The organism is Corynebacterium ciconiae DSM 44920, assembly GCF_030440575.1.
GTDB lineage: Bacteria > Actinomycetota > Actinomycetes > Mycobacteriales > Mycobacteriaceae > Corynebacterium > Corynebacterium ciconiae.
In genome coordinates, this window is sequence record NZ_CP047189.1 from 1,667,970 (window position 1) to 1,725,640 (window position 57,671).

37 protein-coding genes (2 of these 37 cut by a window edge) are annotated in these 57,671 nt (G+C 61.0%); 17 read left to right on the forward strand and 20 right to left on the reverse strand.

Annotation, left to right across the window (positions count from 1 at the left end; translation table 11 throughout):
* The 5 genes from rnc to CCICO_RS07360 all read right to left on the reverse strand — a co-directional run.
* Nucleotides 1–40, reverse strand: the 5' portion of a protein-coding gene (gene rnc, locus CCICO_RS07340) for a ribonuclease III (protein ID WP_018019135.1). 743 nt of this gene lie to the left of the window's left edge; the window shows 40 of its 783 coding nt (coding positions 1–40); its start codon is at nucleotides 38–40; its stop codon lies off the left edge, out of view.
* A complete protein-coding gene (locus CCICO_RS07345; protein ID WP_018019136.1) occupies nucleotides 37–588 on the reverse strand; it encodes a YceD family protein in 552 nt (183 codons plus the stop codon). The genes rnc and CCICO_RS07345 overlap by 4 nt, the downstream gene beginning before the upstream one ends.
* Before the next feature lie 66 nt (nucleotides 589–654).
* Nucleotides 655–1,395: a DivIVA domain-containing protein gene (locus CCICO_RS07350; RefSeq protein ID WP_018019137.1), complete on the reverse strand. Its 741-nt coding sequence runs from the start codon at nucleotides 1,393–1,395 to the stop codon at nucleotides 655–657.
* A 190-nt stretch (nucleotides 1,396–1,585) separates the two neighbouring features.
* Nucleotides 1,586–2,962 (reverse strand): NADP-specific glutamate dehydrogenase, encoded by a 1,377-nt coding sequence (gene gdhA, locus CCICO_RS07355; protein ID WP_018019138.1) that lies wholly within the window; start codon nucleotides 2,960–2,962, stop codon nucleotides 1,586–1,588.
* 95 nt (nucleotides 2,963–3,057) lie between these two features.
* Nucleotides 3,058–4,167 carry an esterase/lipase family protein gene (locus tag CCICO_RS07360; protein WP_167540139.1) on the reverse strand — a complete coding sequence of 370 codons (1,110 nt, stop codon included), beginning with the start codon at nucleotides 4,165–4,167 and terminating at the stop codon, nucleotides 3,058–3,060.
* A gap of 332 nt (nucleotides 4,168–4,499) precedes the next feature.
* On the opposite strand from CCICO_RS07360, the gene CCICO_RS07365 reads away from it, so the two are divergent.
* Nucleotides 4,500–5,609 carry a glycerate kinase gene (locus CCICO_RS07365; RefSeq protein WP_018019141.1) on the forward strand — a complete coding sequence of 370 codons (1,110 nt, stop codon included), beginning with the start codon at nucleotides 4,500–4,502 and terminating at the stop codon, nucleotides 5,607–5,609.
* Between the two features lie 16 nt (nucleotides 5,610–5,625).
* Here the strand turns inward: CCICO_RS07365 and CCICO_RS07370 are convergent, their stop codons facing one another.
* Together CCICO_RS07370 and CCICO_RS07375 are read right to left on the reverse strand one after the other, a co-directional pair.
* Nucleotides 5,626–6,519 carry a hypothetical protein gene (locus CCICO_RS07370; RefSeq protein ID WP_167540140.1) on the reverse strand — a complete coding sequence of 298 codons (894 nt, stop codon included), beginning with the start codon at nucleotides 6,517–6,519 and terminating at the stop codon, nucleotides 5,626–5,628.
* A gap of 259 nt (nucleotides 6,520–6,778) precedes the next feature.
* The gene (locus CCICO_RS07375) at nucleotides 6,779–7,180 is read right to left on the reverse strand and encodes a hypothetical protein (protein WP_018019143.1); all 402 of its coding nucleotides are present in this window, start codon (nucleotides 7,178–7,180) and stop codon (nucleotides 6,779–6,781) included.
* A 42-nt stretch (nucleotides 7,181–7,222) separates the two neighbouring features.
* On the opposite strand from CCICO_RS07375, the gene CCICO_RS07380 reads away from it, so the two are divergent.
* Complete coding sequence (locus CCICO_RS07380) at nucleotides 7,223–8,557, forward strand: DUF4921 family protein (protein WP_026161346.1); 1,335 nt, start codon at nucleotides 7,223–7,225, stop codon at nucleotides 8,555–8,557.
* A 146-nt stretch (nucleotides 8,558–8,703) separates the two neighbouring features.
* On the opposite strand, the gene ychF is transcribed toward CCICO_RS07380, so the two are convergent.
* Entirely contained in the window at nucleotides 8,704–9,789 is a 1,086-nt protein-coding gene (gene ychF, locus CCICO_RS07385) for a redox-regulated ATPase YchF (protein WP_018019145.1), read from the reverse strand.
* A gap of 123 nt (nucleotides 9,790–9,912) precedes the next feature.
* Between ychF and CCICO_RS07390 the strand changes: the two genes are divergently transcribed.
* The 3 genes from CCICO_RS07390 to CCICO_RS07400 all read left to right on the forward strand — a co-directional run bounded on the left by CCICO_RS07390 (nucleotide 9,913) and on the right by CCICO_RS07400 (nucleotide 13,979).
* Entirely contained in the window at nucleotides 9,913–11,331 is a 1,419-nt protein-coding gene (locus CCICO_RS07390; RefSeq protein ID WP_018019146.1) for an AI-2E family transporter, read from the forward strand.
* Nucleotides 11,332–11,369: 38 nt separating this feature from the next.
* Nucleotides 11,370–12,551, forward strand: a complete 1,182-nt coding sequence (locus tag CCICO_RS07395; protein WP_018019147.1) for a DNA recombination protein RmuC — start codon at nucleotides 11,370–11,372, stop codon at nucleotides 12,549–12,551.
* A gap of 87 nt (nucleotides 12,552–12,638) precedes the next feature.
* The gene (locus tag CCICO_RS07400; RefSeq protein ID WP_156809818.1) at nucleotides 12,639–13,979 is read left to right on the forward strand and encodes a DUF6542 domain-containing protein; all 1,341 of its coding nucleotides are present in this window, start codon (nucleotides 12,639–12,641) and stop codon (nucleotides 13,977–13,979) included.
* Between the two features lie 155 nt (nucleotides 13,980–14,134).
* On the opposite strand, the gene CCICO_RS07405 is transcribed toward CCICO_RS07400, so the two are convergent.
* Nucleotides 14,135–15,136, reverse strand: a complete 1,002-nt coding sequence (locus CCICO_RS07405; RefSeq protein ID WP_018019149.1) for a 4-hydroxy-3-methylbut-2-enyl diphosphate reductase — start codon at nucleotides 15,134–15,136, stop codon at nucleotides 14,135–14,137.
* A gap of 184 nt (nucleotides 15,137–15,320) precedes the next feature.
* Here CCICO_RS07405 and xseA point away from each other — a divergent pair, with 184 nt between their 5' ends.
* Together xseA and CCICO_RS07415 are read left to right on the forward strand one after the other, a co-directional pair.
* The gene (gene xseA, locus CCICO_RS07410) at nucleotides 15,321–16,565 is read left to right on the forward strand and encodes an exodeoxyribonuclease VII large subunit (protein WP_018019150.1); all 1,245 of its coding nucleotides are present in this window, start codon (nucleotides 15,321–15,323) and stop codon (nucleotides 16,563–16,565) included.
* An 18-nt stretch (nucleotides 16,566–16,583) separates the two neighbouring features.
* On the forward strand, nucleotides 16,584–16,826 hold the full coding sequence (locus CCICO_RS07415; RefSeq protein ID WP_018019151.1) for an exodeoxyribonuclease VII small subunit: 243 nt from the start codon (nucleotides 16,584–16,586) through the stop codon (nucleotides 16,824–16,826).
* Between the two features lie 7 nt (nucleotides 16,827–16,833).
* On the opposite strand, the gene CCICO_RS07420 is transcribed toward CCICO_RS07415, so the two are convergent.
* Nucleotides 16,834–17,415 carry a DUF4245 domain-containing protein gene (locus CCICO_RS07420; protein ID WP_026161347.1) on the reverse strand — a complete coding sequence of 194 codons (582 nt, stop codon included), beginning with the start codon at nucleotides 17,413–17,415 and terminating at the stop codon, nucleotides 16,834–16,836.
* 272 nt (nucleotides 17,416–17,687) lie between these two features.
* Between CCICO_RS07420 and glpX the strand changes: the two genes are divergently transcribed.
* A complete protein-coding gene (glpX, locus tag CCICO_RS07425) occupies nucleotides 17,688–18,695 on the forward strand; it encodes a class II fructose-bisphosphatase (RefSeq protein WP_018019153.1) in 1,008 nt (335 codons plus the stop codon).
* Between the two features lie 260 nt (nucleotides 18,696–18,955).
* Here glpX and CCICO_RS07430 read toward each other — a convergent pair whose 3' ends face one another.
* Nucleotides 18,956–20,545, reverse strand: coding sequence for an aldehyde dehydrogenase family protein (locus CCICO_RS07430; protein WP_018019154.1), 1,590 nt, complete (start codon nucleotides 20,543–20,545; stop codon nucleotides 18,956–18,958).
* A gap of 141 nt (nucleotides 20,546–20,686) precedes the next feature.
* Nucleotides 20,687–22,765 (reverse strand): choline BCCT transporter BetT, encoded by a 2,079-nt coding sequence (gene betT, locus CCICO_RS07435; protein WP_156809828.1) that lies wholly within the window; start codon nucleotides 22,763–22,765, stop codon nucleotides 20,687–20,689.
* 449 nt (nucleotides 22,766–23,214) lie between these two features.
* Between betT and betA the strand changes: the two genes are divergently transcribed.
* Nucleotides 23,215–24,948 carry a choline dehydrogenase gene (gene betA, locus CCICO_RS07440; protein ID WP_026161349.1) on the forward strand — a complete coding sequence of 578 codons (1,734 nt, stop codon included), beginning with the start codon at nucleotides 23,215–23,217 and terminating at the stop codon, nucleotides 24,946–24,948.
* A gap of 64 nt (nucleotides 24,949–25,012) precedes the next feature.
* Here the strand turns inward: betA and CCICO_RS07445 are convergent, their stop codons facing one another.
* From CCICO_RS07445 to CCICO_RS07475, 7 genes are all read right to left on the reverse strand, one after another.
* Nucleotides 25,013–27,370, reverse strand: a complete 2,358-nt coding sequence (locus CCICO_RS07445) for an ATP-binding cassette domain-containing protein (RefSeq protein WP_018019157.1) — start codon at nucleotides 27,368–27,370, stop codon at nucleotides 25,013–25,015.
* Between the two features lie 11 nt (nucleotides 27,371–27,381).
* Entirely contained in the window at nucleotides 27,382–28,314 is a 933-nt protein-coding gene (locus CCICO_RS07450; protein ID WP_018019158.1) for an ABC transporter permease, read from the reverse strand.
* A gap of 98 nt (nucleotides 28,315–28,412) precedes the next feature.
* Nucleotides 28,413–29,951 carry an ABC transporter substrate-binding protein gene (locus CCICO_RS07455; protein ID WP_083878261.1) on the reverse strand — a complete coding sequence of 513 codons (1,539 nt, stop codon included), beginning with the start codon at nucleotides 29,949–29,951 and terminating at the stop codon, nucleotides 28,413–28,415.
* Between the two features lie 90 nt (nucleotides 29,952–30,041).
* Entirely contained in the window at nucleotides 30,042–38,936 is an 8,895-nt protein-coding gene (locus CCICO_RS07460) for a type I polyketide synthase (protein ID WP_018019160.1), read from the reverse strand.
* Nucleotides 38,933–40,057: a class I SAM-dependent methyltransferase gene (locus tag CCICO_RS07465; RefSeq protein ID WP_018019161.1), complete on the reverse strand. Its 1,125-nt coding sequence runs from the start codon at nucleotides 40,055–40,057 to the stop codon at nucleotides 38,933–38,935. Before CCICO_RS07465 ends, CCICO_RS07460 begins: the two co-directional genes overlap by 4 nt.
* Nucleotides 40,054–41,763, reverse strand: coding sequence for an ABC transporter ATP-binding protein (locus CCICO_RS07470; RefSeq protein ID WP_167540141.1), 1,710 nt, complete (start codon nucleotides 41,761–41,763; stop codon nucleotides 40,054–40,056). The genes CCICO_RS07465 and CCICO_RS07470 overlap by 4 nt, the downstream gene beginning before the upstream one ends.
* A 64-nt stretch (nucleotides 41,764–41,827) precedes the next feature.
* Nucleotides 41,828–43,546 (reverse strand): ABC transporter ATP-binding protein, encoded by a 1,719-nt coding sequence (locus tag CCICO_RS07475; RefSeq protein WP_167540142.1) that lies wholly within the window; start codon nucleotides 43,544–43,546, stop codon nucleotides 41,828–41,830.
* Nucleotides 43,547–43,675: 129 nt separating this feature from the next.
* Between CCICO_RS07475 and CCICO_RS07480 the strand changes: the two genes are divergently transcribed.
* Both CCICO_RS07480 and CCICO_RS07485 read left to right on the forward strand, forming a co-directional pair.
* Nucleotides 43,676–49,480: a non-ribosomal peptide synthetase gene (locus CCICO_RS07480; protein ID WP_018019164.1), complete on the forward strand. Its 5,805-nt coding sequence runs from the start codon at nucleotides 43,676–43,678 to the stop codon at nucleotides 49,478–49,480.
* A 78-nt stretch (nucleotides 49,481–49,558) separates the two neighbouring features.
* Nucleotides 49,559–50,596: an NAD(P)/FAD-dependent oxidoreductase gene (locus CCICO_RS07485; RefSeq protein WP_018019165.1), complete on the forward strand. Its 1,038-nt coding sequence runs from the start codon at nucleotides 49,559–49,561 to the stop codon at nucleotides 50,594–50,596.
* 12 nt (nucleotides 50,597–50,608) lie between these two features.
* On the opposite strand, the gene CCICO_RS07490 is transcribed toward CCICO_RS07485, so the two are convergent.
* Nucleotides 50,609–52,048 carry a YeeE/YedE thiosulfate transporter family protein gene (locus tag CCICO_RS07490; protein WP_018019166.1) on the reverse strand — a complete coding sequence of 480 codons (1,440 nt, stop codon included), beginning with the start codon at nucleotides 52,046–52,048 and terminating at the stop codon, nucleotides 50,609–50,611.
* A 338-nt stretch (nucleotides 52,049–52,386) separates the two neighbouring features.
* Between CCICO_RS07490 and CCICO_RS07495 the strand changes: the two genes are divergently transcribed.
* From CCICO_RS07495 to CCICO_RS07520, 6 genes are all read left to right on the forward strand, one after another.
* The gene (locus CCICO_RS07495; RefSeq protein ID WP_018019167.1) at nucleotides 52,387–53,781 is read left to right on the forward strand and encodes a class II fumarate hydratase; all 1,395 of its coding nucleotides are present in this window, start codon (nucleotides 52,387–52,389) and stop codon (nucleotides 53,779–53,781) included.
* A 121-nt stretch (nucleotides 53,782–53,902) separates the two neighbouring features.
* On the forward strand, nucleotides 53,903–54,664 hold the full coding sequence (locus CCICO_RS07500; RefSeq protein WP_018019168.1) for a LamB/YcsF family protein: 762 nt from the start codon (nucleotides 53,903–53,905) through the stop codon (nucleotides 54,662–54,664).
* Entirely contained in the window at nucleotides 54,661–55,296 is a 636-nt protein-coding gene (locus CCICO_RS07505) for a 5-oxoprolinase subunit B family protein (protein WP_018019169.1), read from the forward strand. The genes CCICO_RS07500 and CCICO_RS07505 overlap by 4 nt, the downstream gene beginning before the upstream one ends.
* Complete coding sequence (locus CCICO_RS07510; protein ID WP_018019170.1) at nucleotides 55,293–56,177, forward strand: 5-oxoprolinase subunit C family protein; 885 nt, start codon at nucleotides 55,293–55,295, stop codon at nucleotides 56,175–56,177. The genes CCICO_RS07505 and CCICO_RS07510 overlap by 4 nt, the downstream gene beginning before the upstream one ends.
* A gap of 211 nt (nucleotides 56,178–56,388) precedes the next feature.
* Nucleotides 56,389–56,991 carry a TetR family transcriptional regulator gene (locus tag CCICO_RS07515; RefSeq protein ID WP_018019171.1) on the forward strand — a complete coding sequence of 201 codons (603 nt, stop codon included), beginning with the start codon at nucleotides 56,389–56,391 and terminating at the stop codon, nucleotides 56,989–56,991.
* 2 nt (nucleotides 56,992–56,993) lie between these two features.
* On the forward strand, nucleotides 56,994–57,671 hold the start of the coding sequence (locus CCICO_RS07520) for an MDR family MFS transporter (protein ID WP_018019172.1). 1,011 nt of this gene lie beyond the right edge of the window; the window shows 678 of its 1,689 coding nt (coding positions 1–678); the start codon lies at nucleotides 56,994–56,996; its stop codon lies beyond the right edge, outside the window.

Below are 57,671 nucleotides of genomic sequence, written 5' to 3' on the forward strand. Positions count from 1 at the left end.
ACGCCTTTTCGCGGGGAATGCGTTGTTTGCGTCGACTCACTGAAACTTCTCCAATCCTGCCCACCGGGGATCAATACGCTCGTCATCCTCCTCACCCGAGACCCCATCCGGGGCGGGCACCGTATCGTAGACGCACTCATCGCCGTAGTCCTCACAGGTGGGGCTAAACGGCAACTCGAGCCCCACCGTGGTGGTGAGGGCATCAAGCAGATCGACGCGACCTTGGTTGATACGGCCGATTGCATCCTGCAGCTCATCGGCTGCGTCCTCGTCATCCTCAGCGGCGTCATCGGTGATGAAGTCGGTGGACTCGGAGTACACCTGAGAGATACGGAAATCGCGCTGCACCCGCAGCGGCTCGAGACACCGCGCGCACTGCCCGCTCAACGTGGCGTGCACGGTGGCATCGACCATCACGGCATCACCAAGCGGGGCGAGCGTGGCGTCCACGCCGAGCTCGGAGCCCTGATCAATAGCAATAAGTTCGAGCCCGATGCGCTCAGGCGCGGGGCCGCTAGTGGAGCGGTAGTCCGTATTCGCCGAGGGCGAAAGCAGATGTGCTACATCGAATATCAGCGGTGATGTCATGCACTCTAGACTACGTTGCTTGCCCCGCGCGGGCGAAAGCACCTCCGCTGTAGAGGCGGATAAGACTTAGAGATCCTCGCCGTAGTCGTAGCGCTGGCCTTCGCTGGAACGGCCGCTTCCGACCGCACCGGCGCCGCGTCGCAAAGCGGTGCGATCCCGGGACACTACCCGCAGGGTTGCATTGAGACTGTCTTCGAACTCAGCCAGCTTGGCATCCACATAGTCATCGCACTCGGCGCGCAGACGATTAGAGTCCGCGTGAGCCGTATCCACCACACGGTGAGCTTCCTCGTTGGCGCGGCGCACCACCTCAGACTCAGACACCAGGCGCTGCTGCTCGGCCAGACCTTCAGACACAGAGCGGTCATAGGAATCATTACCCTGGGCCACCAACCGCTCAGCCTCAGCTTCAGCGCGGTCGATACGATCATCCGCCTCGCGGCGAGCATCATCGGTCACCCGCTTGGCCTCATCCTCGGCCTCCGCCACCAGCCGGTGCGCCCGATCCTGCGCATTCGAGACCATCGCCTCGGAATCGCGATGAGCAGTATCCATAATCTCGTTGGCATCGGCCTGCGCCTCGCCCACGATGCTATCTGCCTTCGCGTTGGCGTCATGCAGAATCTCGTCACGCTTGTCCAGCACATCCTGGGCATCGTCGATTTCTACTGGTAGGGCGTTGCGGAGCTCGTCGAGAAGCATGAGCATATCGTTGCGCGGCACCATGCAGTTGGGGGTCATGGGCACGCCATAGGCCTGCTCCACTGTTTGGACCATTTCATCAAGGGTTTCAAAGACGCGATACATGGCCCACACTCTACCGCGCCGCAGCGGCCGCGGGGTGGAATGACATGGGCGTATAGGCCTGAAGAAAACAGCCCTACGCTCACCTTCTCTTCCACACAAGACGCAAAAGAACACCCTCCCTTAAGGCCACGAGGGCCAGATAGGGAGGGTGTTCGAATGGAAGTCGGAGTTTAGCCGAAAGCGCGAAGGACTAGATCACGCCCTGGGCCAGCATGGCGTCGGCAACCTTCTTGAAGCCGGCAATGTTGGCGCCGATGACGTAGTCGCCCTCGTGGCCGTACTCGGCGGCGGTGCGCTCGCAGGCACGGAAGATGTTGCGCATGATCACGTGCAGGCGCTCGTCGGTGTACTCGAAGGACCAAGAGTCGCGGGAAGCGTTCTGCTGCATCTCCAGAGCGGAGGTGGCAACACCACCGGCGTTGGCAGCCTTACCGGGACCGAAGGCGATCTTGTTCTTGCGGAAGACCTCGACAGCCTCAGCGGTGGAGGGCATGTTTGCACCCTCAGCAACATACTTGCAGCCGGTGTCGACGAGCTTCTGGGCGTGCTCGCCGTCCAGCTCGTTCTGGGTGGCGCACGGCAGGGCCACATCGCACTCGAGATCCCAGATGGAACCCTCGGAGTGGTAGGTAGCGCCCTCGACCTCGTCGGCATAAGCCGAGATGCGGTCGCGGCGGACCTCCTTGATCTCCTTCAGCTTCTCCAAGTCGATGCCGTCCGGGGTGTGGATCCAACCCTGGGAGTCGGAGCAGCCGATCACCACGGCGCCGAACTCTTGAGCCTTCTCGATGGCGTAGATGGCCACGTTACCGGAACCGGACACGATCACCTTGGCGCCGTTGAGGGACTTGCCGTCGGCAGCCATCATTTCCTTGGTGAAGTACACCAGGCCGTAACCGGTGGCCTCGGTACGCACCAGGGAGCCGCCCCACTCGAGGCCCTTACCGGTAAGGGTGCCGGACTCGTGCTGGTTGGCCAGACGACGGTACTGACCGAAAAGGTAGCCGATCTCGCGGCCGCCGACTCCGATGTCACCGGCGGGGACGTCGCGGTACTCACCGATGTGGCGGTGCAGCTCCGTCATGAAGGACTGGCAGAAGCGCATGATCTCGGCGTCAGACTTGCCCTTGGGGTCGAAGTCGGAGCCACCCTTGCCGCCGCCGATGGGCAGGCCGGTGAGCGAGTTCTTGAAGATCTGCTCGAAGCCGAGGAACTTGATGATGCCCAGGTTCACGCTGGGGTGGAAGCGCAGGCCACCCTTGTAGGGGCCGAGTGCGGAGTTGAACTGCACACGGAAGCCACGGTTGACCTGAACCTCGCCCTGGTCGTCGACCCACGGCACACGGAAGATCAGCTGACGCTCCGGCTCACAGAGGCGCTGAATGAGGCCGTAGTCGGCGTAGTGCGGGTCGTTTTCGAGGACGATCTTGAGGGATTCCAGAACCTCAAGCACGGCCTGGTGGAACTCGGGTTCGCCGGCGTTACGCTGACACAGGCGGTTGTAGTACTCCGAGATCTGTGCGTCGACAGACTGCACTTCATCATTCTTAGTGGCGATATCCGTCATGGTTCTCCAATCCAATGTCCCTCGTGAACTCGAGGGATGAATTTCTATCGTCTTACCGATATCTAGTCTCTTGGTCGGGGGTGGCGAGACGCAAATCAGCTTCGTGTTACGTACGTCACAGGCCGATCGTGTGGCGCATCACCCCGCATTTTCCGCAGGTTGTCCACCACAATAAGTTCTGGCATGTCGAAGCCCAGTGGAACCGGACGGCACGTAACGTCCCCCCAATCACCCCCGTCTTGCCAATTGTCCAATAGGTTTAACACCGCGCTCATGACGGTCGGATTGTAGGGAGAATACATATGGCCGCCCAGATTATGTGGACATACATCTTGCACCACGAGGTTCTGCGCCATGGGCCCATGAATTGATTGCACATCCACATCCCAGATCATCTCGTCCACCCGCGTGGCGATGGTGGTGTAGCGCGGACCTGGCACCGTCTCTGCCGGGGTATTCTGCGCTTCAATGGCCCGCGATCCCCGCAACAGCTGCTGCAGGCTCGGCTGCAGCAGGCGATCAATGCCCGCACTCAGCCCCTCGGCCACTGTTGCGCGCATCTCCACGGAACCAGACTGCGATGTAGCCTGTTCGGCCGCGCGGTCCTTCAGATGATCCACCACGGAGCCAAGATGCGCCGGCCCGCCGCCGCGGGTGGGCGAGGCGATACCGATCCAGCTGCGGGTGAGTTTTCCGCGATCGATCGCATTGACCCACATGCGCCCCACCGAGGCGCCCTGGGAAAAACCAATCACGTGCACCCCCGTGGCCCCAGAGGTAGCCACCGCCGCACGTACCAGCTCGTCCACCTGTGCTGCGGAATCCTCGAGCGGGAGGTAGCCAAAGCCTTTCTCCGGATCCGCGCCCTGGCCGTAGTCCAAGCCAAACACACACCATCCAGCATCAACGAGCCGAGGCGCAAGCTCCGCGTAATCGCCATAGAAGGTGGAATCGGTGCCGTGCAGCATAATCACCGCCTCGCTGCGCTCAGGGCTCACCCGGCAGGTGGGATCATTGGTCCCCGCCGGCTTCAGTGGCGCATCTTGGGCGTGGGCCATTACCCTTTTCGCTTCCGAGGCTCGGGCCACTCGCGGGCCATCTACGCCCGTCGCCTCGATCTCCGGTGCAACTGAAGGCTCCGGCGCCTCCGAGAAGGCCTGCGCCGCAAGCGATGGCGACGCGGCGGGAATCTGCGCGCGTGCCATTGGCGGTGCTCCCAGCGCCGCACCATAAAAGACAAGCGCCGCCGCCGCTGCACCAGCGCCGAGCGTGCGCCACAAAAGATGTCTGCCCCTTCGGCCCTGACACGCATCACTTTCGTGCAGTCGTCGCCTCATGGCGGGGTGGTAGCGTCTACTGCCCTGCTGTGTTCTCACACGCACTCCTTGCTTGAAATAAAACCTCACTCGGTGCCGCCACCCGCACGACTGGCATGATCGGCGGCCCTGCTGAGCTCAGTTTATCGGCGCCGCAGCTGGCCCAGCACTCGATTGTGCGAGAAAAAAGCCTGCGGCTGCGAGTTATAGACTGAGTAGCTATGACTGTTCGCCCGATGACGTTCGTTCTCGCCCCCGATTCCTTTAAAGGCACCGCCACCGCACACCAGGCATGCGAGTTCCTCAGTGCCGGCATCTGCGAGGTGCTGCCCGATGCCACCATCATTGATGCCCCCATGGCCGACGGCGGCGAAGGCACCTCCAGCCTCTTTGCCGGCAGCAGCGTCACCCTGCCCACCACTTCCGCCGATGGCATGCTTATCGACGCCACCTACACCTTCATTCCCGCCCACGATAAGGAGCCGGCCACCGCGGTGATCGACGTGGCCGCGGCCTCGGGACTGCCGGGAGTGGGCGATAAGCACAGCCCCTTGACCTCGGACACATTCGGCACCGGTGTGCTCATCGCCGATGCGGTGGAACGCGGGGCACAGCGGATCGTGCTGGGCCTGGGTGGTAGCGCCACCGTTGATGGCGGCACGGGCATCCTCGTTGCGCTCGGAGCCACGCCCATGGATCACCGCGGCTATATGCTGCGTCAAGGCGGCGGGGAGCTGCGCAATCTCGATTTCATTGATACCGCCCAGCTCAATGTGAAGGCCGCCGCAGTGGAGTGGGTGCTGCTGGCTGATGTCACCAACCCCGCCACCGGTCCGAAGGGTGCCGCAGCTGTGTTCGGACCGCAAAAAGGAGCCAGCGCCGAGGACGTAGACATCCTCGATGCCGGTATTTCTCGGCTCTGTACTGTCTGCGACATCAACCCCACCACCGCCGGATTCGGGGCGGCTGGGGCAATTCCCGTGGGACTGAGCTGGCTATCACGTCTCATCCATGGCACAGATAGCCAGATCCAGCTTCAGCCCGGCGCGCCGTTTCTTGCCGCGCAGCATCGTTTGGCTGAGTCCATTGCGGCTGCCGATGTGGTGGTCACTGGCGAGGGGCGGGTGGATGAGACCTCCTTCGGCGGCAAAGTGGTCGGGTGTGTCACCGAGCTGGCCGCAACGGCCGATACCACCGCGGTGGTGGTATGCGGCAGCTATGAGGCCACTCAGCACCCCACGGAAGTCTATGAGCTCGCACCAGATATGGAGGTCGCTGAGCAGATGCGTGCGGCTGGGCGTGAGCTAGCGCGCACATATATGCAGGGCTAGCTGGGCGGGGCGGGAGTTAGTTCTGTCCAGCTTGGTCGAGTAACTCCTGAAAGTTCTTTTCCCACTCTTCAAGGAATTGCTCGTCGATGTCCCCTATCCCTTCAAGCCCCTCAAGAGCAGCGCTGTCATCCAGCATGGCACTGGAGCGATCCCGCTCCTCCGTGTAGGCGTCACTAGCCTCCTGCAGGTCAACATAGGGATCACACAGCTGCCACGAGCCGTCGATCTTCTCGAAAACGGTTGGGAACTCGTCATCCTCAAAGCGGATACGGTCATGATCGCCGTTGATGAAGTGAAGTTTGTCTACGGAAACTTCCTCATAATCGCGAACCTCCCACAGCCCTGAGGCGTACCTGTCGATCTCGGCCAACACCTCGGGATCGCCCTTGCGTTCTGCACAGACGAGCTCGTTGACGTCACTAAACGAGGCTGCCCCCGCCACGGCAGTGGCGGCTTCTTCTATCCCCTCCACCTCTGCAGCGAGTTCCTTCTTATCGTTATTTCCCGTCATCCAGGACGCAGCGCCCACGATGAGCGCTACCACGAGGCCAATTCCGAGCCCGAGAAGAAAAGGTTTCGCGGCCATCCCGTTGCCGGAACCACCGGCCAGTGCAGCACCACTGGGGCCACCGGGGCCACCGGGGCCACCCTGCCCTGGGGCGGGAGTGGCGGGCGAAGCCCACTGCTGCCCTTGCGGTGGAACTGGCTGCCCAGGGTTTCCTGCCGGCTGATACCCGTCGTTACCTTGGGGTCCTTGGCTACCTGGATGGCCAGGTTGGCCCTGCGGTACTTGTTGGCCCTGCGGTACTTGTTGGCCCTGCGGTGCTTGCTGGCTATACGGGCCTGGCTGGCCCTGTCGCGCGTTATGGGGCCCGTCGTCTGGACCGTTCCACGGATTCTGGGGAGGCATGGACTCTCCTTAGTGTTCTTCGGATGGTCGTGTCAGCACGCTGTGCCGGTGGCACCAACAGCCATACGGCGGTGCGTACTCTGTGCGGCGGCGAGACTAGGGATAGTTTCAGCCACTAAAGCGCAGTGTAGCGCCCGTCACAGATCATCGCAGGGGATATGCCTGCCGATACTTCACGGCTGAGCGCGCGCCGCCGCGCCACTACAAAAGGAAGAAGTGTCTTCAGAGAAGATCCCAGAAGTTGAGAAATGGTGAAGGGTTAGGGGCGCACCTGCACGGTCCACGGGTAGCGCGCCGGTACTTCGAAGGCCCGCTCGTTTTCGAGAGCGGCGGGATCGCGCGGCAGGGCGGCCGCGGGAGTGAACAGCCGTGACAGCGCCATGACAAGACCATTTAAGGAATGGGCGGGCCGTTCGATCTCGAGGATCATGCGGATCACTTCGGCGTCGGCAAGCTCGATGCCGTCGTGCTGTTCGGCATAGGTATCTCGCAGGGTCTGCTCCACCCCCTCAACGAGGGCGGGGGCGTGCTCCACAGCGCGCAGCTGCGCTTCGCCTACCTTATTGTGCTCGACGAGCCGGGAAAGAAGCAGTTCACAGCGTTGGGTGAGCTCGGGGATCTCTGCTGTGGGAACGAGACAATCGAAGATGACCTGTGCCATGCCAGCATGCTAGCCGATGGCGCAGCTAATACGCTAGAGTTCATGAGCTCTCCTATGTATTCCCGCCCCGCCCCGCTGCAGACCATGGCGGACGGCACGATCAAGCAGATCAATCCGTTCTCCGGCACGGAGGTGTGGACGGTGCCGGGCCGTGGCAATCGACCGCTGTCGGTGCCCACGGTTGATCCCGCCCCGCTGCGTCCGGAGGATCGGGATTCCTCGTGCGCCTTTGGGGCGGCGCGCCAGCTGGACACCCCGCCAGAGAAGTCCCGCATTGTGCGCACGGCTCAGGGGTGGGAGATCAAGCGCGGGCTGCTACCGAGTGAGCTGGATGATGATTATGCGTTTCGCCGCGTGCCGAATCTCTTCGAGATTTTGTCCTTTGATTATTGGCAGGCCAATTATGACCTCGCTATTGATGAGGACATCTCGCAGCGCATGCACACCTATCTCGCCGATCCAGCCGGGCGCGAGCATGTGCTCAACATCGTGCGCACTCGGCTGCGCGCCTCCGGCATTCCGGAAGCGGAGGTTATGGCCACCACCGAGGAGGACCTGCTGGCTAAAGCACCCGGCTATTTTGCTGGTGGGCACGATGTGATCATTGGCCGCCGCCACTTCACCGAGGATGCCACTGACACCTCGCAGTTGGCCTCGTCTGGCACTCTCAGCGTGGACGAGCACCGCGCTTTCATTCGTTTCACCGTGGACTCGATGGAGGATCTCTACCGGCATAATCGCTACGCCCCCTATGTGGCGGTGTTCCAGAACTGGTTGAAGCCGGCGGGAGCCTCCTTCGATCACCTGCATAAGCAGCTGGTAGCCATCGATGATCGCGGCGTACAGGCCGAGAGTGAGATTCAGCGGCTGCGCTCGAATCCCAATATGTATAACGAATGGGCCGTCGATTATGCCCACCGCCACAACTTGGTGATTGCAGAGAATGATCACGCTGTGTGCTTCGCCGGGTTTGGCCACCGCTACCCCACTTTGGAGATCTTTTCTAAGTCCGCGAGGTCTGAGCCGTGGAATCACACCGAGGATGAGCGCGATGGCATGAGTGATCTCATCCACGCCTGTCACGCTGCCACCGGCGCGGACGTGCCCTGCAATGAGGAATGGCACCACAAGCCGATCAATCTGGACCTACCGATGCCGTGGCGCGTGATGATCAAGTGGCGCGTATCCACCCTTGCTGGCTTTGAGGGCGGCACCAAGATTTATCTCAACACCATGTCCCCCTATACAGTGCGGGACCGGGTGGTCTCCCAGCTGTATAAGCTGCGCGCTGATTCCAAGGTGGCGTCCACGCTACGCATTGCCACCGAGGTGAATCTGCGGCCGAACGCACTGCGCTACACCCCCTCCCTGCCCTAGGGGTAGCTCCCAGCGGGCCGTGCCGCCTTAGGCGTGTTCACGCCGTCCTGTCCCAGGCAAGTCGATGTTATCGTCGCGCTGGCACAGAAGCACGTGGGCTCCGATCGCTGCATCATCGCCGTAGCGAGCGCTACACACCCGTAGCTTTAGACGTTGAACTTAAACTCCACCACATCGCCATCGGCCATGATGTAGTCCTTGCCCTCCTGCCGGACCTTGCCCTTGGCGCGCGCCTCGGCCATGGAGCCGGCAGCGGCTAGATCGTCGAAGGAAACGATCTCTGCCTTGATAAAGCCCTTCTCGAAGTCGGTGTGAATGACTCCCGCAGCTTGGGGCGCGGTATCGCCCTTGTGGATAGTCCACGCGCGGGCTTCTTTCGGCCCAGCGGTGAGGTAGGTCTGCAGCCCAAGGGTCTCAAAGCCGGCGCGGGCCAAAGAGGCAAGCCCTGGCTCGTCCTGGCCCACACTTTCGAGCAACTCTGCTGCCTCTTCCTCGTCGAGCTCCAACAGCTCGGCCTCGGTCTTGGCATCGAGGAATACACAGTCCGCGGGAGCAACGAGATCGCGCAACTCCTGCTTGCGGGCATCGTCGCTCAGCACGTCCTCGTCGGCGTTAAACACGTAAAGGAAGGGCTTGGAAGTAAGGAAGTGCAGCTCGCGGAGCAGAGCAAGGTCCACTTCCCCAGCCACCGAGGCTGCGAAGAGGGTGCGGTCATCTTCGAGGATCTCTTGTGCCTTCTTCACCTCGGCCACCATCGGCGCCTTGTCTTTATCCTTCTTGGCTTCCTTCTCCAGCCGCGGCAAGGCCTTCTCGATGGTCTGCAGATCAGCCAAGATCAGCTCGGTTTCAATCACCGAAATGTCCGAGCGAGGATCGATAGTGCCATCCACATGGATCACGTTCTCATCGGAGAAGGCGCGCACCACCTGGCAGATGGCGTCGGCTTCGCGGATATTGGCGAGGAACTTATTGCCCAAGCCCTCGCCCTCGGAAGCGCCTTTGACGATGCCGGCGATGTCCACGAAGGACACCGTAGCGGGAAGGATGCGCTCGGAGTGAAAGATCTCAGCGAGGGTCTTCAGACGGGCATCAGGCAGCTCCACCAAGCCCACATTGGGCTCGATGGTGGCGAAGGGGTAGTTCGCAGCTAGCACGTCGTTGCGGGTCAGGGCATTAAACAGCGTGGACTTGCCCACATTGGGCAGGCCGACGATTCCAAGTGTAAGGCTCACGAGGCCTAATCCTAACAGCCGCCCAGCTCGGCTTCGGTGAGGTGTGCGGGGATAAAGAATGCCCTGAGATGAACTCAGGTCTCATGGTTTCGCCCGAGAGGTTTTTTGGGCAAGATAAAGAATGTGAGCACATCCACTAATGACGGCAGCGATTCCGCCCACCCACACGATGAATCGGCTACGAGCCGCGCGGATAACCCCACGCCCCTCGACGATGACGCATCGAGCACCTTCGAGGAGCTGGAGTCCGATCCCACTGATCGCTCCGACGTGATCTCGGAATTGATCAAAGATTTCGCCTGGTGGTGCGTACGCATCCTCATCATCTTCGCCACCGCGCTAGGTGCCGGCTGGCTTGTGACTCAATTCTGGCAGGGACTGCTCCCCCTCATCCTCGCTCTGCTCGTAGCCTCGGTGCTGGTTGGCCCAACCAAGAAGCTACGTGCCCTCGGAGTACCGGCGGGGTTGGCGGCCATTGTGGTTTTGCTGTGTGCTGTGGCGATTCTCGCGGCGATCATTTCCTTCATCGCCCCGTCGATGATTCGACAGTCGCAAACCCTCTATCTTCAAACCCTCGAAGCGGTGCAACGTTTTCAGTTGTGGCTCCAGGGCCCGCCGTTAAACCTGCGGGAGCAAGATCTCACCGAGGCCTTCCAGTCCGGCACGAAGTGGTTGCAAGAACAATCCGGCAATATCGCCGGTGAACTTTTCGCTGGGCTTGGTGCTGCGGCATCCGTCATGCTCACCTTGGTGGTCGTCTTGGTGCTGACCTTCTTCTTCCTCAAAGATGGCGACCGTTTCTTGCCCTGGATGCGCAGTTTCACCGGGCGGCGCATGGGCTGGCACCTCACCGAGCTGCTTACCCGCATTTGGGTCACGCTCTCTGGCTACATCCGCGTGCAGGCGGTGGTCTCGTTTATCGATGCCTTCTTCATCGGCCTAGGACTAGTGGTGGTGGGCGTTCCGCTCGCCCTCGCGCTAGCTGTTTTGACATTCCTGGCGGGCTTTATCCCCATCGTGGGCGCCTTTGTTGCCGGTGCGCTTGCCGTGGTGGTTGCCTTGGTCTCGCTCGGTATCAAGCAGGCGATCATCATCCTGCTCATCGTGCTCGCAGTCCAGCAGCTCGAGGGCAATGTGTTGCAGCCGATGCTGCAGTCAAAGGCAATGAACCTTCACCCTGTGATCGTGCTGGTGTCTGTCACCATCGGCGGCAGCTTGTTCAGCATCATCGGTGCTTTCCTTGCCGTCCCCTTCGCCGCCACCGTGGCTGTGATCCTGCGCTATATCTCGGACGTGGTGGCCCTACGCTCTGGGGAGAAACGCGCCGAGGACATCACGTTTATGACCCAGCAGGGCTCGATCTCGGGTAAACACACCGAGGAAGAGGCCCGCGAACGGCGCACCCGCTTGCTCACACTTCCCCTGCGTTTCACCACCGACACCAGGCGCGAGGGCACCGAGCAGCGCAGCGGTAGCGCAGTCTCGTTTAAAGAAACACCCAATCTCATCGCACACTTATTCGATAATCGCCGTAAGAAGTAACAAAAAGGGGTCCGGCTCAGTCTCTACAGTGGTGAGCCATGAATAGCTTCGCCGCGCTCCTGCTTGCTCTCATTGCCTTGGTTGTTGGCCTCGTCTTGGGCTGGATAGCCCGCGGAGCCCTCAGTGCAGAGACTCTCAGCGGCGAAAACCCAGCCCATTCCGCTGGTAGCCGCGAGCTCGAGTCTGCGGATGCACACCAGCCTGGGCTTAGCCCTGCCCCCGCCTCCCTCGAGCCTCAGCTCGCCCCCATTCACGCCACCATGTCTGCGTTGAGTGAGCATGTGAGTCAGATGGAGCGTCGACAAGCGCAAGCCCATGCTGAATTCAACAGCCACCTGCACACAATGCTGCGCACCTCGGCGAGACTGTCGGACCACACCTCCAAACTGGTCACCGCACTGCAGAATCCCACGGTGAGGGGACGATGGGGAGAGGTGCAATTGGAGCGGGTGGTAGAGCTAGCCGGGATGGTCAAACACGTGGATTTTGATACTCAAACCACCACCAGCGCTAACGGCAGCCGAGTCCGCCCGGACATGGTTATCCACCTTTCCGGTGGCCGGCACATCGTGGTCGATGCCAAGGCGCCCTACAGCGCCTATCTCGATGCCCTCGAAACCACAGATCCGGAAGAACACGCCGGCTACCTAAGGCGCCATGCCCACCTTCTCCGGAGCCACGTCACGGCCCTGTCGAGCAAGGAGTATCAGTCGGCGTTTCAGCCCACACCCGAGTTTGTGGTGCTCTTTGTCCCGGCGGATCCTTTCCTCGATGCCGCCCTCGGTGCCGATCCAGAGCTTTTGGAGTACGCCTTCTCCCGTGACATCGTGCTTGCCACCCCTTCTACTTTGATGGCGTTGCTACGCACCGTGGCTTTGGGATGGCAGCACTACGAGGTTTCTGAACAAGCGGCTGCGATCCAACAGGTGGGCGATGAGCTATACCGGCGCTTAGGCACCATGACGGAGCATTTCGCCCGAATGGGCGCCAGCCTAGAGAAATCGGTGGACACCTACAACGCCGCCATGGCTTCTCTCGACTCCCGAGTGCTCGTGAGCGCTCGCAAACTTAAGGAGACCTATGGCCTCGGCGGATCATCGCGGGCGGTCTCTGCCCCACACGAGATCCGCACCTCCCCCGCCCCGCCACGGCATGCAGCTCAACAGGATTATCCTCGTGCGCAGGGGTTGCGTGGAACAAACAGCGGCTTGACAGACTAAAACTGGTGACTCAGAGAAGCCTGAGCGCAACGGGGTGGCGGTGTCTCTCGTGGATTAACACGTGGTGAATGGGTAAGATATCGGTTCGTGCCAACCCAGCCACGACATAATCCCTCAGCCCACCGCCACTCTTCACCGCGCGGTGGTTTTTCGGGTTTGCCCACGTGGTCATCCACATCGATCCTGCTTGCGTCCATCGTGACTGGGCTCGTGATCAGCCTCAACCAGCACACATTGGGCACGCTCTACCTCATGGCTTTCGCCATCGGCGCCCTTGTCACTGTGCTGCTCGTGGAACCTCGTGGCCTGACCCTCACCGTGGCGCAAATTCCGGTGATCTTCGGTATTGCGACTCCATTCGCCGCGCTCATGCTGAACAAATCCAATTCGCTCAGCGGTGGCGACGGGCGTTTGTCCAAGACAGAGCTCTTGACTCTGATCTACCCCTTGGCGCAGTTCTTCCCCACCCTCATCGTGGTGACACTCAGCGTCATCGCCGTAGCGGTGCTGCGCTATCTGCATCATCGTCGAAACAACATAAAACTCGAGCGCAAGCTCAGCGCCCAGCGCAAACGAGCTAGCGACTCCGATCGCCGTAATCTCACCACCACCGCACGCGCCCGCGAGGCGGCGAACCGATCTCGCCGCTACCGCGGCGAGTCCGGCAGCTCGGAAGTGACGGTAGAGGATCTGCTCAAACGCAGCCGTTCGGATCTAATGGAGCCCGAGGAGCGGATCGCCCCTCGCGAGCCTCATCCGCCGCGGGAACAGCGGGAAGCCCACTCGCCGCGGGAACAGCGCGAGCCCCGCCACCCGGAGCCGCCGCGCCGCGGACATGATGCCGAGGAGATCCGCTCTCCGCGCGTGCCCCGCCCCCACGCTCCGAGCCCTCAGCACCCGACTGGCTATAACGTCAGCGATCTTGACGAGGCCGCTACTCACGGTTCGCACCGTGCCCACTCGGAGCCGCGCCCAGCCCCCTCGCGCCGGCCCCACCCTGGAGAGCGCAAGGACAGCCCAGCCCGCGGGGATGCGCAGCTGCATCGTACCCGCCGCGTCCGCCGCCCGGACCACGAGAATCGCTTCCGTCGCCTCGAGCGCGAAGAACGCGGCCGCAGCGACTCTGCCCGCTCTTCCCGAATCAGCCGGGAACCCCGCGCCTCCCGCGACTTCAGCACGACCCGGCAGGATGAGCTGCGCCCTAGGCCGCATTCTGAGGGCTACCGCTCCGAACAGCGGGGGGTCCACAATGCGCAGCGACACCCGCGCGTTCAGCGCGACCCTCAAGGCCCGCGCGAACCACGCAACCCCCGTGCCTCCCGTAGCCCTCGGGGCGCGCGCCGCGAGGTGCGCCGTGATTCCTTTACTGTTCGGCCTGAGGACGCGGATTCCTATGGCTTTCGCACTCACCCGCCGAGGGAGCGCTAGGCGGATCTCACTAGCGCTAGCTCGTCCCCTATTCACCACAGTGCCCGCACCACCGACCCGTGTGCGGGAGGGGCGCAGTGCCGACAGGCACGACAATGGGCGCCGCCCGTTCGCTACTCAAGCGGAGGCGGCGCCCGTTGTGGTCTACTCAAGCCTTAGCGCTTCTGGGTGCGATCGCTGGGGCGCAGTACCCGCGGCAGGGAGAAAACGATCTTTTCCTGCGCGGTGGTGACTTCTTCGGCATCTCCAAAACCGAACTGGGCGAGGTGCTCTACAACGTGCTGAACCAGGATCTCCGGCACGGAGGCACCGGAGGTGATACCGACGGTGTTCACACCCTCCAGCCAGGCCGGGTCGATCTGGTGGGCATAGTCCACCAGGTAGGAGTGTGCGGCGCCGGCATCGAGTGCTACTTCCACGAGCCGCTTGGAGTTGGAGGAGTTCTGGGAGCCAACAACGATGATGAGCTCAGCCTGCTCCGCTACCTTTTTCACCGCCACTTGGCGATTCTGGGTGGCATAGCAGATGTCATCACTCGGCGGATTCTCTAGGTTGTCATACACCTCGTGGAGCTTGTCCACGATCTCCATGGTCTCATCGACTGAAAGGGTGGTTTGGGACAACCAGATGAGTTTTTCTTCGTGCAAGAACTCGGGCAGGGTGTTGATGCCTTCGAGCCCATCGACAAGGTGCACCACATCGGGAGCCTCCCCCGCGGTGCCTTCCACTTCCTCGTGCCCCTCGTGGCCAATGAGGATAATGTGATAGCCCGATTTGGCGAAGCGCTTGACCTCGTTGTGCACCTTAGTCACCAACGGGCAGGTGGCATCGATGGTGTCGTGATTGCGTTCCGCGGCCGCGGCGTGCACCGCCGGGGACACACCATGGGCGGAGAACACCAGATGCGCATTCGGCGGAACCTCATCGGTGTCGTCGACAAAGATCGCACCTGCTTTAGCCAGGGTGTCGACCACGTATTTGTTGTGCACAATCTCTTTGCGCACATACACCGGGGCGCCGTATTTTTCGAGGGCGCGCTCGACGGTTTCTACTGCCCGATCCACGCCTGCGCAATAACCGCGCGGCGAGGCCAGCAGGATTTTCTTCGTGCCAGTAGCGTCAGTGGTCGTCGCAGTGGAGATAGCAGGTGTGCTCATGCGCTCAACAGTACTTGCCTACCGCACATCCACACCACACAGCCCATCCTTGCCCGCTACACTGGTTGTTTGTTCTTTCCCTCGCCGCAGCATCCCGTTGTCGTTGATGTGGCCCCAGATAGGGCTGTCCACGAGGTGGATGTGCGGAGAGGTGACGTCGATAAGCGTGTATGCAAAGAGGACTATGAATCAACAAGCGGCAAGCTCGGCGGAGAGCCCATGGTCCGTGAGTCTGTTGAACTCCAAGGTCAAAGGCTGGATTCAACGGCTGGGACATGTGTGGGTGGAGGGCGAGCTCGCGCAGATGAGCACCAAACCGAGCTGGAAACTGTCCTATCTCACCCTCCGAGATGTGGAAAAGGAAACCTCGGTGCAGCTGACGGTACCTACCCAGATGGTGCTCGGGCACGAGCCGCCTCTAAGCACCGGAGATCGGGTGGTGTGCTACGCCCGTCCTGCGTTTTATGAAGGGCGCGGCTCGTTTTCGCTGTGGGTCACGGAGATTCGTCACGTGGGTATCGGCGAGCTTCTGGCGCGTGTCGCTCAGCTGCGAGAAAGCCTGCAGCGCGAGGGCCTTTTCGCCCCGGAGCGCAAGCAGGTGCTGCCCTTCCTGCCCAATCGGATCGGGTTGATTACCGGCCGCGGCTCAGCAGCAGAGCGTGATGTGCTGGCGGTGTCGAAGGACCGCTGGCCGGAGGTGGATTACCGGGTGATCAACACCGCGGTGCAGGGCTCGCGTGCGGTCCCGGAAATCATTGATGCGCTGCAGGTTCTCGACGCGGATGAGAGCGTGGACGTGATCATCATTGCCCGTGGTGGAGGGTCGGTAGAGGATCTTCTGCCTTTTTCCGAGGAGGCTTTGCAGCGAGCGGTGGCCGCCGCGCACACTCCGGTGGTGTCCGCGATCGGGCACGAACCGGACACCCCGATCCTCGATAACGTAGCTGACCTGCGTGCCGCCACCCCCACCGATGCCGCGAAGCGGGTGGTGCCCGATGTGGTGGCTGAGCGCGAGCTGCTGTCTGAGGCGACCACCCGCTTGGCGCAGGCGCTACGCGGCTGGGTGGCCCGCCAGGAGGAGGCGTTGCAGGCGCTGCGCAGCCGGCCCGCCTTGGCCGATCCCTATCTGCCCATCACTCAGCGTTCTGAGCAGATCAGCCAAGCCCGTGATCGGATTCGTCGCACCATAGAGCATGGCCTTGCCCGCGCCGAGACTCAGACCGCCAGCCTTCGCGCCCAGGTGGCGGCACTCGGCCCGGCAGCTACCTTGGCGCGCGGCTACGCGGTGGTGCAGGCGCTGCCTCGGGATGGCTCGGATCCAGAGGTAATTACCTCCATTGCGCAGGCTGGTCCCGCCACCAACATGCGCATCCGGGTGGCCGATGGCTCGATCGCCGCGGTGTCCATGCAGACTTTCGCCAAAGACTAACAACTCAAGGAGTACCCCATGTCCAACCCCAACACCTACGGCCACGGCACCCCGAATGAAGACAGCTTCACTCCCATTGAGGAGCTCAATTATGAGGCCGCCCGCGATGAGCTCATCGAGATCGTGCGCATCCTCGAGCTGGGTCAGATGTCGCTCGATGAGTCACTGACCTATTGGGAACGCGGAGAGGCCCTCGCCAAACGCTGCGAACAGCAATTGGCGGGGGCCCGCAAGAAAGTAGAAGACGCGCTCTCTGAATAGCGCCGCACTAGGGCTTGTCGACGTCCACCTCAATCGGCTTGGCCTCAGCAAAAGCCTGGGCGAGTTCAGCAAAGTCATCTGCATCCGCGCTCCCGGCGAGAACGATGCGCACATCACCCAGGTCAGCACCCCAAAGATCGCGTGAATGGCGATCCTCCTTGGTGTAAGTGGTGAAGTCCATGCCGGCCACGCTGGTCGGCTCACCTTTAGTCTTCAGCCCAGAGTCATTGGCCCGCAGGGCGTCATCGAGGGGCTGATCAGTTTGCATGAGCTGCAGATAGGCGCCCTCTTTAGTCACCCAGCCTTGGATTACTGCCGGCTGGCCATTGACGCTGCCTCGGCGCGCCGAATTGGTGATCCACCCCTCGGGATCGGCGGGCTGACGCAGCGGAAAGTCCACCGCCCTGGCTTCCATGTGCAGCACCGTCGACGCGTCGACTTCTTGCACTGGGCCGTTCTCGGGAGTGCCGGTGTTAAACGTGCACAGTCCAGTAAACGCCACCGATATAGCCGCGATACCCATGATCACCAGAAGGGTCATGCCGATATCTCGGCTGTCTTGGAACAACTTGGGTTTTTCGCTCGCCACGGGCTCAAGTATGGCAGAGAGCTCACGCCCACTCCCAATTAGCTCACTGGCCGCATGTCCGGTTGGGCATGACAGGCGCCACATAGCCCCTTTTCGGGTGCATAAATCGCCGCGCGGAGCGGATAAGAGTGCAAGAATAGACCTTGTGGGTTGCGCCGGTATGTCCAACCTCGCTGATCGGGCGCGGACTGCTGCTTCCCACGCTCACCTAACCGGTATCTCACATGAAGATGTGAGCGAAGCGCTACTTGCCTGCAGGAGGCTATACACCTATGTCTAACCACTCTTTGGAGATCCCCGATCGTAACCTAGCGTTGGAACTCGTTCGCGTGACTGAGGCGGCCGCGCTGGCGTCGGGCCGCTGGGTGGGTCGCGGCCAGAAGAAGAAGGGCGACGGCGCCGCCGTGGACGCCATGCGCAAGCTCATCAACTCCGTGCAGATGCGCGGCGTGGTGATTATCGGTGAGGGTGAGAAGGACGAAGCCCCCATGCTCTTCAATGGGGAAAAGGTGGGCACCGGCGAGGGACCTGAGGTGGATATCGCCGTGGATCCGGTGGATGGCACCACGCTGATGGCTGAGGGCCGCCCCAACGCGATCGCTGTGCTTGCCGCCGCCGAAAGCGGCACCATGTACGATCCTTCCGCGGTGTTCTACATGAAGAAGATCGCCGTGGGCCCGGAGGCTGCTGGCACCATCGACATCGAGGCACCGGCCAAGCACAATATTCACGCCGTAGCCAAGGCCAAGGGGATTGATCCCACCAACGTCACCGTGGTGGTGCTGGACCGCCCGCGCCACGCCGATCTGATCAAGGAGATCCGCGAGGCCGGTGCCAAGGTGCGGCTGATCCGCGACGGCGATGTGGCCGGTGCTGTGGCCGCCGCCCAAGACACCAACTCCGTGGACATCATGATGGGCACCGGCGGCACCCCCGAGGGCATCATCACCGCCTGCGCCATGAAGTGCATGGGTGGCGAAATCCAGGGCATCCTGGCCCCCACCGATGACGCCGAGGTACAAAAAGCCAAGGATGCTGGCTTGGATCTAGACACCGTGCTGACCACCAATGATCTCGTCTCCTCGGACAACTGCTTCTTTGTGGCCACCGGCGTGACCAATGGCGACATGCTGCGCGGTGTGAGCTACCGCCGCAACGGCGCCACCACCCGTTCGCTCGTGATGCGCTCGAAGTCCGGTACCATCCGTTTCATCGAGTCCACTCACCAGCTGGCCAAGCTGCAGGAGTACTCCGTGGTGGATTACACCAAGCTGGACTAACAGCTTCTTCTCCTGGCCCCGTCCCCTCGTTGTGTGGGGCCGGGGCCAAAGCCTTTGCTCGGACAGAACCTTCTGAGACGTTGCATGCTGCCTGCGCTGCCGAGGCATCGGCGTGGCAGCGGCCTGCCAGCAGCGTGGCGTCCGCGTGGCATCGGCTCGGCCCAGCACATAACAACCGCCACCGCCTAGCCCTGTTGTGGGCAGACGGTGGCTGTTGGGTTTCTACCGCGACTGTCTTTTCGCCGCGAACGGCTATGTGCCTACTGGGCGAACCAGTTGGTCACAGCCGGGGCGATGTTGTGGTAGACGTGCTTCTTCTCCTGGTACTCCTCCAGGCCGGTCGGGCCGAGCTCACGGCCAATGCCGGACTGCTTCATTCCGCCCCACTCGGCTTGCGGCAGGTAGGGGTGGAAATCGTTGATCCAGATCGTGCCGTGGCGCATGCCGCGGGCCACCCGCTCGGCGCGGCCAGCGTTGCTGGTCCATACCGCGCCCGCGAGACCATAGGTGGTGTCGTTCGCGATGCGGATGGCTTCCTCCTCGGTGGAGAAGGTTTCGATCGTGGCCACTGGGCCGAAGCCCTCGTCGTGCACGCAGTCCATGCTCTGGTCGCAGCCGCTGATGATGGTCGGCAGATAGAAGTAGCCCTCGGCCAGGTTGGTCTCACCGGTGCCGTTGCCGGCGGAGGAATCCTCCGCGGTGGCGCGGCGACCGCCGCAGGCGATGGTTGCGCCCTGCTCCTTGGCGCGATCAACATAGGCGGCCACCTTGTTCAGGTGGTCTTCCGAGATGAGCGCACCGGTCTCTGCCGCCTCGTCGCGGGGGCCGCCTAGCTTGATGGCGCAGGCGCGCGAGACGAGCGCCTCGATGAAGCGCTCGGCGATGGACTCTTCCACAATGATGCGGGCACCAGCGGAGCACACCTGGCCCGAGTGCACGAATGCACCGTTGAGGGCATTGTCCACGGCGGCGTCAAAGTCAGCATCCGCGAAGATCACGTTCGGGTTCTTGCCACCAAGCTCAAGGGCAATGTTCTTGATGGTTTCCGCGGCGTTGCGGGCGATGAGCTTACCGGTCTGGAGACCGCCGGTGAACGACACCATATCCACATCAGGGCTCTGGGAGAGCGGATTGCCGCAGGTGGCGCCAGCGCCGGTGACGAGGTTGGCCACACCGTCGGGAAGCCCCTGCTCACGCAGGACTGCCATGAGCAGCATCGCGGTGTGCGGGGTGAGCTCTGCGGGCTTGAGCACGAAGCTGTTGCCGGCGGCCAGCGCAGGGGCCACCTTCCAAGCCACCTGCAGCAGCGGGTAGTTCCACGGGGTGATCAAACCGCACACACCGATGGGCTCCACATCCACCCGCGAGCGAACATTCTCATCGCCCGGATCCACCACGCGGCCCGCGTCGTGCTGTGCCAGGGTGCCGAAGTATTCGAAGCTGGAGATGATGTCATCCATATCCGCCTCGGCCTCGCTCACGCGCTTGCCGGTGTCGGCTGCCTCGGCGCGAGCGAAGGTGTCTTTATTGTCGGAAATCGCGGCGGCGACGCGCAGCAAGAGCTTTCCGCGTTCCACGGCGGGCACTTGGCTCCACACCTGTGCGTCAAAGCTGGCGCGGGCGGCGGCAATGGCGCGCTCGGTGTCTTCGTCAGAAGCCTCCGAGACGGTGCCTACTACGCAGCCGTCCGCGGGGCAGCTGATTGTGCGGGTCTGCCCATCGGCTGCGGGTTGCCACTGGCCGCCGATAAACAGCGATGCCGGCCCCTCAGCACCGTGCACACCGTCGAGCAAGGTGCAGGTGGTGGGGTCAAATACGGGCTCGGACGAGCGTGTAGCCACGTCGAACACTCTCCTTCTTTCAACAACAAGACAATGGTTAGCTAGTGATTTTTTGCCAACAGTCCACGTTACCCGTTTCACAGTGAATGCGGGACGACGCCCACCGCTGGCCCTTTTTTTGTGCAGCACACAGGCCACACCGCGCGGTGCTTAGTTCTCTTCCCACACTCGGGAAGGAGCCGCCCCATCAGAGACATCGGTGTTTCCGCGGTTGCCGGCCTGCATGTGCAAGAACTCCAGGTGTCGTTCAAACAGATCCAACACACTGTTGAGCAGCTGCTCCTCGCTGTAGCCATAGACGTCATAGCCGAGCGAGCCCTGCAGGTCATGCACTTCCAGGCGGTAGTATTCCTGATCCTCGGCGGTGGCCTTGCCCGCATAGGAGGGCACCTCGCTCACCACCGGATAGATCTGGAAACGGAAGTCCTTCTCATCGCCGAAGCCGACCGTGAGATCCAGCTGGCTCACCTCGCAATCGGGCACCTCGGAGTACAAAAGCAGGGTGTCGAAGCCTAGGTGGCGGATTTCTTGGGCCACCTTCTCCATTGCGGGCTTGGCCACATCCAGCATGTAGCTTTGGGCGTCGTCCGCGGAGGGCCAGTTGATGGCGCGCTCGAGGCGTCCCTGCCAGCCGCCGCGGCTACGCAGGCGCCCCGACATCGCCGAGTGAATAGCCACCATGCGCGCCTCAGACTTATAGGCCTCAATGCGCAGGGACTTCCACAGGCTGTACATGATCAAATAGATCACCACGGTAAAGGGCAGGCCCATCACGATGGTGGCGTTTTGCACTGTCACCACGCCATCGATAGCCAGCAGAACGAGGGTGAGCACACCGACGATCACCGACCACACGATGCGCGACCACGTGGGGCCGTCTTGGCGGCTGTTTTCGATCTTGGAGGTGAAGTTAGACAGCACCAACGCACCCGAGTCCGCCGAGGTGATGTAGAGCAGCAGGCCCACTGCGGTGACCAGCACCACCAGGATCATGCCTGCAGGATAGGACTGAATGAGGTCATAGAATCCGCGTTGTGGTTCTTCCATGGCCACGGCACCGAATTCATCATCCCCGCCTATGATGCGGTCGAGCGCGGAGTTGCCGAAGAAGCTCATCCACATCACGATGAACAAGAACGGGATGGTGAGTGTACCGAAGACGAACTGGCGAATGGTGCGTCCGCGGGAGATGCGGGCAAGGAACAAGCCCACGAAGGGAGCCCACGCCACCCACCAGGCCCAGAAGAACAGGGTCCAGGAGGCGAGCCAATCGCGGGTGGCCTGCGGGGTTTCCGAGAAGGAATACGTATCGAGGGTCCAGTCCACGAAGTTGGCGGCGTAGTCGCCCACATTCATCACAAGGGAATCAAAGAGGAAGGCCGTGCGGCCGGTGAAGACCACAAAGAACATGAGCACCAGGGCGATGATCACGTTCAACTCGCTCAAACGCTTGATGCCACGGTCCACGCCGGAGACCGCGGAGATCGTGGCCACAGACACGGCCACCACCACGAGGATGATCTGGGCGGTAGGCCCTTCCTCGATGCCGAAGACCATCTTCAATCCGTAGTTGAGCTGCACCACACCGATACCGAGGGAGGCCGCGATACCAAAGACAGTGCCCAAGGTGGCTGCAATGTCCACAGAGTGCCCGATGGGCCCGTGAATCCGCTTGCCGATCAGCGGATAGAGCGCACTGCGCAAGGCCAGGGGCATATTGAGGCGGTAGGCGAAATAGCCGAAGGCCATGCCCATGAGCGCGTACAGCGCCCAGCCGCTGATGCCGTAGTGGAAGAGCGCAAACACCACAGCGTCTTCGGCTGCCTGGCGAGTTTCGGCGTCCCCCACCGGCGGGTTGTAGTACATGGTCACCGGTTCGGCAACGGCGAAGAAGATCAGGTCCACGCCGATGCCGGCGGCGAAGAGCATCGCCGACCAAGAGAAGAGACCGAACTGTGGCCGCGAATGATCGGGGCCGAGACGCACGGTGCCGGTGCGCGCGAGCGCGATCACCAACACGAACACCACGGCCGCGGTAGCGGTGAGGATATAGAACCAGCCCAGATTCACGGAGATCCACGAGGTGATGCTGCCCAAGGCAGCGTTCGCCGAGTTAGGCGTGAGGGCCGCCCAGAGGACCATGGCGAACACGCCGATCACGGAGATGGCGAACACCGGTTTATTCACTTGAGGCTTCTCTGCTGCGACGCGATCGCCGGAGGTATTCACAGCGGCGGGCGCGTCTTGAGTTTCAGCGTGTGGCTGCTCGTCACTTCTTTCTTTGTTTGTTGAGGTGGGCTCGAAGCTCACGCTCTCACATCCTTAAATTTGTGTTTGTCGACGCACATATATAAGGAAGGGTGCCGTGCGTGAGCACCCTTCGCCAACTTTCGAGGGTGCATTAAAGGCTGCGAGAAAACAACTAGCCAAACCCCCTGATTGAGGTGGGTACACATCCCATGCGTGCGGTTTTTGAACCTCGTTACCGCAGCGTAGGGTCGGGGAATAGGAAATCAATGATTGCTCGGTGGCTTAAGCCTCCCGGGGGTCATTACGATTGTTTCGGTATCTTTTGTGCAATTGTCACAAGTTTGTCATGAGGAGGATCTATAACCTTGGGTTTTACCGACAGCCTTAAGAGCGGTGTAAAGAAGCGGCTCGGGCTCGCTGAGGACAGCGTGGAGTTCGTGCAGGAAAAGCGGCGCGACGTGATCGTGGTGGGCGGCGGCTCCGCCGGCTCCGTGGTGGCGGCACGCCTCAGCGAGGACGCCGAGACCGATGTGTTGGTTCTGGAAGCGGGCCGTATGGACTCGCTGTGGGACCTCTACGTGCACATGCCGGCTGCGTTTTCCTTCCCGATCGGAAACAAGCACTATGACTGGCAGTACGAGTCCGATCCTGAGCCGGAGATGAACGACCGGCGCATCTACCACGCCCGCGGCAAGGTCGTGGGTGGCTCCAGCTCGATCAACGGCATGATCTTCCAGCGCGGTAACCCGCTGGATTACGAGAAGTGGGCCGACTCCGAAGGTATGCAGGACTGGGACTACGCCCACTGCCTGCCCTACTTCAACCGCATGGAAACCGCCTTGGCTGCCGACGACGATGATCCTCGCCGTGGCCACAATGGTCCGCTGAAGCTCACCCGCGGCCCGGCCCAGTCGCCGCTGTTCCAGGCTTTCTTCCGTTCTGTGAAGGAAGCCGGCTACACGCTGACCAATGACGTCAACGGCTACCGCCAGGAGGGCTTTGCCCCCTTCGACCGCAACATTGTGGGCGGCACTCGCCAGTCGGCGGCCCGCGCCTACCTACACCCCGCCCTCAAGCGCGAGAACCTCGAGCTGCGCACCCGCGCCTTCACCCGCCGCGTGCTCTTCGAGGGCACCAAGGCTGTGGGTGTGGAGTACGAGTGGAAGGGCCAGACTCGCCGCGTCTACGCCGACAAGGTGATCTTGAGCGGCGGTGCCATCAACACCCCGCAGCTGCTGCAGCTCTCCGGTGTGGGCCCGTCCGATCTTCTTAAGGAGCACGGCATCGATGTGGTCTCTGCGCTTCCTGGCGTAGGCGCTAACCTGCAGGATCACCTCGAGGTGTATGTGCAGTACAACGTGACCAAGCCGGTGTCGATCATGCCGGCGTTGAAGATGTGGAAGCGCCCCTTCATTGGTGCGCAGTGGCTGTTTGCCAAGAAGGGACCGGTGTCCTCTTCTCACTTCGAGGCTGGTGGCTTCGCCCGATCGAACGACAACGAGGCCTACCCCAACCTCATGTTCCACTTCTTGCCGGCGGCAATCCGTTACGACGGCACCACCTCCGGTGCCGCCCACGGTTTCCAGTTCCACGTGGGCCCGATGTACTCGGATGCCCGCGGCCATGTGCGCATCACCAGCACCGATCCGCACGCCAAGCCCAGCATGCTGTTCAACTATCTGAGCACCGAGCAGGACAAGCGCGAGTGGGTTGAGGCCATCCGCGTAGCCCGCGAGCTGCTGGACACCGATGCCATGCGCGAATACACCGATGGCGAGATCTCCCCCGGCCCGTCGGTACAGACCGACGAGGAGATCCTGGAATGGGTCCGCAACGATGGCGAGACCGCCCTGCACCCCTCCTGCACTGCCAAGCTGGGCCCGTCCTCCGACGAGATGGCTGTGGTGGATCCGAAGTCCATGCAGGTGCACGGCACCGAGGGGCTGTATGTGGTGGATGCTTCGGTGATGCCTGGCATCACCAATGGCAACATCTACGCCCCGACCATCATGATCGCGGAGAAGGCCTCCGATCTGATCGCTGGTCGCCAGCCGCTGGCCCCCAATAACGCTCCGTTCTACCGGGCTAACTCGGACATGCCGCTCTATGCGGAGGGCGAGGAAGCCAAGGACCACACGGAAGCTCCCCGCGGCGGGATCTAATAGCCGCGAGATGGCGTCGATAAGCATGCACACGCTTATCGACGCTTTTTTCGTGCCGCAACGCCTAGGAATCCACGCACCAGCGGCTCACGTCGACCACGTGGTCTGCCCGCTGGAGCACCAGGGGATCGTGAGTGACCGCAAGCACCGTTGTCCCCTTCTCCACGACTGCCGAAAGCAGATCGACAACCTCGGCGGTATGCCGGGTGTCGAGACCAGTGGTGGGCTCATCCACCACCAGAATGGGCCGGCCGGCGGCGAGAGCACGGGCAATGCTGGCGCGCTGGCGCTGCCCGCCCGAGCATGCGGCTGGCTTGTGATCCTCCACCGCGCTCAGCCGCACCGAGGCAAGCAGCTCGTCCGCATATGCCTGCGGAAGCGGGTGCCCGCCACAGACCGCGGCGCGCCGGATCTGGTGGCGCAAGCTAAACATGGGATGCAAGGCTTGAGAGGCATCTTGGGCAGCATAGGCGCACTCCTCGCGAATCGGGCCGGGACCGAGAAGCCCCAAGATATAACGGATGAGCGTGGTTTTCCCGCAGCCGCTCGGGCCGCTCAGCACGGCGAAGCTGCCGGCGGGCACACGGAAGTGGACGTCGTGGAGAAGCAGCTCTCCCTTCGCCGTGTACACCTCCATGCCCTGCACGCTCAGGCCACCATGATCCTGGAACACAGTGCCCTGCCCCGCATCCCGGCGCGGCGACACCTCAGCGGAACCGCTGCTCGCATGCGGTGGGTGTTCTTCCTGCTCTGCGGTGTCTTCGCAGGGCAGTTCAGCCACGGTTGAGGGCCTGATGATGGTGCGTGTGTCCTGTTCTTCCACCACCACAACCTGATCGCACACTCGCCGCAGGAAGTCGGGGTCGTGGCTACTGAGAACAATGGCGGCCCCGCGGGCTGCCGCATCCTCGAGCACGCGCGCCACCGCATCCACGGCGGCAGCATCAAGACCAGTAGTGGGCTCGTCCAAGACGAGAATCTCTGGCGCATGGGCCAGGGCACGCACTAATGCCAAGCGAGTGCACTGCCCGCCGGACATGCGCGCCAAGGAGTCAAACTTCTCCGGATCGAGGCGCACGCTCTGGGCAACGGCATTCACCGCTTCCCTATCGATCGCCCGCCGAGGACGGCCGTCTCGAATAATCGACCATTGGGAACGAGCCGTATCCACGGTGGTGACCGCGTCTTGCTCGACGAGACCGCAATGCTCGCGGCGCCAGCGTCGCCACCACCTATCGCTGTGCTCGCTTGCGTGCGTATCAGTGGGAAAGCGCCTACCGCCCAGCCACACCTGCCCCGTAACCTGCAGGGCGGGTGCGGGACAGGCCGCGAGCAGCGAGAGCAGCGTGGATTTTCCACTGCCAGAAGCACCGCTGATCCCTAGGATCTCGCCCGGTTGGACGCACAAGGACTGCACCTCGATGGGCGTGGAGCCCGGATATGCCATGCGTAGCTGCTCCACCGCGATGCGCGCACCGAGCGCGGTCGGGTGTGCTGCCGCAGGCCCGTGTTCTGGCGCCGCGGTGGCGGCGGTGGCCGCGGTGTTGGTTCCACGACGCTGCGAGGTGTGCCCAGAGCGCAGCGTCGGCGGCTGCACGGCATTGACCAGCACATCGAAAAACAAGACGACGACGAGTAGCAGCGCAACGATAGCGCAGGTCGGGGCAATAACCGCTGCTGGATTCAGTATGACCCCGGAGAGGTTTTCTCGGATCATGAGCGCCCAGTCCGCCGTGGGGGCCGTGGGCCCCAGCCCGAGGATATGAACGCTCACCATCAACTGCATCGCAGCCAGACACCGTACTGCGGCATCGGCGCCGATGAGCGGAAATAACGCCGGCACCATCTCCCGGAGAGCGATAGCGACGGTGCTTTCACCGCGCACCCGGGCCGATTCGATGAAGCCGGCGGTCGTCAGCGGCGCCGCCGCCGCGCTGAGCTGGCGCATGCCCTGCGGCACTCCCAGCAACAACATGGCCGCTGACACCGCGATCCACGCCGGAAAGATACTCGCCGCCGCAAGCACCACCACCATTGCCGGGATCGCTAACAGGGATGTGGACAGACGGTTGGCCACCCTTCTCCACCGCGGGCGTTGCACGGCGAGAAGGGACAGCACAGTGATGCAGAGGGTGGTCACAGCACCAATCGGCAGCGCCACCAAAAGCCGAGCACCGCCTGCCAATAATCGCTGTCCCACGTCACGGCCCAAGGCGTCGGCGCCCAGCAGTCCCACCTCTTGGTCATAGGGAAACGACACTGGGTGCACCGTATCGCCGGCCCGCACTGGGCCGTAGAGCACCAGCGCGCACACCAGCGCCATCAGCAGGCTGACTACTACAGCTGCGATCTGCGTTCCAGGCCACAGCCTGCTGCGGCGGGACTCGGTGCCAACCACGTTGGTGCGTGGCTGCTGCCGCATTCGTATCCGGCTCATCGCTTCACCCGCCTCTCCAGGGCAACGCTGAGCACATCAGCGCTGGTGTAGACCACGACGGCGATGCAGGACAGCACCAGGGCGATTCCCTGCACCACCGGCATGTCGCGTGCCCCGAGGGCGCTGGCGAGCAGCCCGCCCACACCGGGATAATTCAGTAGTGCTTCCACCACCACACCAGCTCCCAGCAGTCCGACGGCACCAATCGCCGCGGTGTGCAGCACCACGGGTGCCATCCGGATCGCCACACAACGCCACAGCCGCTGCAGCAACGGCATGCCGCGACGCTGGGCCGAGACATACAGTGGCAAAGCGAGCAGCTCCTCTGCGGGGCCGCGCAGGATCCGCGCCACCCAGGCAGCCACGGGGATGGCCAGCCCGAGCACCGGGAGTACGAGCTGCTCGGGCGATCCCCACGGTGATTCCCCGAGGGGGATCATGGTCACAGCCGGAAGAAGCCGCCACTTCACCGCGAAAAGCAGGACAAGTAGCACGACCACAATGGCCTCCGGGATCGCAGCGCAGGCCGCGACGAAGGCGCTAAGCACAAAAGCGCTCGGGCGACCGCGCAGCACAGCCTGAATCAATGCCCCACCGATGCCGAAAGTCATCGCCAAGATCCACGCGGGCAGCACGATGGCAGATGAGGCCCCCAATCGATGAGTGACAGTACTGAACACATCGGTGCCCCCGATCCAACTCGTTCCCAAATCGAGCTGCAGGGCGCTCCACCACCAGCTAGCCAGCCGGTACAGCACCGGCTGGTCGAGGTCATAGTGGGTGCGCAGGCGCTCCGCGGCATCTTGGTTCGCCCCAGCGAGCTGGGAGGCGAAGTCTCCAGGAAGCCACGCAGTAATCAAGAACACGACGCTCACAACGACCAGCAAGGTCACAAGTGCAGAGCCCATATTGCTCAGCACACGGCTCATCACCGCTGCACCTTTCGGCGCCCTGCTATCGGCGGTGGGTGGGGCTTTTTTCATCGCGGCTCCTGATTAGCTGACTAGCTGATTAGCGTGGTTCGGAATTAGGCGGTTTCGACCCCGTCGAGGGTGTAGCGGGCAGAGCCATCCCGCCAGCCGCTGACTCCTTCTGCCATGCAGTCCAAGCCGCTGCCGAAGCCCCACACGACCCAGCCGCCTTCTTCTGCCATACGGTGGTGCAGCTTGCCGAGGGCCTCGTTACGCTCCTTTTCATCCTGGATGCTCATAGCGTCAGCGAAGTCCTTGTCGAACTGCGGGTTTTTGAAGCCCGTCTCAGAGAAAGGAGAGGAGGAGAGCACCGTCTGGCGCACGGTCACCGCAAAAGGAGTGTTGGTGTACATGCCCACAGTGAAGGGCTCCACCGTGTAAGCGGTGGACCAATAGGTATCAGGGGCGTGCTCCTCGATCGTGACGCGAATGCCCGCCTCTTCCAGTTGCGCCGCGGCAACCGTGGCAGTGGTCATCATCCCCGGATAGGACTGCGTGCTGTGCAGAGTCAGATCCAGGCCGTCCGGGTGTCCCGCCTCGGCAAGCAACTTCTTGGCCTTCTCCACATCGCGCTTGATGGGGGTGACATCCTTCGGCACCGAGGGATCATTGTGCTTGATCATGTCATAGCCCACGGACCCATAGCCGAGGAAGACTTGCTCGACGAGCTTCTCACGGTCAAGAGCAAGCTTGATAGCATCTCGCACTTCTTTCTTGTCGAAGGGCGCGGTATCAACACGCAGCAGCAGCGGATAAGTCTCGTAGCCAGGCCGCTGGCGGATGGTGTAGCCGGACTGCTGCTCGAGCGACTTCGCGGCGGCAGGGGCGAGCGAGGAAGCAACCATCACCGCACCGGTGGATACGGCATTGGCCATCGCTTGAGGATCGCTGAAGCCGTTAATCTCTACTCGCTGGGCACGGGTATCACTTCCCCACCAGTGCTCATTGGGGCTCAGCACAGCATTGGTGCCCTCCAAGGCATCCTGAACGAACGGTCCCGATGCTATGGGCGAATCGAATTCGGCAGTCCCGTCCTTCACCACGAGGATGAAACCGGCAAGCATTCGCGGCAGCTCCGCATCCGGCTCGAACGTCGCAAGCTCAATAGTGAAATCGTCCACGATGCGAGAGGACTGAATGTCCACGGTGCCCAAGCGCACACCGTTTTGTTCCTTCATCTCGTCGATCCGTTTGAGGCTGTAGAACACATCCTGAGCGGTGAGCGGAGAGCCGTCTGCGAAGTGAGCGTCATCGCGAAGATCGAACACCCAGCGGGTGGAATCCTCATTCGGGGTCCACTTTGTGGCAAGACGCGGTACCAGGTTTTCATCGTCGCTGAGCAGCAGCTGATCGTACACGCAGCTGAGGCGGAACCAATCGGACTCGGAGAACAGCGAGCCATGGGGGTCAATGGAGGCTTGGCTGCCTGCAGCAACGGAGGCGAAAGTCAGGGTCGCGTCAGCGGAATCGGCGGCACCGGAGGACGAGGACTGTGCACTGCTGCTGTCGCCGTTATTAGAGCCACAGGCTGCTAGTACGGCCCCAGCGATGGTTAAGCCGGTGACAGAGAGGAATCGGCGGCGGTTCATTGCCATGTCAGTCTCCTATGAGAGTGGGCTTTCGCGCTCGGGCGAAAGGATGGGTGATGAGAGGGATGGAATGTGCTAGGCACGATCAGCACCCCATCAGGGAGGCTTATCGCCTTCTTCAGCTGCGGCGGCGCGCGAGCACCGCGAGCGTCCCGTGGTGTGGATTCCCGTGGTGTGGTTACGCAACGCCTGCGAGAGCAGCGTGGCCACTCGGACCACCTGTGGTTGTCGAAGAATCGAATAGTGGTGTGCTGGCACGCCATGTACCTCGAAGGGGCCATCGATCCAAGAATCCCACCCGAGATGCTCCTCCGTGCAGTCGTCGACCCCCATACCCTCCCCGCTGTTTCGGGGGGAGCGCTGATCCGCCCGCACCAGAAGAACAGCTACTTCTTGGTCCAACGGGTGCGCATGATGATCATAAAGCGCGTGAATATGGCGAGAAAATATGTCGTTTCGCACTTGTAGCGCCTTCGGGGACACGTCTACACCGTGCGCTTCGAGTTTTTCGCACAACGTGTCTACATCGGAGTCGGGGCCGCTATCACCGTCGAGACCAAGATAGGCTTCGATAGAACGCAGCTGCCGCAACATCATGCGATTGTCGCTACACTCCTGGCGCTCTTCTTCGCTCAGAGACAGCGCTTCGCCTTGTTTGAGAATATCGATAATTCTTTCTGGAGAATTAGAATCCAACATCCACACAAGATCAACCGAATCCCCTTGCTTGCGAAGAGCACACGCGATTTCGTGAGCCAATGTTCCTCCCATTGACCAACCGCCAATCGTGTAGGGACCATCCGGTGATATTTCTTTTATTAAACTATAGTAAAGATCAACCATCTCGTCGATACTCGCGCCGAGAACGTCGTGTCCGGCAATCTCCGGATCCATAATCGCAACGCATGGACGATCCGTTTCTAGGCGCCTCGCTAATTCTAGATAGCACAATGCATCGCCGCCAGAGGGGTGAATGAAAAATATTGGCCTTCCCTCGCCGCGGGTGAGATGCAGACAACAGTCTCGAACCACACTCGCGATATCAATCTCTTTTACCCGAGCCGACTCTGTAGACGCTTTGTGTGAATCTGCGGCGCTTTCATCGCCGTCGGAGGTTCCTCCTTCCCCCTGCACAGCAGCAGATATATACGCCTGCGCCAGTCCTTCCCGAGTGGGGTGCGCAAAAAACTCTGGGGCTACTTCTGCCATTGATAGCCGGCGGCTATCCACGCACTCCAGCCCTGTGGAACACAACCTTTGTATAAGTTGCACGGCCAGCAAGGAATCGCCTCCGCCCCTAAAGAAGTGTTCTTCGCTTGCAATAGGAACGAGCTCGTTCCACAGCCTTTCAATGCACCTCTCTAGCTCAGCGGAGATCTCACGCACGTGCTTCTGCGGTGAGTTATGAGAATTCTCATTCTCCCCTGCCGTGAGATAATCGCTCAGAGCCATGCGCTCTTGAGGGATCTCGACAGTTTTGTGCCATGCGGACTCGCTGCCTAGCTCCAATAAGAGCTCGTATACTTGATCGAGAATCAACGATGGCACATCCCCAAACCGCTCCGGGAGAGCGGCCATGGACAACACACATTCCCCGTAGAGCTCGAAACAACGCAGTTCAAGCTCCACCTGAGGCGTGCGAACCTGCTGGAAGTACTCCGAGATATCTATCGTTCCCAAAGGGCCAGCATTGGTGCTCAAGTCACCGCCCAACGCTGCGTCCATTCCGAGTGTGGACTGGAATACAATCGGCGCCACGGATCGCGCTCGGCCCATGTCCTTCAACAGCATTCGGCTGATGTCCACTGCGCTTATGAGGTTGTGGGACAAGCACTCACCAGATTGAGCAGCAATTGACCGTGCCACTTCTCGTATCGTCGGCTGCGCGCCAGAGGAATCATTCCTCCCAAGTTCGAGGGACACTAAAGCTGTGCGCGAGAAGGGTCCCATCAGGTCCATCACATCCGGGTGTATGCCGTGTCGATTGTGCTGCAGCGTATTAAGTAGCATCGCACCACGGTGAGTGCACTCTGCTAAAGCAAGCGCGAAAGCCGTCATTGCTGCTGTGGTAGCAGTAACACCTTCTCTGCGTGCCCGTTGGCAGATGCGTGACCACGTCTCTGCAGAAATCCTGCGTTCTAGCATGAGCATCGACCCAGCGCTGTTAGTCACAGTGGCAGGAGCATCTGCGGGGTTAAGCACTGGAGGCGCAGGAAGAGTGGGAAGCCGTTCGCTCCACCATTGCCGGTCCGTATCCACGGCATCTTGTTCATACTCCTGCACAGAAAGCGCGTAATCCGCAAAAGTAATGTCGAGTTCAGGTAGCGGCTCTTCACTACACAGTGCCTTCAGGAGAGCCCGGTCAAATAGTGACGCAGACCAGCCGTCGAGAACGAGGAGGCTGGAGGAGACGAGGAAGCGACCATGACCGCCAGGCAGAAGTAGTGCCCCTACTATCGCTGTAGCTCCACCGTTTACTGGATTTGGCCCTTGGTGAGTCATAGTGTGGCGGTGCCGCTGCAGGGCCGCCTCGAGTTCTTCCGGCGCAGTCAGCCCACGCATATCGACAACACGCACCTCCACGCATGAATCGATAACGTCCGCCGACGTTGGCCGGAAATATTGGAGTGAGTCTTCATCAATACTCACACGCAGCATTGGGTGCGCCACAGCCACACGGCGACAGGCAGAACGCAGGATTCTCGTCACCTCCGCTGGGTCGTTGATCTGCATATTCCACAGCGGAACGTCGGTATAGACGTGCGCGGTCGGATACGACACGTCGAGCGCCTGCGTCTGCCCCACAAAATATGCCTGTTGGAGAGACATCAGCGGGAAGCGCTGCTGAGGATCGGCACGCTTGAGCTCGATGCTGGCTTGGCCCTCGGGGTGCTCTGCTGGGGACGGTGCGAGCAGCTGTGCGAGCTTGTCCACGACCTCGTTAACGGTGACATCCGCCCTCATCAGGGGCGCCGGAAGGGTGCACCCCAACTGGGATTTCAGCGTGTTCGCGATACGAACGGCCAAAAGTGAGTCTCCACCGATATCGAGGAGGGTGGAGTCTCGTTGAATGGACTCGGCAGGCACGCCTACAAGGTCGGCCCAAGCCTGACGCACGACCGCTACAAGATCCGTGGCATCGCCGCTGAGCTGTTCCTCCTCCGCAACCGAGGATGTCGGCTCATCCGCCGCGGTGTTCTTAGACGAGGAGGATTCGAGCCGGTCCTGATTATGCTGCTGGCCATCCTGAGCTTGCTGCGCTGTGATGTCGGTGGTGCCGCCGAGGATCCGAAGATACTTCTCGAAGAAGATTTCCGCTTCATCGATGTCCACGACGTCAGCAACATCCCATTGCAGTACAAGCTCACCGCGATGGAAGAATGCCTGATGATCCAGCCACACCTGCGGAGTTTGGGAGATACCGGTGACATACTCGCCCAGCCAACTGTGGTCGTGGTCTTGTTCGAAGTCGACCATGCTGGTGAATACCACCGGAACACTGACGACGTGTCCCCGCGCACGAGACAGCGCATGAAGCACTTCCACTCCGGACATTGCGCGATGATCCAAGGCATCAAAAAGTTCTCGGTTGATCGCTCTCAGTCGATCGTCCTGCAACGCTTCTCCAGCATCAGCGTGACTACGCAGGAGCAGCATGGAGGAGAATTCCCCGACCACGGAGTCGACCTGCTCTGCCCATTCGGCTGGAAGCGCACTTCGGCGATCAAAATGGGTCACCGAGACAGCAATATCTTCTTGCCCTGCATAATCGTGAAGTACGTAGGCATAAGCACTGAGTAGCAGGCTGGTGAGCGACACTCCCGCTTGCTGAGCACGCTGACGCAGCTCTGCCAGAGCGTGGCCCTGAACACGGCCACTCAATCGCGTGAAGCGAGGCGCACCATGAGCGGGATGGCGCGCAATAGCAGGTGCGTCAGGGAATCCGTCGAGCTGAGAGTCCCAATATTCGCGGGCACGCCGACGCTGTGCCGTCTCACCCGGTTGGCTGGCGTGGAAACGCTGAATGTCCTCAAATGTCAAAGGCAGCGGCTCCAGAGCTACCTCGGGGTGCTCGTAGTAGTGCTGCACACAGGAGTCGACGATGAGCCATGATGCGGAATCAACCATGAGCACATCGACCGCGATCATTACATGATCGCCGGCATCGGTGCGCACAATTTCCACCAACACTGGGAAGTCCACGGCGGGATCAGACACCCGGCGCGAAACGCGCTCTCGGGTGCGTTCCACGAGCCTACGCTGCGTCTCAGCCGAGGTGGCTCGTGCATCATGCACGTCGATCGTGGGGGCTCGGCGATCACGAATGCACTGCTCTCCGCTTTCCACGATGACAGCGCGCAGCATGGGATGGTGTGCCACTGTGGCATCCCATGCCGCCTGATACCGAGCGATATCGAGCTCCTGCACACGGTACTCGAGGTAGAACTGGCACGCCACCCCACCAAGTTCATAGCCATCACCTCGGCCCACCCAGTAGGCATGCTGAATACGCGTCAACGGAAATGGTTCGTGAGCAGTGCCAAGGGTGTAAGCCACAGCTTCCGTGGGGGCCGGCTCCGGAGCATGAGCGTCGCGCTTATCGACGCTATGTTCCCCGTGGTCGAGGTGGTCTGCGAAGGTCCGTACCGTTGGATAATCGAGAAGATCGCGCAGCCGGGCGTGTATTCCGTGCCGCTGTTGCAACAATGAGAGCACTCGGGTCGCGAGGAGCGAGTGCCCGCCCGCGGCGAAGAAATCGGTGTCTAGATTGAGGTCACGTGCACCTAGAACCTCCGCCCACACTTCTGCTACTGCGCGTTGCTGAGTTGTCCATAATGCAGCTTCTTCTTGCTGCTCCACGCACGCTGGTGTAGTAGATCGACGCGTGACCAACGTACGGGAGCGAGCGTTGAGCTCACCAGCAGATAGCGCGAAGTGTAATCCGGTATCAGACCTACTTTCTTCCCGCATAACCTTGTCAATGACATTCAAAGCATCATCGATATCGATAGCGTGACGCAAAGAGACTTCCGAGGCGGCGTTGTTTTCCTCTTCACTTCCCAGCCGGAAACGATCGAAGTCGATCACTGTCCACCCTCGGGCGGAAGCACAGGTATCAATGAAGGCACTGGCGGCAACGTATCCACCGAGCCCGAAACCACCGATAGTTACTGCTGCGGAGGACATCACGAGGACACGTGGGCTACTGCCGCTGTCTTGAATGGCTGTGGCCAGGCATTCAAGACCTGCAATCTTGGCCGACATGACGCGGCTGAGCCCGTCCTCATCCATCTCTTCAAAGGTGAGCAGATCAATCTCCGCCGGAGCGAAAATGCACACGTCGTAATCCTCGTGAGCCAATATCTCCTGCACCCTGGATTCATCGGTGACATCTGCGGCTTCCCACCGCAACTCCCCGGCAGCGATCGCCGCGGCCAGCCGGCCTTGATGTCCCTGTGCGGCCGGCGCCGTACGCGAGCACACCGTTACCTCGTGGCCGTGGCTAACTAGGTGCAGACACACGTTGCTACCGACACGGCCTGTGCCACCAAGCACTAATACCTGCAGCGCTGGAGCCGGCGTTGCAGCGCCGTCGGTGTGCGTGTCCTGGTGCAGCACAGCATCCAACGCTGGATTATCTTCGGCACTAACCCAGCTTCGTTGGAGCAGCACGCCACCGCGCAGCGCATAGTGGAATCCACCGCTCGCACTGCGGTTGAGCATCCTCGCGAGAAGATGTGGGTGTGCCTGGGTTCCCAGCGGTTCCTCGAGATCCACGGTGGCCCAAGCAATCCCGCCATGCTCCTGAGCGAATACTCGAGCGGCCGCTATCGTGGCCGCACGATGGGCTTCGGGGCTGTCTGCGGAAGTTACCGCGGCGCTGGCGTGCGAGACAACGAGCAGCGCTGGCCCACCCTTCTGAGACTCTGATGGCTGGCTCCATAGATTGTGCAGTTCAACGTAGGCCATGAGCTCCTCTCGCACCCGATCGAGTGCGGGCGCAGTGTTCTGCGTGGACAGCAGCGTTGGGAAGAACACCACACCATCGAGGTCGGCCCACGATGCGTGGTCCTGTGCGCCATAGTCCACCCACTGCACACTCGGATCGAGTGTGGCAGCCTGGTGGCGAGCCTCAGGGGGCCAATAAGCGAACACGTACGAGCGTTCGGTGTCCTCAGCCTCGGGCGTATCGACCAAGCAGTACTTGGGGATGTGGGCCTGAACCGTGCGTGATCGGCGACTGGTCTGGGTGCTGCTGTGGCTCGGTTTCACCGTCGGGGTGCGTCGATAAGAAAACCCCATCTCTGCCACTAATTGGGGAGCAAAGCCCTCGTCTGTGACGAGTTCGGAGGCTGCAGAGTCGCGGCCGGCCGCCCACACATGTCCGCGCACCAGCTGGTGTGGAGTAACACCTGGGTTCTGCTGTGCTGGGGCAAGACTGAGACTCGCCTTGCAGATGGGCCTCCGAGCGACCATTTTCGCAAGCCCCAAACCGGGCCCAATATGGCAGGCGAGCACACCGTCATATCCTTGGCACTCGAGTGCGTCGATGGCTGTGTCCACCGCCGCATCGAAACGCACAGGCTGGCGCAAATGCTGCACCCAATACTCGGGCTCAATCTTCTCCCCAGCACCGTGGACCTGCGTGTCGAGACAGCTCACCATGGTTACTTGCCCAATAGGTGATCCAACAGTGGTGGCTACCTCGCGAAACGCCGCCAGTTCTCCTTCGATGAGCCGGGAATGGCTGGCTGCTGCAATACCGACATTTCGGGTCGTTGCGCCCGCTTCTTCCACAGCGTGTCGAAGCACAGCGATGTCCCGACGCGGTCCACTCAGCACCACGGCATTGGGCGCATTTATTGCAGCGATATCGCAGGCCTGAAACGCTGCGCTAACAGAAGCGTCGGTGGCGGAGTCACGACAGAGTTCCTCTAGGGCTGTCGCGCTTAGCCCCACGCTGAGCATCTCTCCTTCTGGTGCGTTCTCCATCGCTCGTGCACGGGCGCACACCAGAGAGACGGCGTCATCAACCGAGAGCGTGCCTGCGATCGTTGCCGCAGCATACTCGCCGGCACTATGACCAAGCATCACGTCCGGCATGATCCCTTCCGCCTGTGCGGCACGGGCAAGCGAGACGCTGTATGCGTAGAGAGAAGCCAAGAGGAGAAGGGGCGCAACAGGCTCATGCTGGGCCTGCTCGGCAGCAATATCCTCAGTCAAAAATGCGAGACAATCTGTGCCGGTTTTCTCGTGAAAGCGCTGGCACAAGTCATGCAGGTGCGTCCAGAATTCTTGCTCACCGGCTTGCCCTAGCTCGGCACGGTGTAGCCCCACTGCAGCTCCCCGCAGTGGCACACCAGCACCGGGGAATACCCACAGTAGGGCGGGGTTATTCCCACTATCCACAATGGTGGGCTCGGCGATGGCATCGTCGTGGGTATCGGATGCACGTGCACGCAACTGGGAAAGGGAATAGACCGCCCGATAGCGTCGCTGCAGTCGATGCACGGCCAGCATCCCAGCGAGTTGAGGGCCGCAATCAGGATGCGCAGCGAGAGTGATTCCCACACATCGCGCCATGTCTCGCACGCTGTCTGCGGTATGCGAACTGAGCAAAAATAGAGGATCTTCCTGCGGTTTCAAAGAAACGTTGTCCCGCTCCGCCGCAAAGTTTTGCACCGGCGTGCAGCGCTCATCATATCCGGCGATAACGTGGCAATTCACGCCTCCGATGCCCAGTGCACTTACTCCTGCCCACCGTTGCGCTGCATCCCACGTACGCGGGGAAGAAAGGAGCTTTAGGTTCTTTGTGCGCGCAAGCGATGGGTGCGGAGAATTCGCGGTGTGCGCAGGCGGCTGAATACCAGTAGCCGCGGCCTGAATCGAAGCAATGAGGCTAGCGATGCCCGCTGCACTATCAGTGTGACCGATGTGGGCTTTGATCGAACATAGAGGGAGGTCATCGTCGTGACGTTGCCCGTATGCTTGAGAAAAGGCCGCAATCTCTACGTCGTCGCCTAACACCGTAGCTGTGCCGTGACCGTGCAACAGCCCAATATCTTGTGTTTCAAGACCGGAGACTGCCAAAGCTTCTTCAATGGCGGCGACGTGCCCTTCTACTGATGGGGCGCTAAAACTGGCTCGGCCATACCTACCATCATTAGTTACAGCGGAGCCTGCGATCATTCCCAGCACGGGCTGGTTCGCACGCAGCGCGTCTGTCGTTCGCCGCAATACAATAACGCCCGCGCCCTGGGTGAACACGGTTCCATCGGCGTCACTGCCATAGGAGTGGGTAAAGCCAGACGGCGAGTATGGCCCATCAGGAACAGCGACATAGCCGCTCAGATGCGCCCCCACGTCTTTCAGGCTCACGCCAACGACGATGGCGGTATCACACTCATGCACGTGCAAGCTATTGAAAGCTTGATGAACAGCAACCAAAGACGATGCACATGTTGCGCCGATACTCATCGTTGGACCAGTGAGGTTGTACCGGTACGCAATGCGTAGAGGCAGATAATCCGCAACGTTGCGGGAGTGCAGTTCGAGGCTGCGGACAGGATCCGTGCCGCCCCTCGGATCGAAATCATTAGAAAGGTTGTCGTGGAGATATACCGATTCTGCGCAGGAAGAAAAAACACCGGTAACTCCCCACTCTTCTTCCCCTGTGAAACCGGCAAGATCAAGCGCTTCACCAACCAATTCCATCGCCAGCAACATTTGCGGGTCGGTGGACTGCGCGGCGCTCTCACTCAATCCGAGTGCCTCAACATCGAATGCGTCCATGTGGCTGAGATCGCCGACGACGGGAACAAAATGCGGATGGCGATGTAGTGCGGAGGCAGCTGCGTCCCGCGACGGTGTGCGGCGACCATAGCCGAATTCACCGTCTAATTGGAGGCCAAGGAGTTGCGCTGGGGTGTCGGCACCGGGGTACCTGCACGTCATAGATACGACGGCGATAGCGGAGTTAGCCCGAGTCACGAGACTGATTCCTCCTTGATGAGCTCTAGGCTGAATTGGTCCAGCCATTCTAGGGGGTGGTGTTTTTCTGGGTACCGGCTTTTAACGGTGAGACCCGCTGCAGTGGCTGCCTCTACCCATTCCTCACGGTTGAGAAAAATGCGTCCGCTGCTTCCGCGGGCATCCTGAAATTCTTGGCGCGGCCCACTCGGATCTGGCGCCATAAGAAACCTCATCGAGATCTGCAGGGGAAGATGTTCTGTTCCTGTCTCGATGAGATACATGCTCCCGTTCGGCCGCAGATGTTCGGATAGCTCCGAGAGCAGTTGCACAGGCCTTAGTGCGTTATGTGCAACGTTTCCACAGGCGATTACATCGAACCCCGAGCCTGTATGGAGAGAATCCAAAGCCTCACCAGGGGCATCATTGATATCGACGATACCGAAGTTCATACTGGGCCGTCCTGCGTAGCGTAGCTTTGCACGGTGCAGAAACCACCGCGAGACATCGCTAAAGGTGTAGTCCACGTGTGCGTTCCGGAGTGCATCAAGAACTGGGTCAGTGAGTGCGCCTGTACCCGCACCTATCTCTGCCACGGCGAGCCTGGATGGGCAGCGCGCTGCGCGGGCAGCGAGCTCGGACGCCACGTTGGTATTGATGGCACTACTAATTGGGTTGTTCTGATACATAGCCGAGGCGGCACTGAGTGCATCGTTGTCAAAAAGTATCTGTCGCACGGTGTTTTCTCCCACAATGAGCGACTCGAGTTCGGCATCACAGGTAGAGAAAAATGCGTCAAGATTCTTTTGATTGTCGATGGTGCTCTCGTCCCACCCAGCTTCGGAAAGTAGCTCCTCGCCACGCACGCGGACTTCGGACCAGGAACATGACTGGGGCACATCACCGGCGTCCTGTGCAAGCAATTCCCTCCATCGTTTCTGCTGGACGTCGGGGTTCGAGGTGATGCTTTCCCAGCGGCGCAGAATCGGTGTGAGGTGCGCCGGTACGTGAGCGTAATCGACTTTCCTCAGCGCTCGAGATATCGAGCCATATGCGGCCTGCTCGCGGTAGACATGGTGCACTTTTAACGCGTAGACGCGCCCAGCTGTGAGATCAGGGGAGACTGTATCCATGCTAGTCATGACCGGCTATCCTCTCCCCGCTCCGCAGAAGACGAGTGCATCGCTTGGAATGTGGAACAGCGCGACAGCAGTTCGCTGTAGGTGCCGGCATCGACGATGCGTCCAGAATCCATGACGACGATGCAGTCGGCTGACACGACTGTGCTCAACCGGTGTGCCGCCATCACAACGGTGGAATCTTGCCGCAGCTTCTCGATGGCCTGCATGATGATCCGCTGCTGGAAAGCATCGAGCGCGGAGGTGACCTCATCAAGCAACACCACGGGTGCTTGTTTGAGTAGAGCGCGGGCGATGGCCACACGCTGTCTTTCTCCACCCGAGAGCCGCTCGCCGCCTTCGCCCACTACGGTGTCAACGCCATCCTCAAGATACCGCGCGAGATCCTCTACCCCGCAGATGTCCATGACGTGCTCGATCTCTGTAGCGCTAGCGCTGGGTCGAGCAAGGGCAATGTTGTCACGAATACTGGTATTGAGCAGGTAGGTGTCCTGAAAAACCACGCTGACGTGGGTGGAAATATCCTCGATGCTCATCCCGCGTACATCCCGCCCCATAAGGTGCACTGTTCCGGAATCAACATCCCCGAAGCGCACCAGCAGGGAGAGCAGGGTGGTTTTCCCGGATCCGGAAGCGCCGACAACCGCAACTAGACCCGGCCCATCGAAGTCCAAGGAGAGGTCATCGACTCCAGAGGTGGAGTTCGGGTAGTGCATGCTCGCGTGTTCCAGCGAGAACGCCGCGGGCTTTCCCGTCTCGGGGTTGAGCTTGGGTGGCTGAGCAGCACGCTCAGGGTCCTGCTGTAGTTGTGGGGTAGCGAAGAAATCCAGCAGCCGCTGCACTGCGTTCCGGGCCATGCGCAACGCTGCTGCGAGTTCAGCAACACCGCGTAAAGGTTCGATACACCTCAACAGCAGCAGAATATTCAGCACAATTGCTATACCGCTTTGCTCGCTGCGTACCCCGTGCACAACCGCCACCACCAGGCTCAGCGCAATGGTGAGCTGCACCATGAAGGCGAATACAGTCACGCCTGGCAGGACCAAGCGGATCATGCGTGCGGTGTCGTCGCGAACGCGATCGAGTGCGGTATCGATGCGCTGCCGGCCGAAGCTTTGGGCAGAAGCCAAGCGCAGAGTCGGTTGCAGCCGAGCAAACTCGATCACCGCGCTAGCGGCTAGTTCTTGGGCTTCATGCAAACGACCGTCGCTGGCGGCCACCATAGCGCGCCCCCATACTGCCGCACCCCAACAGAAAAGCAAGAGCACCCAGAGGATCCCTCCTAGGAGGAGGTCACGCGATGTCAGCAGCACTGCCAAGGAACACGGCACGATCACCGCTGGAATGAGGCGCGGGAGAAGATGCGCTGGAATCGACATAGCCTGCATCACGTCCCCCGTGGTCAGGGTCGCGAGATCGCCCCTGCGGTCCGTGCAGAACCAGCCATAAGGAAGCGAGATAAGAGTGCGACGCACCCGCTCTAATAGTCCTTCGGCCAAGGAATATCCTGCGCCCCTACTCGCCATGACGCCCAGGCTGGAGACGATCACCCAGGCTGCGGCTAGCAGAAACGCCGGCCACAGCGGAGCGTCCTCGGTCAGTGCCACGGTGGCCATGAATATTGCCGCGACCTCCAACAGGCTGGCAGCGGCTACCACGCCGATCGATATCCCGACGCGGCGGCGATCACGAGCGTCAAGAGAGAGCACCAGCCCGCGAAATGTGGACCGTCCTGCGGCACTCGAATGTGTGCTGTGAGTACTCATCGCGGACCTACAACCCCACACAGAGCTGGCTGAATACCGAGTCGCGCTGGGCGCATAAGTCCGCCGGACTACCGTGTTCGACGATGCTGCCGCGGTCCATCACCCACACCTGTTGCGCTTGTGTGGCAAAGGTGAGTCGGTGGTCAATCCTGATAATGGTGACTCCTTGTTGGTGGTGTTCTTCCAACCCCTGATCGATGCGTCGCTCGCCGAGCACATCAACTGCAGCGGTAGGTTCGTCGAGAATGAGCACGGGCTTTCGCTGGTAGAGAGCACGGGCAAGAGTGAGCCTTTGCCGTTCGCCGCCACTAAAAGAGGCTTCCCGGCCAAGAATGGTGTTCGTGCTCTCCGGCAGGGCGTGTACCCGCTCATCGAGTTGCGCCTGCTGCAGACAGGAATCGATGCGGGTGCTGACTGCGTCGCGCCCCATGGTGACGTTGTCTGCGATGCTCGCCTGCAAAATTCCTGGGTGTTGACCCACGAAGGCGACATACGTACCGATTGCCCCCAGCGGTAGTTGCGTCATCCTCACCGCTCCCGAGGGCGCATGGATGATGATGTCGCCCTCATCGATGGAATACAGCCCCGCGAGGACCTGGGCGAGTGTTGATTTTCCGCCTCCTGAGGGGCCAACTAGGGCCACGCTTTCCCCGCGATGGATGACCCCACTTACTCCGTTGAGGACGCGATGTCCCTGCCGCGAACAACTCACCTCGCGCAGTTCGATGGACTCCCAGTCTTCCGGCCACTGGCTGTGTGCGCTGTGAGTCTCATCGCGGGGGCGGTCCGTTGCGCGTTCTCCCATCACCGCGTCTAAGCGTTGCGCTGCGGCTAGCCCGGCGCTGATATGTTGTGCGGCATAGGCCAGCGGCAAAATGGGAGCTCCCACCATCGGCGCGAGCAAGGCGGCATAGGCGATCGCCGCGGTGCCGACGTCGAACAGCAGCCCAGCTCCAATTGCGATCACAAAAGCGGGCACGGGGCTCAGGAGGATCTCCGCCGCCGTCATTTTGCGTCCCACATCCATCGCCCACGCGTGGACGAAACGGCTATAGCGCGTCGCGGCCTTCCGGAATTGATCGGCAGATGCCGTCTCATCGTCAACAGTGAAAAAGACTTTCGAGACTGCGACACCTTCCACGGCAGCGACACTTGCACTGTCGAGGGCGGACACATGTGCGAAATACTCGTCCATCTTTGCCATCGCAGTGCGCCCGTGATGGAGCTGAATGCCGGCGCCCATCAGAGCCGGAACACAGGCAATAAGTCCCGCCTGTGGGGAAAAAACCGCCAGGGCGATCAGGGCGAGTACTGGCGTGAGAATCGAGGCGACGGCGTCGATAAGCGCATGCGCAACGACGTTGTGTAGGGCCCCAACATCATCTGTGAGCATTCGTTTCACTGCCGCTGAGTCTTTTTCAGCGAACTCGTCCATGGGCTGGATTTGCAGATAATCGGCGATATCCCCGCGCAGCTCACGCTGGAGAAAAGTGTCGGCCAGGTGGCTCACCGTGGTCGCCGCGCCCAAAAAGATCGCTTGGCCGAGGAATCCGAGGATGGCGCCTATCAACAGCGGCCACGGAAGGAACCCCGTTCCGAGGTCAGTGACCAGCCATCCAGCCACTGCTGCGGTGCAGAGCATTCCCGCCACAGCACTGAACGAGGACAGCGCCTGCAAGACCGAAGCGAACAGCAAACGGCGACGGATTGGGGCCACGATGCGCATAAAAACTCCATATTCTAAGCGCTCTTCTGGGCTGCTCATCGTGAATCTTTTTCCCTCCATCACGCTTCATCGCACACAACGCTGTACGAAGCCTAGGCAACCTTCAATCTTTGAGGTAAAAATCTAACTATGAATTCCCCAATTGGCAACGTTACCCATTACGGGTTGCGGTCTCTGCTCGCTGTCCTCGACAGTGCGCACCTCACTGAGGACGTTGGCACACTGCCCAATCCCGAACTTGTGACATTGCGTGATTGCGGAGTCACATCGTTTCAGGCCCTTAAAATACAACAAACCTTGCGCGAGGACTTAGGAATACAGGTCCCACTCAGCGAACTTCTGGGCACACTCACCTTGGGCGAAATTGCACGCCGCTACCACCCCCAAATGGGAGCAGGCTCCAGCGCTCAGGGGCAGGCCGAAGATTCCTCAACCTTTTCTCGCTCTGCGGACGCTGCCGAAGAGATGCCACTCACCGCCCTTCAGACTGCGTATTGGGTTGGGCGCTCCCACGAGTTTGAACTTGGTGGGGTGGGGTCCCATTGGTTCAACGAGTACATCCTCGATATCGATGCCATCACCCGCAGTCCCGCAGCCCGATATCTCTTAGATGATGCGCCAGATACAACCCCAGCTGAACTCGCAATTGAGGTCCTTGACGTTGCCTTTCGTAGAGTGCTCGCCGCAGAAATCACTCTGCGTAGTGCGGTCACAGCCGAGGGGCGCCTGCGGGAGGCAGTGATCGACTGCCGCGATTATCGGATTGAACGCGTCGACCTCCGTGCGAGCGATCAGCACACTGCGCAGGAGCGCATGACGATGCTGCGTCACAGCCATTCGCACCTTGTCTTCGACCCGATGCGCTGGCCGATGTTCGCGATCACAGCGGTCCTCTTGCCTGACCACAGCGTGCATCTTTTACTCAGCACGGATGCAGTTCTTCTCGACTATGCGTCTTTTACCGCCCTACTCACACGCTGGAAGGAGGCAGTGTATATGCCGTTTTCCGAAATGAGCGCTCACGATACATTTCGCCAGCCCTCTCCCCTGCCGGAGTCGCACGATGCCCAGGCATGGTGGGAGAAACAAAAACTTAATCCCCCACCCACCTTGGCTGTCGCTCCACAGGACGCCGCAGACACCACTACTCGATACCAGCGCCGCATTGATGGGAAGACGTGGGCGCAGATTGTGGAGCAGTGTGAACGTCACCACGTCTCTCCCACGGGATTGCTCTTGACGGTATACGCAGTGATCTTAGATAGATTCCGAGTAAACGATGAGGATTTCTCCATTAACCTCACCGTCTATGACCGCCCTCCGGGACAATCGGATGTCATTGGCGACTTCAGCAGCAATGCCATCTGTGATGTTCCTACGTTGAACTACACGGCTCCTGCAGAGCGCACGATTAAAAACATCACCGATCGGCTGTGGGAGTGCGTTGATCACCGCGCCTACCCTGCCAGCGCCGAACGCAAGCGTCGGAAGCTGCACGAACAGGCTTCGCCTTTTAGTGCAACTGATCCCATCGTGTTCACCTCTACTCTCGGCGTAGGAACAACTGATGCCGAGGAGTGGCTTGGGAACAAGCAGCTCGGATTGTCTCAAACTCCGCAGGTTTTGGTCGATCATCTCGTATTCACCGCAAGTGATGACCTCGTGCTCGTATGGGATGTGCGCGACGGAGAATGGCCAGAGGACATGTGGACGAGCTTCGCAGATTCTTCTCTCCGAGCACTTTCCCAATTCGCCACGAGCGATACATGGGAGCGGCCGAGTCTAGGGTGGATGCCCTTCCACATCGAGATGGATGCCCCGGCAAATGCCGGTGTCCCCGAGGACGACGGTCTGCTCCATACTCCTTGGATGCGAGCCGCCAAGCGCTATCCAGAGCGTCCCGCAATCATCACTACTAGCGCTACCGTGACGCATAGAGAGCTAGAAGAGCGCGTCTCCGCACTGCGCACGACCCTTGACACCCAGGTCACTGCTGGTGATCGTGTCATCATCGCTATGCCAAAGTCAGCCGCTCAAGTAGTCTCGGCGCTGGCGGTATGCGCCAGCGGCGCGGCCTATGTGCCCGTAGACCCCGCGTGGCCAGCAGCTCGAATCGAGGCAGTCGTGAAGCGGGCGACACCATCGACGCTCCTCACTCTGTCCGATGAATCCGAAGCTCTCCGCGCCCTGGCAGAGACCTATTCGCTGAGCCAGATCACGCTCCGCCACGACGGGACGCTGGACACCAGCTGCGGCCCTGTCCTAAAGGAAGAACACCCCCTAGCACCAGCGCCGCGCCACACCAGCCCCGACGATCTGGCCTACATCATCTTTACCTCGGGTTCCACCGGAGAGCCCAAAGGTGTCGCAATCGAGCACCGTCAAGCCCGGGTAACTATTGATGACGTTAACGACCGATTCACTATCACCGCAGAGGACAGCGTCTTGGGGGTGTCGTCTCTCAGCTTCGATCTTTCTGTATACGACGTGTTTGGGATGCTCGGTGTAGGAGGATGCGTGATCCTTCCAGATCCCCACCAAGCCATTGACCCCACCTACTTGGCCACGCTCATAGAGAAGCACGGGAGCACAGTGTGGAATTCCGCTCCTGCCACATTCGAGCTCGTCATCGATGCACTAGAGACCACCCCTCAGCCACCGTCTATTCGCAGCCTGCGGCATGTACTTCTCTCTGGTGACTGGCTTCCCATCACGCTGCCCACGCGCATGTGGTCCCTCAGTCCCGACACCTATATTCATAGCCTTGGTGGCGCGACCGAAGCGGCTATCTGGTCCATTACCTATCCCATTACAGCGGTGCACGAGTCGTGGACGAGTATTCCCTATGGCCGTGCCCTCCGTGGCCAAGAGTTCTTGGTGCTTGATGAAAACGGCCTGCCCTGCCGGGTGGACCAACCCGGAGAGCTACACATTGGTGGGCACGGAGTGGCCCGCGGCTACCTAGCGGATGAAGAAAAAACGAACGACCGCTTCATCATTCATCCCGTGCTGCAACGACGTTTCTACCGCACAGGCGATATCGGTAAATGGCGGAGTGATTCCACCATCGAATTCTTAGGTCGAAATGATCGCCAAGTGAAAATTAATGGTTTCCGTATCGAACTTGGCGACGTCGAAGCAGCACTGCAACGCATGCCCAATGTTCGCGGTGCTGTCGTCACCGCAGTCCGCGGACCAGACAATCGGCAAAGGCTGATCGCCTATGTTGCGCAACATGACAACTCAGCGGCCTCTGACTATTACCAGCAGCTCAAGGACTCGCTGCCCAACTACATGGTGCCGCACCGCATCGTCACACTAGACGCCCTGCCGTTGACCGACAATGGAAAGGTTGATTTCTCCGCGCTACCCGATCCCTTCAGCACCTCCCGAAAGAAAAATACGGCGCCAACTCAGCGCTCCTCCACAGGAGAGGCGGCCACGGGGAGCGAAAAGGAATCGCCTGCCCCCGCAGAGAGCAACCTCAGCACGGCGACCGCGGTGGATAGCGCAGCCCACCACGCCCCACGACCTATCAGTACGGCGGAAGAGACAGAAGAACAGAGCGAAAGCCCAGCTTTCGCCGATGCAGTGCATGCATTCATTTCTGCCCGTACTGACCAAGAGCACTGGAAGAACCTGCCTTTACTCGCTCTGGGTTTTGACAGCATCAGCCTCGTCCAGCTGGCGTTGCTCATTGAGGAGCACACCGGAACACGCCCCTCGCTCACGACGTTGACGAAGGCTGAAACGACAGGAGCTCTCTTAGACTCTCTCAGAAGTACTTCCTCTGAGACTGACAGGACGACTCCAGAGGATGCACCACTCCCTCGCCATTCGCCCGACAGCCCCTCACAACAACCATCAATGGTGGACTCATACCCAGAGCTCAGTGGCCTTTACTCGCATTCCTCGAACAGCGAGCAGGTGGAGGAAGGGACGCAACGCGGCCAGACGAGGGCACCACTGTCGGTACGTATGCACCGTATTGCTGATGCTTTAGCACGCATCGAAGAGTGTGTTTCTGCTGTCGATCAGCTAGAGCAACTCCTTGGTCTCAAGAGCGCGGAGAATCCGCAGACATCTTATCGGACTGCGTGTACCCCCGCGCCGCAGAGCACGATGACGGAGTTGGTAAATGTGGACGACGCCGCGCTCGACGCTAACGGTGGAACAACTCTTCCCAGTACGGCGCCTGTAGACGATCATGACGCTGACGACTGTGATGTGCCGTTTAACGAGATGCAACTTGCTTATTTCATCGGCCGTCAAACTCCGTTTTATGGTGCCAAAACAGCAGCTCACTACTACACAGAAATTCACTGTTCGGAGCTAGACCCGCAACGGCTCCAAGCGGCGTGCACACGCACGGTAGACGTCTTCGATTGCCTTAAGCTGTACGCAACGGCCAACGCAACGGCCCGCCGCGACCCTGATGCTGAAATCGATGTCGCTACCCTTGATCTCAGCGATTTCTCCGAAAGCGAACAACAGCACCGACTCTCGGAGATTCGCGACGAGCGTGCGACTCGGGTTCTTGACTCTGGGCACGCGCCTTTGATTGAGGTTCTTGCCGTCCACACCGGTCACAGACAGTGGCGAGTGATTGTCGATGTGGATCTCTTGTTCTTCGATGCGCCCACTGCCCTACGCATCACCCGTGTCATCGAGCAGGAGTATCTGCAGCCTGGGTGCACACGGGAATGGGATCGTGTCCCCCTCCCAGCCGCTGCTGCTCCCATTCGGCAGGCGGAACCGGGAGCACCCATTGCGCCCTCACCGGCCCTGCCACTCACCGCTGTCGGTGCCGCTTCCGACCCAGCAGACCCACACCACCCTGCGGGAAGCCGCCACTGTTGGCACAGGCTACGCCATGTTGTACCGGCCCATCTGGCCTCCACATTGGAGGAGGACGCGATGCACCACTCTGCCTCAATGACCCAGTACATCATCTGGTGCGTCGCCCAGACCCTTTCCCCCGATGAGGACTGCAGTCTCATTGTGACGACAAATCCTGCAGCTATCACGGATCCTGATGGCCCAGCAGGAGAGCTCACCCATACCGCAGTACTGACGGTGCCGTGTAGCCAAGGCGAAGCGGCAGCGAAGTCGGGATTGCATACGCAGTATTGGGAGAGCATGGATGCGAGAATCAACTCGCCACACGGCAAGGCGCATGGCAATAATCAACTGCGCGCTGCCAGAAACGCCGGCGTGGCTATGCCCGTCGTTGCAGTATCGAGCGCGTTAGGCAGCGCCCCTGGTGACGCCTCGCAGCTGCTCAGCGTGCTCGGCGAGACCGTCTATGCGATCTCTCAAACCCCTGGGATATTGCTCGATGTTCAAGCATTCCGTACAGAGGAAAACGGAAATCTAGTTATTAACTGGGATTTTGATTCCACTGTCGTCGACGCATCTGACTTAAGTCGTCTCTTCAATAAATTCCTCTCGCTGCTGAATCGCTCAAACACCAAGATAAAGTCCAATCACAGCCAGTTTGGTACTCAACGGTATCCTGACTCTGCAGCTGTAAGGAAGCTTGTTCACTCCACACTCAGCGACATCGCAAATCTCGACGATCTTGATCCACAACGTCCCTTTTTCGAGCAATCCATCACATCGCTGGACCTGGTTGCAGCGCAGCAAAGATTGCACGCACTGGGTATGAACGTCACAGTGGTAGACCTACTCACCAACCCCACAGTCGATGCGCTTGTATCGAAGATTGTCGAGTCTTCTGCGGAATCCGAATCCTACCCACCAACTGATGCTCAGCTCGCCGATGCAGAAACTGCGAACAATCACACGGTCACTACCGAAAGCCCTAGTCGAACAAAGCACGAAATTCAGCAGACGCCCCTACCTGGGAGCCCCTCGCGTAGGGCCCGCGGGCACCGGCGTGCCGCTATCCTTGCGAGCTATCACGATGCATAAACTCCAACCACTCATAGGCGAGGACGAAGCTCGTATGCCTACGATGAACACCGCACTCACGCCATGGAGGTAAAAACGATGACCAACCCCACTTCCCTGCCTTTAGTTGATGCCGAGGTGATCGTAGTAGGAGGTGGCGGCGCTGGAGCGACGGCCGCGTTGCTTTTGGGTCGGCAGCGGCGAATGACCATCCACATCGATAAGGGCGACTATCGCAATGCCCCCTCCCCTGCCATTAATATGCTCGCCGCCAGCAATGGCATCTCCCCCTCTGACTACATGGCGAATGCCCGGGCGGCTCTTCGCGAGCTCGACACTGTTGTTGCTGTTCGCGAGCAGGTTCGTTCCGCCCGCACTCTTACCGCCCGAACAGACGACGGCCAAGACGTAGAGGCAGTCGAGGTCACCCTCGCTGGCGGCCGTGTGATCGTCGCCCAGCGCCTCATTCTCGCCACCGGCCAGCATGATCACCCCAATGTGCTGCCCGGCGCCGCCGAGTTATGGGGCACTGGGGTGCTGCATTGTCCCTACTGCCACGGCTACGAGGCTAAGGATTCAGCCATCGCGGTCGTTCACATCCAGCGACCCGGTGCCCCGATGGCTGGGCTACTTGCCTGCTATCAGGCGCTCTATCTGCGCCAACGTCTTAGCGATCGCGTCACCCTTATCACCGAGGAACTCCCACCCGCAGAGCATCGCAGCGCTCTCGAGTCACTAGGAGTGCGAATAATTCACGCCCGCACCCAGCGCATACACGCAGGAGAGAGCTCTGGGTGTGTGTTGCGTACCGAGCCCCTCAGCCCATCCTCGGAGGATCAGGCAACCGAGGAATATCACCTCGATCATGTCTTCTTCCACGCCCCTACCAGCGCCAGCCTTGATCTCAGCGCTGATCTCGAACTGGAGACCCAGGGCCCCTTTGTGCTGGTCGACGCCCAGCAGCGCACCAGCAATCCCTTGGTCTTCGCCGCGGGAGACACCGCGGTCCTGCGCGGCACTGCCCAGCCATTGACTTTTGTGGCGCAAGCCCAGGCCCAAGGTCAGGCTGCCGCGCTGTGGGCGGATCAGGATTTGTTTTTCGCCCACCCGCACACGCCGGCGTTTCCTAGCAGTTAAGGCGCAGCTGGTTTAGCTGGCCACTGCATAAAGCCGGAGAGTGATCTCCCATTCGGCGGGCCCGAGCTGCACAAAGTCGAGGATGCTGTGGCCATTCTCCGCTGCCCACGAGGGGATGGCATCGGTGGCCTGGGTGCAGTCGAAGACAATGCTGATCACATCACCAGGTTCTAAGGTGGCGACTGCGTTTTTCAGCTTGAGCAGCGGGAAGGGGCAGACATCGCCGCGGCTGTCGAGGCTGTAGCGCCCCTCGCCGAGTGCACGCACCTCGCGGCTAGGCGCCGTGGTCTCGAGGCCGAGATCGATTGCTTGGAAGCTGGGCGCGGGCCGGGTAGCAAGTGCGGTGGTGCCGCGGTTGGCGTCGACAAGCGATGCAGACGGCAGCTGGTCGGTGCTGTCATTGAGGGTGGGCTGATCCTGTGCGGGGGCCGAGCCGCGTGTCGACGGGGCTAGGTAGAACTTGGCTGCCAGCCACACCCCGAGCGTGGTGAAGGCCAGTGCGATCCAACCTTGGTAGCTAAATAGGCTCGTCTGCACCATGCCGTTTCCGACGGTGCAACCGCCGGCCCAGCTGGCGCCGATTCCCATGAACACGCCGCCGATGAGGGAGGCCACTGCGGTGCGACTATCGGGAACGCGGACGCGGAATTCGCCGGTGCTCAGCGCCGCGACAAGCGAGCCGGCGAGAATTCCCAGCACCAGTAGCGCACCCCAATCGAGGAAGCTGCTCTCACCGGTGACGAGGTAGTTCACCACATTCTTTGATGGGGTGGTAATACCCAGGCCGTCATTGCGCCCGGCTGCCGCAGACAGCGGCCATGCCACCACGCCAATCACACCGACCAACACCGCTGCACGGTAGAGCGGAATGGGCGCCGCGAAGCGAGAGCCCACTGCCGTTGCAGTCTGCTGAGGGCGCGGTTGCGGCTGGTTCTGGGCGGATGCTGTGTAGCGCCAGGCCAGCACAGCTGTTCCCAGGCTAAGGCCGAGGATAAAAACCCAGGTATTGATTCCGGTGTCGGCGGCAATGGAGACGTGCTCTGTCTGGATGCTTCGACCCCAGTCGTTCAGCCCGGTGAGGGCGCCGGTTTTCATGGCCGCAGCACTGAGCGCATAGGCGATAAGCGCAATCCACGAGCCCACAAGCCCTTCCCCGGCGCGATACCACGTACCCGAGGCGCAGCCGCCAGCAAGGACGATGCCGATGCCGAAGAGCAAGCTGCCGCCGATCACCGCCAGCGGGGCGAAGGGGTCGAACTCGGGCTGGATGATGCCCAAGCTGGTGAGGAGCTGCACTCCGATCGCTTGGATGCTGATCACGATGAGCAGGGCGGTGAAGGGGCGCATGGTGCGCCGAAGATAAATGTCGCGCAGAAAGCCGGTGACGCAGAAGCGCCCGCGCTGGAGAACAGCGCCAAGAACCGTGCCCAGTGCGAGGCCGGTGATAATCATGCGAAATCCCCTGTGTCTTTCACTCGTGTGCGGTGTGGGCCGCACGGCGGATGTGGTGGCTGGTGCCCCTGCCGGATGCCCAAAGGATTCGGCGAGGAACACCACCCACAATAGACAGTCCTGTCTGCAATAACTAAACCGCTCTGTCTTTAAGTGAATAAGCTCACATTAGCTCGGGGGATTCTTGGCAGCCACAGCCCTACCCGCGACTGAAAAATCAGTCATACTTAAAAGCAGTGCCTACCCCGCTTCGTGCACCGCAGAACAACGCTGCGGCCTTCGGCGGTGGGCAATGTGCACGACTGACACACTGTCACCAACTTTTTAAGGTGGTTTATATGACCGAGTACCGCATCGAACACGACACCATGGGCGAAGTGAAGGTGCCCGTTGACGCTCTGTGGCGCGCACAGACTCAGCGCGCTGTGCAGAACTTCCCGATCTCTGGCCGTGGTCTCGAGTCCGCGCAGATCCGCGCTATGGGCCTGCTGAAGGCAGCCTGCGCCCAGGTGAATAAGGATTCTGGGGCGCTCGACGCCGAAAAGGCCGAAGCGATCATCGCCGCGGCAAAGGAGATCGCCGCGGGCAAGCACGACGCCGAGTTCCCCATCGATGTGTTCCAGACTGGTTCCGGTACCTCCTCGAACATGAACACCAACGAGGTCATTGCCTCCATCGCTAAGAACAACGGCGTCGAGGTGCACCCCAATGACCACGTGAACATGGGCCAGTCCTCGAACGATACCTTCCCCACCGCCACCCACGTGGCCTCCACCGAGGCAGCCGTGAAGGACCTCATTCCGGGCCTGAAGGTGCTGCAGGATTCCCTGGAGAAGAAGGCACAGGAGTGGGAAGAGGTAGTCAAGTCCGGCCGCACCCACCTCATGGATGCCGTTCCGGTCACCCTGGGCCAAGAGTTTTCTGGTTATGCCCGTCAGATCGCTGCCGGCATCGAGCGTATCGAGGCCACCCTACCCCGCTTGGGTGAGCTGCCGATTGGCGGCACCGCCGTGGGCACCGGCCTGAACACCCCTGCCGATTTCGGCGAGAAGGTCACCGCCGAGCTGGTGAAGCTCACCGGCGTCGAGGAGCTGCGCGAGTGCGTGAATCACTTCGAGGCTCAGGCCAACCGCGATGGCCTGGTGGAGTTCTCCGGGGCGATGCGCACCATCGCCGTGTCCTTCACCAAGATCGCCAACGATATCCGCTGGATGGGTTCCGGTCCGCTCACCGGGCTGGCTGAGATTCACCTGCCAGATCTGCAGCCGGGCTCGTCGATCATGCCGGGCAAGGTCAACCCGGTGCTGTGCGAAACCGCCACCCAGGTGGCCGCCCAGGTGATCGGCAATGACGCCGCGGTTGCTTTCGGCGGCGCCCAGGGCGCCTTCGAGCTCAACGTGTTCATCCCGATGATGGCCCGCAACGTCCTCGAATCCGCCCGCCTGCTGGCGAACACCGCTCGGGTGTTCGCGGAGAAGCTGGTGGATGGCATCGAGCCGAATGTGGAGCGGATGCAGACTCTGGCCGAATCCTCGCCGTCCATCGTCACCCCGCTGAACTCCGCTATCGGCTACGAGGCTGCCGCTAAGGTGGCCAAGACCGCGTTGAAGCAGGGCACCACGATCCGCCAGACCGTGATTGATCTCGGCTATGTTGATGGCGAGAACCTCACCGAGGAGGAGCTGGACCGTCGCCTGAACGTGCTGGATATGTGCAACACTGATCGCGACTAATCCCAACACACCTTAAGTTATCTAGGTGACCACGGCACAGGCGCGCCTCGCAATGGGCGCGCCTTCGTGCATTTGTGCCCAGCTGCACCTCACCCCATGGCGAAAGAAATGAGGCTGACGCATGCACCACTGCCCCACGATCGATCTCAATGCAGACCTAGGAGAAAGCTTCGGGCACTACCAGGTGGGCGATGATTCCGCGCTGCTCGAGATTATTAGCAGCGCCAATGTGGCCTGCGGGGTGCACGCCGGCGATCCGGAGGTGCTGCTGCATACTCTTCGCTTAGCCGCGGACAAGAAGGTGCGCGTGGGAGCGCATCCTGGCTACCGCGACCTCCAGGGGTTTGGCCGGCGCGCCATGGCCTATACCCCCGAGCAGCTCTATGCCGAACTGGTGTATCAGATCGGCGCAGTGCAGGCCGCAGCAACCGCCGTGGGCATCGAGGTGGAGTATGTGAAACCTCATGGCGCGATGTATAACACTATCGCTATCGACAAGCCGCTCGCTGATGCTGTGTGTGCGGCTGTGCGGGACGTGGATTCTTCCTTGGCCTTGATGTGTTTGGCCGGCGCGCCGATCACCCAATGGGCCATGGATGCCGGGCTGAGCGTGATACGTGAAGCCTTCGCTGATCGACGCTACACCCCCGATGCTCGCCTTGCCCCGCGCGGAACTGCAGGTGCGGTTATTACTGATCCTGCCGCCGCCAGCGCGCAGGCGACAGCAATAGCCGCAGGCCAGCCGATCCGCGCTATCGACGGTAGCGAGATCCACATCGAGGCAGATTCCCTCTGCGTGCACGGCGATAGCCCGGCAGCCGTTGCCCTGGCCCGCTGCATTCGCCGCAGCATTGAGGATGCCGGTATGCAGGTGCGAGCGTGAATATTCTTCCGTGCGGCGACAGCGCCATCCTTCTTGATGTCAGTGACTCCGCCACGCCCCGCGAGACGGTCGCCGCTGCCCACCACAGCCTGAAAGCTCTCGATCACCCCGGCATCATCGATGTGGTGCCCGCGGCCACCACCGTGCTTCTTCATCTTGACCCCCGGCTATTCAGCGTCTCCGAGGCCACCGCGCTGTGCCACCAGCTCCCACTGGCGTCCACTGCCCCCATCGCCACCGGATCTGAGATCATAATCCCCGTGCGCTATGACGGCCCGGACATCGCAGAGGTCGCAGCCCAGCTGGGCATACAGCCCGCCGATGTGGCCATTTGGCATAGTTCGAGGCCGTGGCATGCAGCCTTTGGCGGCTTCGCGCCTGGGTTTTGTTATCTCGTCAATGATGAGCAGGACGCACACGACATAGCCCGAAAGTCCACACCACGCCCGCGAATACCAGCCGGTTCCGTGGCGGTGGCGGGTGGTTTTTCTGCGGTCTATCCCGCTGAGTCGCCAGGAGGATGGCAGCTTATAGGCAGCACAACGGCCACGATGTGGTGCACCGATCGCAGCCAACCGGCGCTTGTCATGCCCGGCGATAGGGTGCGCTTTGTCCCTACGGAGAAGCAATGAGCTGCACCTTTGATCTCTGCTCCCCTGGGGCGCTGGCGCTGATTGAAGATTGCGGGAGATTCGGCTACGCCAGCGTGGGGGTGAGCCAGTCCGGGGTGTTTGACCGCCGTGCTGCAGCGCAGGCCAATCACGCTGTGGGTAATCATCGATCAGCCGCGGTAATCGAGCTGCTTGGCGGCGGCTTCAGCATGCGCGCTCGGGACGCGGCGATGGTGGTGCTCACCGGCACGATCGCGGATGTGCTCATCCATACCTCCCGCGGCATGCGCACCCACAGCACCTATGAGGTACTTGACCTTTCGGCTGGTGACATCCTCGAGGTGGCCACGCCCCGAGCGGGCCTGCGATCTTATGTTGCTGTGCGGGGCGGCTGGGATGTGGCGCACACGCTGGGCTCAGCCAGCCACGATGTGCTATCCGGGATGGGCCCCGCTCCCCTAGCAGAGGCGGATGTGCTCACCGTTGGCCACGCCTATGAGGATCCAGCTTGGTGGCCACGGCTGCGGCGGCTGCCCGTCTCGAGCCCTACTAGCGAGATCGCAGCACTGACTCTCACCCCTGGACCCCGCGATGACTGGTTCGATACCGCCACTATGGGCCTGCTGCTGAGCCAGCGCTACACCGTTACCGCCGAGTCCAACCGAGTGGGTGTGCGCCTGTGTGGCGATACTGCCCTGCAGCGCTGCCGCACTGGGGAGTTACCCAGCGAGGGGATGGTGCGCGGCAGCATTCAAATCCCGCCGAATGGCCAGCCGGTGATCTTCGGTCCCGACCATCCCGTCACCGGCGGCTATCCCGTGATCGCGGTACTCACACGCGCCAGCACCGACCGGCTAGCTCAGCTCGCCCCGGGCGATTCCGTGCACTTCGCCCTGTGCTGACAGCACAGACGCTGCGATCATTCTCACCATCAGGGGATCAGGTGTGCGCAGCTCACACCCGCGATTGTCCAGCACATACGGGTCGAGCTGGGCGAATAGCAGGATGGAGCCCGGGTGGGCGTCGATAAGCATGCAAGCCATCCCACCTCGCCAGCAAAATGCGCGCAGTGCAAGTTTGCACCCAGTGCACTTTCGGCGTTAGATTGCTGGCGTGACTCACGAAAACCTCAGAGACAAAAAGCGCCGCGAAACCCAGGCGGCCATTTATTGCTGCGCAGCCCGACTGGTAGCTGCGCGCGGCTTCGACGCAGTGACGGTGGATGAGATCTGCACCCAGGTCGGGATCTCAAAACGCACCTTTTTTAACTACTGCGACTCCAAGGAACAGGCGGTGATCGGCCCCGGACCACGGCCGCTGTCCGAGGAGGAACGGGCGGCGTTTCTTGCCACCCCGCACCCAGAGCTGCTGGCAGACCTCCTCACCTTGCACCTGACCATCGTGATCGATGGGATGGGCGCAGACGAGGATGCATTGCGCCGGCACCGCAAGGAAATTATGCACCGCAACCACGCTCTCGCCGCCCAGCGCAGCGCCCAAATGATGGCTGCGCTCGGCTCACTCACCGAGCTCACTCGGGAGCTGCTGGACTGCGAAGAGGAACAAGCAGAGGCCATCACCGCCCTGGTATCGACCTCGATGTATCTCGGGCATCACCGCTGGCTGCAGCGCCCACACGCGAATTACACCGCACTGCGGGAGGAATGCGCCCGCGCTTTAGAGCACCTCGCCACCACCATGAAGGAGTTCGCCTAATCATGAGAAAAACAAAGAAGCAGCCCCGCCCCTCCGCGCTGTCTCCCGAGGAGCAGAAGCGCGTCTGGTGGGTGTTATCTGCGCTAATGGTGGCCATGCTGTTGGCCAGCCTCGATCAGATGATCTTCGCCACCGCCCTGCCCACCATCGTCGGTGAGCTCGGCGGCGTGGACCACATGATGTGGGTGATTACCGCCTATCTGCTCGCGGAGACCGTGATGCTGCCCATCTACGGCAAGCTGGGCGATCTCATTGGCCGCAAGCAGCTGTTTATCGCGGCCCTCGTAATCTTTCTTCTCGGCTCTGTCATGGGCGGCTTGGCCAGCGGCATGGTGCTGCTTATCGCTGGGCGCGCGGTGCAGGGTATCGGCGCCGGCGGGTTGATGATCCTCTCCCAAGCCATCATCGCCGATGTCGTGCCGCCGCGTGAACGCGGACGCTACATGGGCGTGATGGGCGGAGTGTTTGGCCTCTCGGCCGTGCTCGGGCCGCTACTCGGTGGCTGGTTTACCGAAGGACCGGGCTGGCGCTGGGCCTTTTGGATGAACCTGCCCCTCGGTGTGATCGCCATTATCGTCGCGGCCGTGGTCTTAAAGATCCCCGCACGCTCGACGACGCTACGCTGGGACTATCTCGGCACGCTGTTCATGGTCAGCGCCGCCACCACCCTGATCCTGTTC

What these genes read in the sequence shown, in the direction of transcription:
- CCICO_RS07380 (WP_026161346.1), top strand. Translation starts at nt 7,223, where the DNA reads ATGAGCTCTCCTATGTATTCCCGCCCCGCCCCGCTGCAGACCATGGCG.
- glpX (WP_018019153.1), top strand. Translation starts at nt 17,688, where the DNA reads ATGTCTAACCACTCTTTGGAGATCCCCGATCGTAACCTAGCGTTGGAA.
- CCICO_RS07370 (WP_167540140.1), bottom strand. Translation starts at nt 6,519, where the DNA reads ATGCCTCCCCAGAATCCGTGGAACGGTCCAGACGACGGGCCCCATAAC.
- CCICO_RS07405 (WP_018019149.1), bottom strand. Translation starts at nt 15,136, where the DNA reads ATGAGCACACCTGCTATCTCCACTGCGACGACCACTGACGCTACTGGC.
- CCICO_RS07510 (WP_018019170.1), top strand. Translation starts at nt 55,293, where the DNA reads ATGAGCTGCACCTTTGATCTCTGCTCCCCTGGGGCGCTGGCGCTGATT.
- CCICO_RS07445 (WP_018019157.1), bottom strand. Translation starts at nt 27,370, where the DNA reads ATGCGGCAGCAGCCACGCACCAACGTGGTTGGCACCGAGTCCCGCCGC.
- CCICO_RS07485 (WP_018019165.1), top strand. Translation starts at nt 49,559, where the DNA reads ATGACCAACCCCACTTCCCTGCCTTTAGTTGATGCCGAGGTGATCGTA.
- CCICO_RS07455 (WP_083878261.1), bottom strand. Translation starts at nt 29,951, where the DNA reads ATGGCAATGAACCGCCGCCGATTCCTCTCTGTCACCGGCTTAACCATC.
- xseA (WP_018019150.1), top strand. Translation starts at nt 15,321, where the DNA reads ATGAATCAACAAGCGGCAAGCTCGGCGGAGAGCCCATGGTCCGTGAGT.
- CCICO_RS07450 (WP_018019158.1), bottom strand. Translation starts at nt 28,314, where the DNA reads ATGAGCCGTGTGCTGAGCAATATGGGCTCTGCACTTGTGACCTTGCTG.
- CCICO_RS07475 (WP_167540142.1), bottom strand. Translation starts at nt 43,546, where the DNA reads ATGCGCATCGTGGCCCCAATCCGTCGCCGTTTGCTGTTCGCTTCGGTC.
- CCICO_RS07365 (WP_018019141.1), top strand. Translation starts at nt 4,500, where the DNA reads ATGACTGTTCGCCCGATGACGTTCGTTCTCGCCCCCGATTCCTTTAAA.
- CCICO_RS07375 (WP_018019143.1), bottom strand. Translation starts at nt 7,180, where the DNA reads ATGGCACAGGTCATCTTCGATTGTCTCGTTCCCACAGCAGAGATCCCC.
- gdhA (WP_018019138.1), bottom strand. Translation starts at nt 2,962, where the DNA reads ATGACGGATATCGCCACTAAGAATGATGAAGTGCAGTCTGTCGACGCA.
- CCICO_RS07415 (WP_018019151.1), top strand. Translation starts at nt 16,584, where the DNA reads ATGTCCAACCCCAACACCTACGGCCACGGCACCCCGAATGAAGACAGC.
- CCICO_RS07495 (WP_018019167.1), top strand. Translation starts at nt 52,387, where the DNA reads ATGACCGAGTACCGCATCGAACACGACACCATGGGCGAAGTGAAGGTG.
- CCICO_RS07500 (WP_018019168.1), top strand. Translation starts at nt 53,903, where the DNA reads ATGCACCACTGCCCCACGATCGATCTCAATGCAGACCTAGGAGAAAGC.
- CCICO_RS07395 (WP_018019147.1), top strand. Translation starts at nt 11,370, where the DNA reads ATGAATAGCTTCGCCGCGCTCCTGCTTGCTCTCATTGCCTTGGTTGTT.
- CCICO_RS07345 (WP_018019136.1), bottom strand. Translation starts at nt 588, where the DNA reads ATGACATCACCGCTGATATTCGATGTAGCACATCTGCTTTCGCCCTCG.
- CCICO_RS07360 (WP_167540139.1), bottom strand. Translation starts at nt 4,167, where the DNA reads ATGGCACGCGCGCAGATTCCCGCCGCGTCGCCATCGCTTGCGGCGCAG.
- CCICO_RS07490 (WP_018019166.1), bottom strand. Translation starts at nt 52,048, where the DNA reads ATGATTATCACCGGCCTCGCACTGGGCACGGTTCTTGGCGCTGTTCTC.
- CCICO_RS07465 (WP_018019161.1), bottom strand. Translation starts at nt 40,057, where the DNA reads ATGACTAGCATGGATACAGTCTCCCCTGATCTCACAGCTGGGCGCGTC.
- CCICO_RS07350 (WP_018019137.1), bottom strand. Translation starts at nt 1,395, where the DNA reads ATGTATCGCGTCTTTGAAACCCTTGATGAAATGGTCCAAACAGTGGAG.
- CCICO_RS07480 (WP_018019164.1), top strand. Translation starts at nt 43,676, where the DNA reads ATGAATTCCCCAATTGGCAACGTTACCCATTACGGGTTGCGGTCTCTG.